The sequence below is a fragment of the Streptomyces niger genome (assembly GCF_000718305.1).
GTDB lineage: Bacteria > Actinomycetota > Actinomycetes > Streptomycetales > Streptomycetaceae > Streptomyces > Streptomyces niger.
Genome location: NZ_JOFQ01000021.1, coordinates 1 through 57,671 on the forward strand (window position 1 = coordinate 1; position 57,671 = coordinate 57,671).

Below are 57,671 nucleotides of genomic sequence, written 5' to 3' on the forward strand. Positions count from 1 at the left end.
CTGACCGTCGCGCGCCGTGATCACCTGCTCCAGCCGCGCGATCACCGTCTGGATATTGCCCTGCGCATCCGCCGACGCACCCGTGTCGTACGAACGACGATCCTGACCCGCAGCACCCATCAACACTCACTCCCCGTCACACAGAAGGTCAGCGGCCGCCGAAGCGCGCCGCGTCGAAATTGGCCGCCGACATCTGCTGCCGCGCATTGTCCCCGTGCTCCTGGTCACCCGAGCTGAACGCCGAGTCCATGCCCTTCTGGCCGCCGAGGATGGCCGACAGCGAACTCTGCAGCGACGCGGCGATTTCATCGGAACGAGCCTTGAACTGGTCGAAGGCCGCCTTGCCCGAACCGTTGAACTTGCCCTCCAGCGGCGCCGCGGCATCCACCAGCTGACGAATCAGCCCTCCGAGATCCTCACTCGAACCCCGCGACTTCGTCTGCAGCGTCGACAGCGTCTGCGCTCCCATGTCGAACTTCATCAGGCTCCCCCTGCCGGGCTGGACGGCTTGTTTGCCGAGACATCTTCGCAACTCAGGGACATCTCTGCCAACACGGGACACAGTGCTGTGACACAGGCGTGACAGCGGCGCGGGCACCGGGTGGCGGGGGCTACGGGCCGTAGCCTTTCCGGTGCCGGGCGCGGGTGCGTCCGCGGAGCGAGGAGGGAGCCGGCCATGGCTGAGCGACCGGAGCGACTGGTGGTCATCGGCGGGGACGCGACCGGGATGTCCGCGGCGTCGCAGGCCCGGAGGCTGCGCAAGCCCGACGAGTTGGAGATCGTCGCGTTCGAGCGCGGGAACTTCACGTCGTACTCCGCCTGCGGCATCCCGTACTGGGTGGGCGGGGTCGTGGAGAAGCGGGACGCGCTGGTCGCGCGGACGGCGGAGCAGCACCGGGAACGCGACATCGACCTGCGGATGCGGACGGAGGTCACGGAGCTCGACGTCGACAAGCGGCGGGTGCGGTCGCGCGACCTCGACACCGGCGCGGAGGAGTGGACGGCGTACGACAAGCTCGTGATCGCGACCGGCGCGACCCCGCTCCGGCCGCCGCTGCCGGGCATCGACGCGCCGGGCGTGCACGGCGTGCAGACGCTCGACGACGGGCAGGCGCTGCTGGACACGCTCTCCCGTACAGAGGGGCGGCGCGCGGTCGTGGTGGGCGCCGGGTACATCGGCGTGGAGATGGCCGAGGCGCTGATCCAGCGCGGGTACGAGGTGACCGTCGTCAACCGCGGCTCGGAGCCGATGTCCACGCTCGACCCGGACATGGGCTGCCTGGTGCACGACGCGATGACGGGGCTCGGCATCGAGATGGTCAACGGGGCCGAGGTGACGGAGATCCGTACCGGCGACGACGGCCGGGCCTGTGCGGTGGTGACGCCGGAGCAGGAGTTCCCGGCGGACGTGGTGGTGCTGGGGCTGGGCGTACGGCCGGAGACGACGCTCGCCGAGGCCGCCGGGCTGCCGCTGGGCGCGTCCGGCGGGATCCTCACCGACCTGGCGATGCGCGTGCGCGGGTACGAGGACATCTGGGCGGGCGGCGACTGTGTGGAGGTGCTGGACCTGGTCTCCGGGCGGGACCGGCACATCGCGCTCGGCACGCACGCGAACAAGCACGGCCAGGTCATCGGCTCGGGCGTCGGCGGCGGCTACGCGACCTTCCCCGGCGTGGTCGGCACGGCCGTCAGCAAGGTGTGCGACCTGGAGATCGCGCGGACCGGGCTGCGCGAGAAGGACGCGCAGGCGGTCGGGCTGCAGTACGTGGCCGTCACGATCGAGTCGACGAGCCGGGTGGGGTACTTCCCGAACGCCGCGCCGATGACGGTGAAGATGCTCGCCGAGCGGCTGTCGGGGCGGCTGCTGGGCGTGCAGATCGTCGGGCGGGAGGGCGCGGCGAAGCGGGTGGACATCGCGGCGGTCGCGCTGACGGCGAAGATGACGGTCGAGCAGATGACGGCGCTGGACCTGGGCTACGCGCCGCCGTTCTCACCGGTGTGGGACCCGGTGCTGGTGGCGGCGCGGAAGGCCGTCCAGGCGGTACGGGCGGACGCGGCGCCGCAGTAGCAGGAGAGGGGCCGGGGCGCCTGCCGTGCGGCGGGCGCCCCGGCGTGCCTCAGCGCGCCGTCTGCTCGTGGACGTACTCGACCAGGCGGGTCAGCGCCTCGGGGTCGGTGTTCGGAAGGACGCCGTGGCCCAGGTTGAAGATGTGGCCCTCCAGCCCTGCGGCGGCGTCCAGCACCTCGCGGGCCTTGGCCTCCACCGCCTCGCGCGGGGCGAAGAGGACGGCAGGGTCGATGTTGCCCTGCAGGGCCTTGCCGGGGCCGACCCGGCGCGCGCCCTCGTCCAGCGGCACCCGCCAGTCGACGCCCACGACGTCGGCGCCGGCCTCGCCCATCAGGCCGAGCAGCTCGCCGGTGCCCACGCCGAAGTGGATGCGCGGCACGCCGTACCCGGAGACGGCCTCGAAGACCTTCGCGGAGGCCGGCATGACCGAGCGGCGGTAGTCGGCCGGGGCGAGCGCGCCGACCCAGGAGTCGAAGAGCTGGACGGCGCTGGCGCCGGCCTCGATCTGCACCTTCAGGAAGGACGCGGTGATCTCGGCGAGGCGGTCCAGCAGATCGGCCCAGAGCTGCGGGTCGCCGTACATGAGCGCCTTGGTGTGCTCGTGGTTGCGCGACGGGCCGCCCTCGACGAGGTAGCTGGCGAGGGTGAAGGGGGCACCCGCGAAGCCGATGAGCGGGGTGGAGCCCAGCTCGCCGGTGAGCATGCGGACGGCCTCGGTGACGTACCGGACGTCCTCCGGGGTGAGGTCGCGCAGCCGCGCCAGGTCCGCGCGGGTGCGGATCGGCTCGGCGACGACCGGGCCCACGCCGGGCTTGATGTCCAGGTCGATGCCGATGGCCTTCAGCGGGACGACGATGTCGCTGAAGTAGATCGCGGCGTCCACGTGGTGGCGGCGCACCGGCTGCAGCGTGATCTCGGTGACCAGCTCGGGCCGCATGCAGGAGTCGAGCATGGCGATGCCCTCGCGGACCTTGCGGTACTCCGGCAGTGAGCGCCCGGCCTGGCGCATGAACCACACCGGCGTGTGCGGGACCGGCTCCCGCCGGCAGGCCTTGAGGAACGCGGACTCCCGCGTGCTCTCCGGGGCGAAGGAGGCGGTCTGCTGATCCGTCATCGGGGTCTCCCCGGCTCGAACGGCGTGGCGAGCTTGGGGGGATTCGTTGGCACTCACGCCTCGAATCTTCGCACGCGCGGGAGGACACCTCCGAACGGGCGACCCGCCCACCGGGTGTCCTCCGCATATGAACGGCGCATTGCGCCTAACCTTCCCAGCATGGCAGCGGCTCACGAACACCTCGCGGACAGCGCGGACGAGACCCCGATCGCCTTCCGTCAGGCGGTCGAGGCGCTCCGTGCCGCCCGGCTGCGGTCCGAGATCGAGATCGCGCCGATGCCTGCGCCGAAACGGCTCGCGCCGTTCGCGCACGCGCTGGAGGCGACGGTCGTCGAACGGGAAGCGGACGGCGACACGGACCTGGCGGACGGACGGTTCGTCCTGCTGCACGACCCGGCGGGCCACGACGCCTGGCAGGGCACCTTCCGGGTGGTGACGCTGGCCCGCGCCGAGCTGGAGCCGGAGATGGCCACCGATCCACTGCTGCCGGAGGTGTGCTGGTCCTGGCTGACGGGTGCGCTGGAGGCGCGCGGCGTGCCGTACGGGGCGCCGAGCGGCACGGTCACGCGCGCGGGCTCGTACTACTTCGGTGGCCTCGGGGACCGCGCGCCGGACAGCCAGATCGAGCTGCGTGCTTCGTGGACGCCGGCCGAGGGACCGCACGGCGTGCGAGACCCCGCGGTGCATCTCACGGCGTGGTGCGACCTGCTGTGCCAGGTGGCCGGATTGCCGCCGGCGCCGGTCGAACCGGCGGGCCGGGGCGGCGTGGTACCGCTCCCACAGCGACGGGGGCCGCAACCCCGCTGAGCATGCGTCCGTACGTACGGCCCGGGCCGCCCGCGGGGTGGTCACGGGCTGTACGTGTGCTGTCCGGACCCTCGATCACCCATCCGATTTGCCCGAATTGATCCCAATTAAATCGTGATCAAACTCTAAAGTCCGGCCGGATTACTGCCGAAGAGGTCTATGACCCTTCAAACACGGGAGCACTCCGGCTCACCCTCCCCTGAAGCCGGCTTCCGTCCCCCGCCACTCCCCAGGAGGCCCGGTGTCTGTTCTCCTCGAGCAACCTTCGAGCCTGGTCGCCTACCGCCCGAACAAGCCGACGGCCATGGTCGTCGTGGCCGACCCGCGCGTCCGTTCCACCGTGACCCGCCACCTGTGGGCCCTCGGAGTACGCGACGTGATCGAGGCATCGTCCATCGCGGAGGCCCGCCCCCGCGTCGGCAACCCGCGCGACATCTGCGTGGCCGACGTCCATCTTCCCGACGGCTCCGGCCTCACCCTGCTGTCCGAGACCCGGGCCGCGGGCTGGCCCAACGGCCTGGCGCTCTCCGCAGCGGACGACATCGGCGCGGTACGCAACGCCCTCGCCGGCGGCGTCAAGGGCTACGTCGTCACCGGCACCCGCACCAACCTCGGCATCCCGGGCCGTCCCGGCGCCGCGCCCATCGGCGCCGGCGCGGCCCGCATGCACCGCCGCCCGCCCGGCGCCCCCGGCCACCCCGGCGGCTACCGGGAGCTCTCGGGGCGCGAGGTCGAGGTGCTGAGACTGGTCGCCGAAGGCCAGTCCAACAAGGCCATCGGCGTCTCGATGGGCCTGTCGGCCCTGACGGTCAAGAGCCACCTCGCCCGCATCGCCCGCAAGCTCGGCACAGGCGACCGGGCCGGCATGGTCGCCGTCGCGCTGCGTACCGGGATCATCCACTGAGCACCGGGACCGGCCGCTGAGGCCGACCCACCGCCCACCCACCCCACCTATACGGCCTTTACACAGGCGCAGCGTCCGTCGAGGGAACGTTCCCTCGGCGGACGTGGTGCATACACCGATACCCTTGACTGGTGACCGACGCCCAAAAGACCGCAGAAGACTCGACACTGCGAACCCCCGGGGACGCAACGGAAGACCCCCGGCCGGCGCCGGTCCCGCTTCTCGAACCCCGCGAGGGCATCCCGCCCGTGACCGCGACCGGCGAGGACCTCGCGCAGGTCGTCGCCGCCTTCGCGGCCGGCAGCGGCCCGGTCGCCGTGGACGCCGAGCGGGCCTCCGGGTACCGCTACGGCCAGCGCGCCTACCTGGTCCAGCTGCGCCGCGAGGGCGCCGGCAGCGTCCTGATCGACCCGGTCGCCTGTCCCGACCTGAGCGCGCTCGGCGAGGCGATCGCCGACGCCGAGTGGGTCCTCCACGCGGCGACCCAGGACCTGCCGTGCCTGCGCGACATAGGGATGCTCCCCGCCTCGCTCTTCGACACCGAGCTGGCCGGCCGGCTGGCCGGCTTCGCCCGGGTCGGCCTCGGCGCGATGGTCGAGAACGTCCTCGGCTACGCGTTGGAGAAGGGCCACTCGGCGGTGGACTGGTCCACCCGCCCGCTGCCCGAGCCCTGGCTGCGGTACGCCGCGCTGGACGTGGAGCTGCTGGTCGATCTGCGGGACGCGCTGGAGGAGGAGCTGGACCGGCAGGGGAAGCTGGACTGGGCCCGGCAGGAGTTCGCGGCCATCGCCGCCGCTCCGCCGGCACCGCCCCGCAAGGACCCCTGGCGCCGTACGTCCGGGATGCACAAGGTGCGGCGACGGCGGCAGATGGCAGTCGTACGGGAGCTGTGGACGGCCCGCGACCGGGTCGCGCAGAAGCGGGACGTCTCGCCGGGCAAGGTGCTGGGCGACGCGGCGATCGTGGAGGCCGCGCTGAACGTCCCGCCGAACGTGCACGCCCTCACCGCGCTGCCCGGCTTCGGGCACCGCATGGGCCGCCGGCAGCTGGAGCAGTGGCAGGCGGCGGTCGACCGGGCGCGGGCGCTGCCCGAGTCCGAGCTGCCGCAGCCGGGCCAGCCGCTGAACGGCCCCCCGCCGCCGCGCGCCTGGGCCGACAAGGACCCGGCGGCCGCGGCCCGGCTCTCCGCGGCGCGCGCGGCGGTGACCGCGCTCGCCGAGGAGCTGCACCTGCCGCAGGAGAACCTGATCACGCCGGACACGGTGCGCAGGGTCTGCTGGGAGCCCCCGGAGGCGACGGAGCCGGCGGTTTCCGAGGCGCTGGCCGGGTACGGTGCTCGGCCTTGGCAGGTCGAGCTCGTCACGCCGTTGCTGGTGCGAGCGCTCTCGCAGTGAGCGGCCCGGTTCGGCCCCGGGCCGCGTGCGATGCGCAACGGCCCGGGGCGGGCTGCCCGCCCCGTCGCGGGAGAGCACAGCCTCCGGCCGCGCCGCCCCCGAGCTCCCCCGGCTACCGCTGGGAGGTGCCCCCAGGACGGGCTTGAGGTCCGGCCTGGCGCCTCAGTCCGTGTCGACGTGGGTGCGGAGCACCTTCTTGTTGCTCGCGTCGATGTCGTACGTCGTCTTGTTCCAGTCGTCGGTGGTGACGACGTCGACGGACCAGATCTCCTTGCCCTGGTCGTTGTCGTCCAGCTCGATCGAGCTGACCTTGCCCTTCTTCTTGTCGGTGGCCACCTGGGCCGCCTGCTGGGCGGTGACCTCGGCCTTCTTGAGCCAGCCGGCCAGCTTCGCCTTGTCGTCGTCGTCCTCGCCGCTGTCGGTCCGGGGCTTGGCCGCCTTACCGGAGACCGCGTCGACCGTGACCATGCTCTTGGTGCCGTCGGTCGTGGCGACCTCGGTCTCCCAGACCGGCTTGTTACCCGTCCCGCGCTTCAGCTCGGCCTTGACCGGCTTGGAGCCGGACACGGCGCCGGTGGCCGCCGACAGCGCCTTGTCATACGTGATCTTGGCCTTGGGGATGAGCGCCTTGCGTTCGGACTGGTCCTCGGTGAGCTTGCCGGATGCGGTGGGGGACGCGGTGGCGGCCGCGGACTTTCCGCCGCCGGACGCCGACGGGGAGGAGGAACCGTCGCCGCCGCCGCTCTTGTCGTCGCCGCAGCCGGTGATCAGCGCGCCCGCCACGGCCACGGCGCACACCAGGCCGGCCGCGCGGAGGCCCGCCGTACGGTTCCGCTGTGCGAGCATTCCGCTTCGCTTCGTAGTCATGGGGGCAGAGTAGGCCCGGTACGTCCCTGTACGTCCGCGACGCATCGAAGACCGGCCGAAGCCACCCGGATCGCGGGAAGCCGCGGAGACCGCCCCTGACAACATCCGATCGATGTGACGTTCGCCGCTCCGGCCGAGGGGGCTGGGCAGGTTGGTTACCCGCAAGTAGCATGACGGTGGGCAGCGCGCCATGAGCGCGCCCCGCAGCAGTGCCACCCCGCACCTGGAGGAGAGCCAACGTGCCTCGTACCGCTAGGGACGTCGTCTTCGTCGACGGCGTCCGCACCCCGTTCGGCAAGGCGGGCCCGAAGGGCATCTACCACGAGACCCGCGCCGACGACCTGGTCGTCAAGTGCATCCGGGAGCTGCTGCGCCGCAACCCGGACCTGGACCCGGCCCGTATCGACGAGGTCGCACTGGCCGCGACGACGCAGATCGGCGACCAGGGCCTGACCCTCGGCCGGACCGCCGGCATTCTGGCCGGTCTGCCGCAGTCCGTGCCCGGCTTCTCGATCGACCGGATGTGTGCCGGCGCGATGACCGCCGTGACGTCCATCGCGGGCGGCGTCTCCTTCGGTGCGTACGACATCGCCGTGGCCGGCGGCGTCGAGCACATGGGCCGCCACCCCATGGGCGAGGGCGTCGACCCGAACCCGCGGTTCGTCAGCGAGAAGCTGGTCGACCAGTCGGCCCTCTTCATGGGCATGACCGCGGAGAACCTGCACGACCGCCTGCCGCACATCACCAAGCAGCGCGCCGACGAGTACGCCGTGCGCAGCCAGGAGAAGGCGGCCAAGGCGTACGCGGACGGCAAGATCCAGGCCGACCTGGTGCCGATCTCCGTGCGCCGGACGAACGAGGAGGCGGGCGAGACCGGTTGGGGTCTGGCCACCGCCGACGAGCCGATGCGTCCGGGCACCACGCTGGAGAACCTGGCCGGCCTGAAGACCCCGTTCCGCGCGCACGGCCGGGTGACGGCCGGTAACGCGGCGGGCCTGAACGACGGCGCCACCGCCTCGCTGATCGCCGCCGAGGACGTGGCGCGCGAGCTGGGCCTGCCGGTCAAGATGCGCCTGGTGGACTACGCGTTCGCCGGTGTGGAGCCGGAGGTCATGGGCATCGGCCCGGTCCCGGCGACCGAGAAGGCGCTGGCCAAGGCCGGTCTGTCGATCGACGACATCGGCCTGTTCGAGATCAACGAGGCGTTCGCCGTCCAGGTGCTGTCGCTGCTGGACCACTACGGCATCGCCGACGACGACCCGCGCGTCAACCAGTACGGCGGCGCCATCGCGTTCGGCCACCCCCTCGCCTCCTCCGGCGTGCGTCTGATGACGCAGCTGGCGCGGCAGTTCGAGGAGCAGCCGCACGTCCGCTACGGCATCACCACCATGTGCGTCGGCTTCGGCATGGGCGGCACCGTGATCTGGGAGAACCCGCACTTCGAGGGGAACAAGTGACTACCACCGCAGAGCTTCTCAAGGGGGCGGCCGAGCTGTTCCCCGACGAGGTCGTGACCCAGGCGCACGTACGCCACCTCGACCTCCCGTACGGCGCCGGGCGCTTCGCGCTCATCACGCTGGACAACGGCCTGGACCACACCAAGCCGACCACCTTCGGGCCGCAGTCCCTCGCCAACCTCAACGTGGCGATCGACCAGGTCGAGAAGGAGGCCGCGGACGGCGAGATCGTCGGTGTGGGCATCACCGGCAAGCCGTTCATCTTCGCCGTCGGCGCCGACCTCAAGGGCGTCGAGCTGCTGAAGAAGCACGAGGACGCGCTCGCCATCGGCAAGGGCGGCCACGACGTCTTCAAGCGGCTGTCCGCGCTCGCCGTGCCGACCTTCGCGTACTACAACGGCGCGGCCATGGGCGGCGGCGTCGAGGTCGGCCTGCACTGCTCGTACCGCACCGTCTCCAAGGCGCTGCCCGCGTTCTCGCTGCCCGAGGTCTTCCTCGGCCTGGTGCCCGGCTGGGGCGGCTGCGTGCTGCTGCCGAACCTCATCGGCGCCGACCGCGCGGTCTCGGTGATCATCGAGAACTCGCTCAACCAGAACAAGCAGCTCAAGGGCCAGCAGGTCTACGACCTGGGGATCGCCGACGCGATCTTCGAGGGCGCGGACTTCCTGGAGCAGTCGCTGCTGTGGACCGCCTCCGTCCTCAAGGGCGACGTCGAGGTCGTCCGGGCCGAGCTGGACCGCGGCGACGCCTGGGACCAGGCCGTGGCGCGCGGCAAGGCCATCGCCGACGGCAAGGTGCACGGCGCGGCCCCGGCCGCCTACCGCGCGCTGGACATCATCGCCAAGGCCAAGAACGGCGACCTGCGCCAGGGCTTCGACGCCGAGGACCAGGCCCTCGCGGACCTGATCATGGGCGGCGAGCTGCGCAGCGGCATCTACGCGTTCAACCTGGTGCAGAAGCGCGCCAAGCGCCCGGCCGGCGCGCCGGACAAGAACCTGGCCCGCCCGGTCACCAAGGTCGGCGTGGTCGGCGCCGGCCTGATGGCCAGCCAGCTGGCGCTGCTCTTCGCCCGCCGCCTGGAGGTGCCGGTCGTGCTGACCGACATCGACCAGGCGCGCATCGACAAGGGCGTGGAGTACGTCCACGGCGAGATCGACAAGCTGCTGCTCAAGGGCCGCGTCAACCAGGACAAGGCCAACCGCCTCAAGGGCCTGGTCTCCGGCGTCCTGGACAAGGCGGACGGCTTCGCGGACGCGGACTTCGTCATCGAGGCCGTGTTCGAGGAGATGAGCGTCAAGCAGCAGGTGTTCGCGGAGGTCGAGGCGGTCGCCCCGGCGCACGCCATCCTCGCGACCAACACCTCCTCGCTGTCCGTCTCGGAGATGGCGTCGAAGCTGAAGCACCCCGAGCGGGTCGTGGGCTTCCACTTCTTCAACCCGGTCGCGATCCTGCCGCTGCTGGAGATCGTCCGCGGCGAGAAGACCGACGACGCGTCGCTGGCCACCGCCTTCTCGGTCGCCAAGTCGCTGAAGAAGACCGCGGTGCTCTGCAAGGACGCCCCGGCGTTCGTCGTGAACCGCATCCTCACCCGCTTCATGGGCGAGATCCAGAACGTCATCGACGAGGGCACCCCGGTCGACGTGGCGGAGAAGGCCATCGAGCCGCTCGGCCTGCCGATGTCCCCGCTGGTGCTGCTGGAGCTGGTCGGCCCGGCCATCGGCCTGCACGTCTCGGAGACCCTGAACGGCGCCTTCCCGGAGCGCTTCAAGGTGTCGCCGAACCTGAAGGCGGTCGTGGACGCCGGCAAGCGCGGCTTCTACGTGTACTCCGCCGAGAATCCTGCCGCGCCCGAGCTGGACCCGGAGGTCGCGGCGCTGCTCCAGCAGGGCGACACGGTCCTGACCGAGCAGCAGGTCCGCGACCGCGTCCTGGACGCCGTCGCGCAGGAGATCGGCCTGATGCTGGAGGAGGGTGTCGTCGCCGAGGCGCAGGACATCGACCTGTGCCTGATCACCGGCGCCGGCTGGCCCTTCCACCTGGGCGGCATCACGCCGTACCTGGACCGCGAGGGCGTCTCCGAGCGCGTCAACGGCAAGAAGTTCCTCGCGCCGGGCGTCGCCAGCGTCCCCGCGTAACACACCGGCGGGCGGCCCTGCCGCCCCCACGGGTCACTGTCCCGGCACCATCCCTCAGTGGTGCCGGGGCAGTTCCGTATGTGCGGACGGTTCCGTCTGTGCGGACGATTCCGTTTGTGCGAACGCAACGGTCCGCCGCGCCGGCCAAGGCCTCGTCGGTCGGTGCTGCTCGGCGGCGCTCAGTGGTGCCAGGGCAGCCGTACCGGCTCAGCGGGCAGCCGGTCCGCCAGGATGTCGGCGAGGAGGCCGGCGAGGCCGTACGGGAAGACCTCCTCCTCCGGCGCCGCCAGTTCCTCCGCCGTCCACCACCGGTGGCCCACGATCGTCGCCCGCTCGTGGTCCTCGAAGCCGCCGGTGTCCACGTCGTGCCGGGCGACCCGGTACACGTAGAAGACGTCCTCGAACATCCCCGAGCGCCAGCCCAGGTCGGCGTACCCGGCGGTGCGGGCCACCGGCCCGGTCAGCGCCGTGTGGGGCACCGACAGGCCGGTCTCCTCGGCGAGTTCGCGCGCCGCGGCCCGGGCCGTGCGCTCCCAGCGGCGCACTCCCCCGCCGGGTGTGATCCAGCAGTACCGGGTCACCGGCCCCTCCGGGGGCAGCGGCGACCGGAAGAGGAGTATCCGGTCGTCGCCGTCGATGAGCAGGACCCGGGCCGAGCGGCGGGTCCGTGACCGTCTGCGTATCGGCATCGGCGCAGCCTACCGCCGCCGCGGACGGTCAGGACCGGGGACGCCCGTCACTCCTCCGGGCGCGCCGCCAGAAGGGCGTCCAGGGCCTGCGTGACCCATTCCTCGGTGGCCTCCTTGGTGACCCCCAGGCGGGTCAGGACGCCGTCGCCGTCCTCCTGTTCCAGCAGGGCGAGCAGCAGGTGCTCGGTGCCGACGTAGTTGTGGCCCAGCCGCAGGGCCTCGCGGAAGGTCAGCTCCAGCGCCTTCTTGGCGGCCGCGTCGAAGGGGATCAGGGCGGGCAACTCCCCCTCGGCGGCCGGCGGCTGCGCGGCCACGACCGCCTCGCGCACGGCCTCGACCGAGGCGCCCTGGGCGGTCAGCGCCCGGACCGCGAGCCCTTCCGGCTCGGCGAGGAGGCCGAGGACGAGGTGGCCGGTGCCGATCTCGGCGTGGCCGGCCGCCCTGGTCTCGTTCTGGGCGCTGACGACGACGTTGCGGGCGCGCGGCGTGTAGCGCCCGAAGCCCTCGTTCGGGTCGAGGTCGGAGGTCGCGGGGCCCTTCGGCACGAAGCGCTTCTGGGCGGCCTGCTTGGTCACGCCCATGCTCTTGCCGATCTCGGTCCAGGAGGCGCCCGAGCGGCGGGCCTGGTCGACGAAGTGGCCGATCAGGTGGTCGGCCACGTCGCCGAGGTGGTCGGCGGCGAGGACCGCGTCGGTGAGCTGGTCCAGCGCGTCGGTGTGGACCTTCTTGATGGCCTCGATCAGGTCGTCGAGGCGTACCGGATGCGTGTCGCGTACGGGTTCCACGGAATCTGCCATGCGTCAACCGTAGGTTGACGACACCCAAAGCGTCAACCCCGGGTTGTCGCTCTCTGATGCGCCGGGAGCCCACCGCGTCGCATCGGTGCCACGATGAACCCATGACAGCGACAACCACCCTCATCGTCGACGGCGCCAACGTCGTCGGCTCGGTGCCCGACGGCTGGTGGCACGACCGGCGGGGCGCGGCCGAGCGGCTGCGCGACGGCCTCGCGGCGTACGGCGAGACCGGCGTGCCCGGCATCGCGGAGCCGCCCGTTGAGCTCGTCCTCGTCGTGGAGGGCGCGGCCCGCGGCGTGGCGAGCGTCGACGGGGTACGGGTGGAATCGGCCGGCGGCAGCGGCGACGACCGCATCGTGGAGCTGGTCGCCGGCCTGCCCGACGGGCGGTCCTGCGTGGTCGTGACGGCCGACCGGGGCCTGCGCGCCCGCGTCGAGGCGCTGGGCGCCCGGGTGGCCGGGCCGCGCTCCGTGCGCCCGACCGGCACCGGAGGCGGCCGGACGCACGGACGCTGAGGGCCCGTCAGCGGTCGCGGTGGCCCATCCGGCTGTGCGACCGCCCGTAGAGGAAGTAGAAGACGAGCCCGATGGCCATCCAGACGGCGAACCGCAGCCAGGTCTCCGCCGTCAGGTTGATCATCAGCCACACGGACGCCAGCACCGACAGGACCGGCACCAGCGGCACCAACGGGGTACGGAAGCTGCGCGGCAGGTCGGGCCGGGTGCGGCGCAGGATGACCACGCCCAGCGCGACCACGACGAACGCGAACAGCGTGCCGATGTTGACCAGCTCGGCCAGGACGTCGATCGACGTGAATCCCGCCACCACCGCGACCACCACGCCGAGCACGATCGTGGACCGGTACGGCGTGCCGAAGCGCGGGTGCACCGTGGAGAACACCCGCGGCAGCAGTCCGTCGCGGCTCATCGCGAAGAAGACCCGGCTCTGCCCGAGCAGCAGGATCATGCAGACCGAGGTGAGGCCGACGGCCGCGCCGAAGCTGATCAGCCCCGCCCAGAAGGGGTGCCCGAGGTCCTTGAAGGCGTCGGCGAGCGGCGCGTCCGTGGACAGCTTGCTGTACTTCTGCATGCCGGTGACGACGATGGACACGGCGACGTAGAGGACCGTGCAGATCAGCAGCGAGCCGAGGATGCCGCGCGGGACGTCGCGCTGCGGGTTGCGGGCCTCCTCGGCGGCGGTCGCGACGATGTCGAAGCCGATGAAGGCGAAGAACACCACGGCGGCGGCCGCGAAGATGCCCATCACGCCGAAGCTCGCCGGGGTGAAGCCGAACAGCGACTGGACCAGTGGCGCCTGCCAGCCGCTGCCGCCCGAACCGGTCACCGGCTCCGGCACGAACGGCTGGTAGTTGGCCCCGTGGATGAAGAAGGTGCCGACGATGATGACGAGCAGCACGACGGTGACCTTGATGCCGACGACCACCGCGGTCACCCGCGAGGACAGCTTCATGCCCGCGACGAGGACGGCGGTCAGGACGAGGACGAGGATGCAGGCCAGCAGGTCGAAGCCGAAGTTTCCCTCATGGGTCCCGGACAGGCTCTGCGGCAGGTGGAAGCCCGCGCTGTCCAGCAGCGAGCGGATGTAGCCGGACCAGCCGACGGACACCACGGCGCACGCCAGCGCCAGCTCCAGGACCAGGTCCCAGCCGATGATCCAGGCGGGGAACTCGCCCAGCGAGGCGTAGGAGAAGGTGTACGCGGAGCCGGCCACCGGCACGGTGGAGGCGAACTCGGCGTAGCAGAGGGCGGCCAGCGCGCAGACCACGCCGGCGGCGACGAAGGACAGGGCGACCGCCGGGCCCGCCGACTCCTTGGCGATCTTGCCGGTGAGGACGAAGATGCCGGTACCGATGATCACGCCGACGCCGAAGACCGTCAGGTCCAGGGCGGACAGCGACTTCCTGAGCGCGTGTTCGGGCTCCTCTGTGTCGCGGATCGACTCCTCGACCGTCTTGGTCCGGAAGAGGCCGCGCCGGCGGCCCTCCGGCTCGGGCAACGAACTGCTCATACGAACCTCCGCCTGGGCGACCATCCATGAATCCCCAACTGACCGAGTTTCATCAATTGGCGGAAAAGGCTCATTGACGGCTTGCCCGGGCGGGCCCGAGATCACTCGATATGCGGAGGGGCCGGCGCTCACCCGGTGGAGTGAGCGCCGGCCCCGTGGCCGCTCGTCCGGTCAGTCGCGGGCGATCCGGGCCGGCTCGGCGGCCTGCTCGTCCCCGGCGTCCGCGGCATCGGCTGCCTCGTCGTAGCGTCCGTCGATCTTCGCGACCAGGCCGGTGACCTGGCGGGCGATGTCCGGCGCCGTAAGGCCGATCTCGGCCATGATCTCCTTGCGGGAGGCGTGGTCGAGGAAGCGCTCGGGGATGCCGAAGTCGCGCAGCGGCACGTCCACGCCCGCGTCCCGCAGCGCCTGCGCGACCGCGGAGCCGACGCCGCCGGTGCGGATGCCGTCCTCGACGGTGACCACGACGCGGTGCTTCGCCGCCAGGCCCGGCAGCGCCGCGTCGACCGGCTTGACCCAGCGCGGGTCGACCACGGTCGTGGAGATGCCCTGCTTGTCGAGCAGGTCGGCGATCTCCAGGCACATCGGGGCGAGCGCGCCGACGGAGACCAGCAGGACGTCCGGCCGGGCGACGCTCTCCGGGGCCTTGCGCAGTACGTCCATGCCGCCGATCCGGTCCACGGCCTCGACGGCCGGGCCCACCGCGCCCTTGGAGTAGCGGACCACGGTCGGCGCGTCGTCGACCTCGACGGCCTCGCGCAGCTGGGCGCGTACCTGGTCGGCGTCGCGCGGCGCGGCGATCCGCAGCCCCGGCACGACCTGGAGGATCGACATGTCCCACATGCCGTTGTGCGAGGCGCCGTCGGTGCCGGTGACGCCGGAGCGGTCCAGGACGAAGGTGACGCCGCACTTGTGCAGCGCCACGTCCATCAGGACCTGGTCGAAGGCGCGGTTCAGGAACGTGGCGTACAGCGCGAAGACCGGGTGCAGGCCGCCGGTGGCCAGGCCGGCCGCGGAGACCGCGCCGTGCTGCTCGGCGATGCCCACGTCGTAGATCCGCTCGGGGAACTCCTTGGCGAACGCCTTCAGGCCGACCGGCTGGAGCATGGCCGCGGTGATCGCGACGATGTCCTCGCGCTCCCGGCCGAGCTTGACCATCTCCTCGCCGAAGACGGAGGTCCAGTCGGCGCCGGAGGCGGAGACCGGCAGGCCGGTGTCCGGGTGGATCACGCCGATGCCGTGGAAGCGGTCGGCCTCGTCCTGCTCGGCGGGCTCGTAGCCGCGGCCCTTCTCGGTGAGGCAGTGCACGATGACGGGGCCGCCGAAGCGCTTGGCGCGCTGCAGCGCGGACTCCAGCGCCTCGATGTCGTGGCCGTCGATCGGGCCGACGTACTTCAGGCCCAGGTCCTCGAACATGCCCTGCGGGGCGATGAAGTCCTTCAGCCCCTTCTTGGCGCCGTGCAGCGTCTCGTAGAGCGGCTTGCCGACGACCGGGGTGCGCTCCAGCAGGTCCTTGCCGCGGGCGAGGAACCGCTCGTAGCCGTCGGTCGTGCGCAGCGTGGCGAGGTGGTTGGCGAGGCCGCCGATGGTCGGCGCGTACGAGCGCTCGTTGTCGTTGACGACGATGACCAGCGGGCGGTCCTTGGCGACGGCGATGTTGTTCAGCGCCTCCCAGGCCATGCCGCCGGTCAGCGCGCCGTCGCCGATCACCGCGACGACGTTATCGTCCGTGCCGCGCACCTGGTTGGCCTTGGCCAGGCCGTCGGCCCAGCCCAGCACCGTGGAGGCGTGGCTGTTCTCGATGACGTCGTGCTCGGACTCGGCGCGCGAGGGGTAGCCGGACAGGCCGCCCTTGGCCCGCAGCCCGGCGAAGTCCTGGCGCCCGGTGAGCAGCTTGTGGACGTAGGACTGGTGCCCGGTGTCGAAGAGGACCTTGTCCTTGGGCGACTCGAAGACGCGGTGCAGGGCGATGGTCAGCTCGACCACGCCGAGGTTCGGACCGAGGTGTCCGCCGGTCTTGGAGACGGCGTCGACAAGGAACGTACGGATCTCTCCCGCCAGCTGCTCCAGCTGCTCCGGGCCGAGCCGGTCCAGATCGCGCGGTCCCGTGATACGGGTCAGCAGGGCCACCCGTGCCTCCTTGCATTCGAGCGTTGTTCGAACCCGTCGCCGGTTCGAGCTTGATCGAGCTTGCCGATCAGTCGAGTCTAATGTTCCGCTCGGCGCGGCTGCGCGCGGGCGGTGCGATGAATGTCACGCGTACGGCCCCACCCGGCGGGTAACGCCTGGCAGGGCCGTACGGGGGTGAGCGGCGGGTGCCGTACGGCCGTCCGCGCGTGTCAGATCCGTAGCAGAACTGTCACGTCCGGCCGGCTGTCTTCTGGGTCCGGCGGGAGATCGAGTCGATCACGACGGCGGCCAGCAGCACCGCACCCGTGATCATGAACTGGATTTCGCTGGCCATGCCCAGCAGGTTCAGCCCCTGCTGGATGGACTGGATGACCAGCATGCCCAGCAGTGCCGACCAGATCTTGCCGCGGCCGCCGAAGAGGCTGGTGCCGCCGATGACCGCCGCGGCGATCACGTTCATGAGCGTGTTGCCCGCGCCGAGGTTCTTCGTGGCGCCGCCCTGCAGGCTGGCGATGAAGAGCCCGCCGAACACGGCGAGCATCCCGGAGATCGCGAAGACCGTGATCCGGACCTTGTCGACGTTGATGCCGGCCCGGCGGGCCGCCTCCGCGTTGCCGCCGACCGCGAAGATCTGCCGGCCGTACGCGGTCCGGCGGACCACGAAGTCGGCGATCACCAGGACGGCCAGGAAGAGCACGAGGGCCAGCGGCAGGCCGCGCGCGCCCGCCGGCTCGTTCAGCACGTACGCGACGGCGAAGGCGATCACCGCGACCACGGCGGTGCGCAGCCCCACCTCGCTCAGCGGCCGCGAGGGCAGCCCGGCGGCCTTGCGCCGCTTGGTGTCCAGCAGCAGCGAGCCCGCGTACGCCAGGACGGCGATCAGCGCCAGGCCGTACGCCGCGGCCTTGTCCTCGAAGTAGTAGCCGGTGAGGTAGGCGACCAGGCTGTCGTCCGGCGTGTTGATGGAGCCTTCGCTGCCCATCAGCCAGATCTGCAGGCCGCTCCAGCCGAGGAAGCCGGCCAGGGTGACCACGAAGGCAGGCACGCCGATCTTGGCGAAGAAGAAGCCGTGCAGCGCGCCGATGAGCAGCCCGCAGGCGAGGGCGATCAGTACGGACAGCCAGTCGTTCAGGCCGTTGGTCACGCTGAGCACGGCCCAGACCGCGGCGCCCACACCGGCCACCGAGCCGACCGAGAGGTCGATCTCGCCCAGCAGCAGGACGAAGACGATGCCGACGGCCATGATGCCGAGGCCGGAGGTGTAGACGCCGATGTTGGCGAGGGAGCCGGCCGACAGGAAGCTGCTGGTCTGGAGCTGGAAGATGACCGCGATGACGATCAGGCCGAGGATGACCGGCAGCGAGCCCAGTTCGCCGCCGCGCATCCGCCGGGTGAAGTCGGTCCAGTACCCCTTGAAGCCCTGCTCGCGGACGAGCAGGCGGGGGTCGACGGCGGCGGCCGGTACGGCGCTCTTCTCCACCGGCTGCTCCGCCGGGGCGCCTGCCGCGCTCTTGGTGAGGTCGCTGCTCATGACGCGCCCTGCTCCTTCTTCACCTGGTCCGTACGCGCCTTGCGGCGGGTGACGGCGTTGTCCGAGGCGCCGGTGATCGCGGCGATGATCTCTTCGTGGGAGGTGTCCGCCACGGGGAAGACGCCGTTGTTGCGGCCGAGGCGCAACACCGCGACCCGGTCCGCGACGGCCTGTACGTCGGCCATGTTGTGGCTGATCAGGATCACCCCGTGGCCGCGCTCGCGGAGCCGCTCGACGAGGTCGAGGACCTGCGCGGTCTGCTCGACGCCGAGCGCCGCGGTCGGCTCGTCGAGGATGACGACCTTGGGGTCGCCGATCAGCGCGCGGGCGATGGCGACGACCTGGCGCTGGCCGCCGGAGAGCGCCGCGACGGGGATGCGGACGCTGGGGATGCGGATGGACAGGGTGTCCAGCAGCTCCTTGGCGCGCTTCTCCATCGCGATCTCGTCCAGGACGGAGGCGCGGCGCAGCTCGCTGCCGAGGAAGAGGTTGGCGACGACGTCGAGGTTGTCGCAGAGCGCGAGGTCCTGGTAGACGGTGGCGACGCCGAGTTCCTGGGCGTCGTGCGGCCGGTTGATGCGGACCGGACGCCCCTCCCACTCGATGGTGCCTTCGTCGATGGGGTGGACCCCGGCGATGGTCTTGACGAGGGTCGACTTGCCGGCGCCGTTGTCGCCGACCAGGGCGACCACCTCACCGGCTTCGATCTCCAGCGTGACGTCCGTGAGCGCCTGGACGGCGCCGAACCGCTTGGAGACCGAGCGCAACGCCAGCACGGGCGCAGCGGACACGTGAATCATCTCCTTCGCCGCCTGTCGGGCGGGAATGGTGCGTACGAGGCTGCCCGGGGCCCGCGCCGCTCGGGGCGCGGGCCGGGGCCGGGGCGGCGCGCACCGTCCGTGCGCGGGCCGCCCGAGGGGTTACTTGATGCCGGCTTCCTCGCAGGCCTTCTTGTAGTCCGCGGTGCAGATCTGGCTGGCCTTGTAGACCTTGTCCTTGATGATCGTGTCCTTGATGTCGTCCTTGGTCACGATCTGCGCGTCGTACAGCTTCGCGGGGATGCCCTTGACGTCACCGCTGAGGCTGTCGACCTTGTCCGGGGTGACGGAGCCGAGCTTCTCGCCCTTGAGGAGCTTGACGGCGACCTCGGCGGTGGTCTCGGCCTGCGGCTTGATCTGCTTGTAGATGGTGAAGGCCTGCTCGCCCTTCAGGATCCGCTGCAGACCGGCCAGCTCGGCGTCCTGGCCGCCGACCGGGACGTCGACCTTGCGCTGCTTCAGCGCGGTGATGATGCCGCCGGCCATGCCGTCGTTGGCGGAGTAGACGCCCTGGAAGCCGTCCTTGCCGGCCGCGTCGATCGCCGAGTTCATCTTCTTGTTGGCCTCGTCCGGCGACCAGTCCGGGATGTCCTGCTCGTAGACGACCTTCTTGACCTGCTTGTCGAGGACGGCGTGCGCGCCCTTCTTGAAGAAGGGGGCGTTCGGGTCGGTCGGCGAGCCGTTGATCATGACAACGTTGGCGTCCTTGGCGTCGCTGCCCAGGGCCTTGACCAGGCCCTCGCCCTGGAGGCGGCCGATCTTCTCGTTGTCGTAGGACACGTATGCCGAAATGTCGCCCTCGGCGAGGCGGTCGTACGCGACGACCTTCACGCCCTTCTTGGCGGCCTGGTTCACCCAGGACTTGGTGGCCTTGTAGTCGACCGCGTCCAGGACGATGACCTTGACGCCCTGCGTGATCAGCGCGTCGAACTGCTTCTTCTGGGTCTCGGTCTCCTGCGCGGCGTTGTTGTACTTCACCACGCAGTCCGAGCACAGTTCCTTGATCTTGTGCTCGATGAAGGGGCGGTCGAAGGTCTCGTAGCGCGTGGTCTTGTTCTCCGGCAGCAACAGGCCGATGGTCTTGTTGTCACCACCGCCGCTGTCACCGCCGCCGGCCTTGCCGCAGGCGGCCACGGTCGCGGCCATGGAGACCGCGGTGGTGGCTATGACGACGCGACGCACAAATGCGTTCATGGGGATGGCCCTCCCTGACATGGCCGCGTCCTTGCGGCCGAGGTGCTTGGAGTCAACTCGGCCGCTCGCAGGGCGTCAAGGAGTAAATCCTTAACGAGATGACAACGGTGCCATCCGTTAGCTGTGTGAACTCAGAGTGCGCCCCAGCAGCGCTGGGGCACCCTTTTGGTTTCAGGTTTCGTTTCAGGTTTCGTTTCAGGTTTGGTTTCAGGCAATGGCGTGCTTCAGGCGATGGCGGGGGTGTCCGGGCTCAGCGAGCCGTCCAGCAGCGTGGAGTCCCCCATCTCGCTGAGCACCAGCGCCAGCGCGCCCAGCACCTCGGCCCGGCCGCCCAGCGTGCCCGGTACGACGCTCAGCTGCCGCGCCGCACTGGGAATGGCGTACCGCGACACCGACTCCCGTATCGGCGCCAGCACCAGCTCACCGGCCTCCGCGAGGTCCCCGCCGAGCACCACCCGGCTGGGGTTCAGCAGATTGCACAGGTTCGCCACGCCGCTGCCGATGTGCCGGCCGACGTCCGCGATGACCCGGCGGCAGCCCGGGTCGCCGTCCCGGGCCAGCTGGACGACGCCCGGCATGGTCAGGTCCGGGCCGTGCCCCGGCTGGAGCAGCGGCAGGACGTACCGGGCCGCCGTGAAGGTTTCCAGGCAGCCACGGTTGCCGCAGCGGCACACCGGCCCCGACTCGTCCAGCGTGATGTGCCCGATCTCGCCCGCCGTGCCGCCGGGGCCGCGGTAGATCTGCCCGCTGATCACCAGCCCGGCGCCGACACCACTGGCCACCTTGATGTACGCGAGGTCGGCGGCGCCCCGGCCCGCGCCCCACACCAGCTCGCCGAGCGCGCCGAGGTTGGCGTCGTTGTCGACGTGCACGGGCACGCCGAGCCGGTCCGACAGCTCCTCGCCGGGGTTCGTACCGGTCCAGCCCGGCAGGATCGCGGTCGAGCCGAGCGTGCCGGACACCACGTCGATCGGGCCCGGTACGCCGAGGCCCACCCCGACGACCTTGGACCGGTCGATGCCGGTGGTCTCCACCAGCCGGCTGACCAGCTGCTCGGCCCGGTCGAAGCCCTCGGCCGCCGAGGCGTCCACGTCGATCGGCTCGGACTCCTCGGCGAGCACCTGGTGCGCGAGGTTGCCGACCGCCACCCGCAGATGGCTGTGGCCGAAGTCGACGCCGACCACGACGCCGGCGTCGCCGGAGAGGGAGACGCTGCGCGCCCGGCGGCCGCCCGCCGAGGTGGGCGTGACCTCGACGGTCCCGCCGTCCTTCAGCTCCCGCACGATGTTGGAGACGGTGGCCGCCGACAGCCCTGTGGTCCGGGCGATCTCCGCCTGGGTGAGCGATCCCGCCATCCGTACGGCGCGCACGACCCGCTCAAGATTGGCCCGGTGCAGCGAGGACTGCGACCCCGGAGTCTCCATCGACTCATCCACTCCCGCCTGCCGCGGGCGGCACGACGACCGCCCGCCGGCCGGGCCGCACCAACGGGACCCGGCTTGTCTCCAACATGTGAATCTAAGCTGAGCTGCCCGGGTCCGCTCCCGTCAAGTCCTCGACCGCAGGAGGGCGTATATCCACGCACGACGACCGATGCCACGCGTGGACACGGCTCGGGGCCTCCCGCCGCCGGGTACGCGGCGGGAGGCCCGTGAGAGCGGTACGGAGGGGGCCGGCCCGGCTACTTCACCGCCCCCGCGGTCAGGCCCGCGACCACCTGGCGCTGGAAGACGATGTACGCGGCGAGGACCGGCAGCATCGCGATGGTCAGGCCCGCGAACAGCCCCGACCAGTCGCCCTTGTAGCCCTGACTGACCGCCAGCGCGACCAGTCCCTGGGTCAGCACCTTCTTGTCCGGGTCGCCGACGTTGAGGACCGTGGGCAGCAGGTACTGGTTCCACTGGCCCAGGAAGTTGAAGATGCCGACGCTGATCAGCCCCGGCTTGGCCATCGGCAGCATCACCTGGAAGAAGGTCCTGGCGTGCGAGGCCCCGTCGATGAGCGCGGCCTCCGCCACCGAGGTCGGCAGCGTACGGAAGAAGCCGCTCAGGAAGAAGACGGTGAACGGCAGCGAGTAGGCGATGTAGACCAGGATCAGGCCGTGGTAGGTGTCCAGCAGGGCCATGTTCTTCATGACGAAGAACAGCGGGACCAGCGCGAGGATCACGGGGAAGCCCATGCCGCCCACGAACAGGAAGTAGATGAAGCGGTTCCCCGGGAACTCGAACCGCGCCAGGACGTACGCGGCCATCGACCCGAGCAGCATCGTGCCGATCAGCGAACCGCCCACCACGATCAGCGAGTTCGCGAAGTACTGGGCCATGTTGGCCTTTTCCCAGGCCCGTACCCAGTTCTCGAAGTGCAGCGCGGAGGGCAGCCCCCAGGGGGAGCTGAAGATCTCCGTGTCGTCCTTGAAGGAGCTGACCACCGCCCACAGCAGCGGCATGGTGACGAGGACGCCCCAGATCACCAGCACGCCGTGCGAGAAGACGTTCAGGACGCCGCCCTCGCTGCCGCCCCGCCCGCGAGCCCCCTTCCCGGCCGCCGCGTGCGGCTCCGGCGCCGCCGCGCCGCCCGCTCCCGCACCGCCGGCCTGCAGGGCACCGCGCGCGCCGTCCTTCGTGACGCCCCGGAGCTCGGGGGGATCGGTCTGTGCGGTCATCAGAACTCCAGTCGCTCTCGACGGCCCAGCCGCATGACGACGGCCGCGAAGATCAGGGTGACGATGAGCAGCGAGACGCCGATCGAGGTGGCGTAGCCGGCCTGACCGTCACGGAAGGTCTTCTGGTAGACGTACAGCGGCAGCACTTCCGTCGAGTAGTCCGGGCCGCCCGGGCCGACGCTCATGATCTGCACGAACGCGAAGGCCGACACGTCCAGGGCCAGGATTCCCATGTAGATCCAGCCGGTCTGCACGGTGTCCCAGAGCAGCGGCAGGGTGATGCGGAAGAACGTGTTGAAGCGGTTGGCGCCGTCCAGCAGCGCGGCCTCGTAGAAGTCCTTGGGGATGGAGGTCATCCCGGCGGAGAAGAGGACCACGTAGAAGCCGACGTTGGCCCACACCATCGCCGCCATGACGCACCACAGCGCGAGCTGCGGATCGCCCAGCCAGTTGGGCTGGACGCCGTCCAGGCCGATGGCGGAGAAGAAGGAGTTGAGGGCGCCGCTCTCCGGGTTGTACGCGAATTGGAAGAGCAGGGCGACGATCGGGACCGACAGCACCTGCGGGAAGAAATACAGGATCTTGTACGTGCTCGAACCGCGCACCCCGCCGATGACCGCCTTCTTGGTGCGGCGGCCACCGACGTTGAGCATGAACGCGAAGAACAGGCCGAGCGAGAGCGTCACCACCGGCAGCAGCAGGAGCAGGGTCACGCTGTTGCCCACCGCGGACCAGAACACTCCGTCCTGGAAAAGACGCGCGTAATTGTCGAACCCGACCATCTTGAAATCGGAGCTCAGACCCGTCCAGTCCGTGAAGGAGTAATAGATGGCCTGCACGAACGGAGAGATCACGAAGACCGCGTAGATGGCCAACGGGAGGACCAGGAACCCGGCGATGAAGCGGTATTTACCGTGCTGCATGACGTACGATTCCGTTCTTATCCTGCGGCGGCTGCCGCTGGTGACACAGCGAATTCGTCGCTCAGCGCTTGTACTTCTTGATGCTGGAGTCCTTCCGCGTCTCGTCCGCGTACTTCTGGATCTTGTTGATGGCCTCGCCCGGCGTCATCCGGCCGGCCATCATCTCGCCGATGCAGCCGACGCCGATCTTCTCCTTCTGCAGGGCCACGTACCAGTCCTGCAGGCGGGGATTGAGGACGTTCTTGCCGGCCTTCTCCAGGGCCTGCTGCGCGGACGTCAGGCCCGGCGGCAGGGACAGGCCCTCGGTGCCGCCGTCCAGCGAGGTCAGCGAGGAGACCTGCTTGGTGAAGTTCTTGGAGGACTTCTCGCTGAGCATGATGCGCAGCAACTCCATGCCGCCCTCGGGGTTGTTCGCCTGCTTGGGCACGATGAACGGCTCGCCGCCGGACGCCCACAGGGTGCCGAACGGCATCTTGTCCGAGGAGCTGAGGCTGGAGGGGGCGCCCACCGCGAGGTCGAAGTTGCCGGCCTTCTTGATCTGGTTGGCGGACTCGAACTCCACCCAGGAGCCGTTCGGGATGAACAGCGCCTTGCCCTCGGCCCACGCCTTCTGCGACTGCAGGTGGTCCAGGCCCGGGCTGCCCTTGAGGATGTAGCCCTTCTTGTACAGCTCGTAGTACGCCTCGAAGGCGGCGCGGACCGCGGGGTCCTTCCAGGCGCCCGGCTCCAGGTTGTCGATCCGGCGCAGCACCTCGGGGCCGCCGATCTTGGCGATGAAGGGGTAGAGGCTGAACGGCACGTAGTACGGGTACTTGCCGGGGTAGGTCCAGCCCGCGACGCCCTTCTTCTTGGCCTTCGCGCAGAGCGCGAGCATGTCGTCCCAGGTCTCCGGGTACTCCGCGTCCAGCTTCTGCAGGTTGGTCTTGGAGTACCAGACGCCGTAGACGGTGTAGGCGTAGTACAGGACCAGGGTCTCCGAGCCGCCGAACTGGCCCATCTCCACGACGCCGGGGCGCAGCGTGTCGCGCACCTTCTTCTTCGGGTCGTCGACGGACGGCGCGTCGAGCAGCGGCGTCAGGTCCGTCAGCTGGTCCTTGCCGACGAGGGTGGAGAAATCCATCTGCTCCGCGCCGGAGTTGTCGACCAGGTCGGGCGGGTTGCCGCCGTTGAAACGGGGCTGCAGCGTGGACTGGATCTTCTGCGTGGAGGCGTGCTTGATCTTGCCCTTGGTCTTGGGATAAGCGGCCACATAGAGGGCCTCGGCATCCCGGGCGTATTTCTCGCCGAAGCCACCGTCGAAGATGACCACGTCCAACGGCGCGCTCTCATTGACGGCCAGCGGGTTCTTCGCGGACTTGGTGCCCTTCTCTACCTTGTCGCCGCCACCGCTGTCGCCGCCGCTCGCGCACGAGGCGAGCAGGCTCATCGTCGGAACGGTGAACACTCCGAGCGCCACGGACCGCTTGATCAGATCGCGACGGCTGGTTTCCGAGGTGGATCCCATGCTCAAGTCCTCGCCTTCTCCAGGACTCAGGCGGTGTACCGGAGCCACCCCGGCACCGCGGGTCAGATGCAGCTGAGTTGTACGGGATGTGCACCGGGCGCGCTAGAGATAAGCAGGGAATACGTGTGGTTCCCCGCTGTTGTCCCCCGGTTCCGACGGCTCGAAGCGCACAGCCATTCGGACGCCGACAGGTATAGTCCACTTCACACAGGCGGGGCAAGATCAAAAGCAGCCCCGGATGCCAGTCTTTCCCGAGTTGAGACCTCTCCGGCATACATGGCGGGGCGGGCAACATTCCCGCCACCTCATCCGGTTCCCTTGACACCAAAGGCCGCATGACTGTTGGTTATCTCTGCACCGTAGATATGACAACGATGTCAGACGATGAAGCCGGAAGAGTGGAGAAGCTCGCGTGCGGCTCAGACACCTGCGTGGGATCAACCGCCCCGTCGCCCTGGCGGCGGCCGCCCTCCTGATCGTGACGGCACAGGGCGCGGCCGTCGCCGCACCCGCCACACCGCACGCACCACCCGACGCCGGCGGGACGTTCGGCTCGTCCTTCGAATCCGGCCAACCCGCGCCCGACTGGCGCGACACCGCCGAGACCCCCGCCGGCGGCTCCCCGAAGGTCTCCGGGGTCCATCCCGAGGGCGCCACCGCACCCGGCATGACCAGCCGCGTCGACACCGGCCCCACCGACTCCCCCACCGCGAGGCAGAACGCCGGCTTCACCGGGACGCACGCGCTGCGGTACGGCGGCACGCACACCGCCGAGGACCACGGCTACGCGTACAACAAACTCTTCGACGTGGACGTGCCCGTCGGCCGCGACACCGTCCTGTCCTACAAGCTCTTCCCCGAAATGGCCGGATCCGCGCGTGACTACCGGGCCACCCAGGTCTCCGTCGATCTCGCCTTCACCGACGGCACCTACCTCAGCGACCTGAAGCCCACCGACACGAACGGCGCCCCGCTGACCCCGCAGGGCCAGGGCGCGGCCAAGACGCTCTACGTCAATCAGTGGAACAACCGGGAGTCGGAGATCGGAGCGGTGGCCGCCGGAAAGACGGTCGACCGCATCCTGCTGGCGTACGACGCGCCGCACGGCACCGGCGACTTCCGCGGCTGGCTCGACGATGTGTCACTGGCGCCGGCGAAGCCCGAGAAGCCCCTCGCGCACCTCGCCGACTACGCCTCGACCGTCCGCGGCACGAACTCCAGCGGCAGCTTCTCGCGCGGCAACACCTTCCCCGCGACCGCCGTCCCCAACGGCTTCAACTTCTGGACGCCGGTGACCAATGCCGGCTCCCAGGACTGGCTCTACGAATACGCGCGCAAGAACAACTCCGACAACCTCCCCACGCTCCAGGCCTTCGGCGCCAGCCACGAACCCAGCCCCTGGATGGGCGACCGGCAGACCTTCCAGGTGATGCCGTCCACCGCGGCCGGCACCCCCGACGCCTCCCGCACCGCCCGCGCGCTCCCCTTCCACCACTCGAACGAGACGGCCAAGCCCCACTATTACGGCGTCACCTTCGACAACGGTCTGAAGGCCGAGATCGCTCCCACCGACCACGCCGCGATGATGAAGTTCACCTTCCCGGGTGCGGACGCGAACCTGATCTTCGACAACGTCAACAACAAGGGCGGCCTCACGCTCGACAAGGACAACGGCGTCGTCACCGGCTTCTCCGACGTCAAGAGCGGGCTGTCCACCGGCGCCACCCGGATGTTCGTGTACGCGGTCTTCGACGCCCCGGTCACCGGCGGCAGCAAGCTCTCCGGGGGCGGCGGCCCCGACGTCACCGGCTACCTGCGCTTCGAGCCCGGCGCCGACCACACCGTCACGATGCGCATCGCCACGTCGCTCATCAGCGTCGACCAGGCGAAGGAGAACCTTCGCCAGGAGATCGCGGACGGCGCCTCGTCCACGTCCGTACGGGACCGGGCCCGCGCGCAGTGGGACGACATCCTCGGCCGCATCGAGGTCGAGGGGGCGAGCCACGACCAGCTCACCACGCTCTACTCCAACCTCTACCGGCTGTACCTGTACCCCAACTCCGGCTCCGAGAAGGTGAATGGCAAGCAGCGTTACGCCAGCCCCTTCTCCCCGCAGACCGGCCCGGACACCCCGACCCACACCGGCTCGAAGATCGTCGACGGCCAGGTGCACGTCAACAACGGGTTCTGGGACACCTACCGGACCACCTGGCCCGCGTACTCCTTCCTCACCCCGAAGCGCGCCGGCGAGCTGGCCGACGGCTTCGTGCAGCAGTACAAGGACGGCGGCTGGATGTCCCGCTGGTCCTCCCCCGGCTACGCCGACCTGATGACCGGCACCAGCTCCGACGTGGCCTTCGCCGACGCGTACGGCAAGGGCGTGCGCTTCGACGCGGAGGCGGCCTACGAAGCGGCGCTGAAGAACGCCACGGTCGCGCCGCCCAGCCCGGGCGTCGGCCGCAAGGGCATGAACACCTCGCCCTTCCTCGGCTACACCTCCACCAAGACCAAGGAGGGCCTGTCCTGGGCGTTGGAGGGCTACCTCAACGACTCCGGCATCGCCCGCATGGGCCAGGCGCTCTACAAGAAGACCCACGAGACTCGGTACAAGGAGGAGTCGGCGTACTTCTTCCACCGCGCCCGCAACTACGTGCGGCTCTTCGACGACAAGGTCGGCTTCTTTCAGGGCAAGGACGAGCAGGGCGACTGGCGGCTGTCGCCGGACAAGTACGACCCGCGCGTCTGGGGCAACGACTACACCGAGACCAACGGCTGGTCCTTCGCCTTCACGGCTCCGCAGGACCTGAAGGGCCTCGCCAACCTCTACGGGGGCCGCGCCGGCCTGGCGAAGAAGCTCGACACGTACTTCGCCACCCCGGAGACCGGCACCAAGGAGTTCGCCGGCAGCTACGGCGGCGTGATCCACGAGATGACCGAGGCCCGCGACACCCGGATGGGCATGTACGGCCACAGCAACCAGCCCTCGCACCACATCGCGTACGCCTACGACGCGGCGGGGCAGCCGTGGAAGACGCAGGAGAAGGTCCGCGAGGTCCTCTCCCGGCTCTACCTGGGCAGCGAGATCGGCCAGGGCTACCCGGGTGACGAGGACAACGGCGAGATGTCGGCCTGGTACGTCTTCAGCGCCCTCGGCTTCTACCCGCTGGTGATGGGGGCGCCGGAGTACGCGATCGGCTCCCCGCTCTTCACGAAGGCCACCGTCCACCTGGAAAGCGGCCGCGACCTGGTCATCAACGCCCCGGAGAACAGCGCCCGGAACGTCTACGTGCAGGGCGTGAAGGTCAACGGCAAGGCGTGGAACTCCACGGCACTGCCGCACTCCGTCCTCGCCCGCGGCGGCACGCTCGACTTCGCCATGGGCGCGACGCCGTCCCGCTGGGGCACCGGCAAGAACGCCGGCCCCACCTCGCTCACCAAGGACGACAAGGTGCCGGCCCCGGCCGCCGACGTGGCTCCCGCGGACGGCTCGGCGCTCTTCGACGACACCTCGGACACGTCGGCGTCCTTCGGGACGGCGGCCGCCGACCTCACGAAGGACACCCGCGTCTCCCAGTACACGCTGACCTCGTCGGCGAAGGCCGAGGCGCCGAACGGCTGGACCCTGCAGGGCTCCCGGGACGGCCGCCGGTGGACCACCGTCGACCGCCGCTCCGCCGAGTCCTTCACGTGGGACAAGCAGACCCGCGTCTTCTCGGTGGCCCACCCGGGCACGTACCGGCACTACCGCCTGATCCCGAGCGGCCGGGCCACGCTCGCGGAGGTCGAACTCCTCTCCTGACCCCGCGCCGCGTCACAGGGCCGCCCCGCTCGTCCGAGTGGGTGCGGCCCTGTGCGGCTCCGGGACGGCTCAGAGGAGGCCGTTGAGGAGGCTGCTGAGCAGGCCGCCGCCGTAGCCGTTGCCCCAGTCGCCACGACCCCAGCCGCCCCAGTCGCCACGGTCGTCGTCACCGCCCATGTCGTCGTCGCGGCCCTTGTCATCGTCACGGTCCTTGCACGTGCACTTGTGGTGGTCCCACGACTGCACCGTCGGGGCCTGCGGGGCGGCCTGGGCCACGCCGGAGAGCGGGACGACGACGGCTGCCGCGAGGGCGGCGGCCGCGACGGAACGGCCGATGGTCTTGCGCATGTGATTCTCCTGTCGGGAAGAAGTGTGACGATACGCAGATCTACCGCGCCCCGCCGCCGTCACCACCATGCTCCGCGCGACTCCACTCCACCGGTCTATGCGGAAGGGCCGCACCCCCGCTGTCGGGGTGCGGCCCTTCCTGCCGCCGGCCGGGCTCCGCTTACTCGCGGCCGTGCTTACCTGCGGCTGTGCCTACTTACGGATGAGGCTGCGCAGCACGTACTGCATGATGCCGCCGTTGCGGTAGTAGTCGGCCTCGCCGGGGGTGTCGATGCGGACCTTGGCGTCGAACTCGACGTCTGCCCCGGAGGGAGCCGCAGCCTTCACCTTCACGGTCTCCGGGATGCCGCCGTCGTTCAGGGCGGTGATGCCGGTGATGGAGAAGGTCTCCTCGCCGGTCAGGCCCAGGGACTGGGCGGAGGCGCCCTCGGGGAACTGCAGGGGCAGGACGCCCATGCCGATCAGGTTCGAGCGGTGGATGCGCTCGTAGGACTCGGCGATGACGGCCTTGACGCCGAGCAGCGCGGTGCCCTTGGCGGCCCAGTCGCGGGAGGAGCCGGAGCCGTACTCCTTGCCGGCCAGGATGACCAGCGGGATGCCGGCGGCCTGGTAGTTCTGGGAGGCGTCGTAGATGAAGGAGACCGGGCCGTCCTCCTGCGTGAAGTCACGCGTGAAGCCGCCCTCGGTGCCCGGCGCGATCTGGTTGCGCAGGCGGATGTTGGCGAAGGTGCCGCGGATCATGACCTCGTGGTTGCCACGGCGGGAGCCGTAGCTGTTGAAGTCGCGACGCTCGACGCCGTGCTCGGTGAGGTACTTGCCGGCCGGGGTGTCGGCCTTGATCGCACCGGCCGGGGAGATGTGGTCGGTGGTGACCGAGTCGCCCAGCTTGGCCAGGACGCGGGCGCCGGCGATGTCCTCGACCGGGGCCGGGTCCATCGTCATGCCCTCGAAGTACGGGGGCTTGCGGACGTAGGTGGACTCGGCGTCCCACTCGAAGGTGTTGCCGGTCGGGATCGACAGGGCCTGCCACTGGGCGTCGCCCGCGAAGACGTCGGAGTAGGACTTGTTGAACATGTCCTCGCCGATGGCGTTCGCCACGACGTCGTTGACCTCGGCCTCGGTGGGCCAGATGTCCTTCAGGTGGACCGGGTTGCCGTCCTGGTCGATGCCCAGGGCCTCCTCGGTGATGTTCACCTTCATGGAGCCGGCGATGGCGTACGCGACGACCAGCGGCGGGGACGCCAGGTAGTTCATCTTGACGTCGGGGTTGATCCGGCCCTCGAAGTTGCGGTTGCCGGAGAGCACCGAGGTGACGGCGAGGTCGGCCTCGTTGACCGCCTTGGAGATCTCCTCGTCCAGCGGGCCGGAGTTGCCGATGCAGGTGGTGCAGCCGTAGCCGACCAGGTTGAAGCCCAGCTTGTCCAGGTACGGGGTCAGGCCGGCCTTGTCGAAGTAGTCGGTGACGACCTTCGAGCCCGGGGCCAGGGTGGTCTTGACCCACGGCTTGCGGGTCAGGCCCTTCTCGACCGCCTTCTTGGCCACGAGCGCCGCGGCGACCATGACGTAGGGGTTCGAGGTGTTGGTGCAGGAGGTGATCGCGGCGACGGTCACGGCGCCGTGGTCGATCTCGTAGGTCGAGCCGTCGGCGGCGACGACCTGGGTCGGCTTGCTCGGCACGCCGTTGGTGCGGGCCGGGGCGTCGGAGGCCGGGAAGGACTCCTTGCCCGCCTCCTCGTCGTCCGCGACGTAGTTGCGCACGTCGATGGCGAACTGCTCGGCGGCGTTGGCCAGGACGATGCGGTCCTGCGGGCGCTTCGGGCCGGCGATCGACGGAACGACCGTGGAGAGGTCCAGCTCCAGCTTCTCGGAGAAGTCGGGCTCGGCGGCCGGGTCGAGCCAGAGGCCCTGCTCCTTGGCGTACGCCTCGACCAGCGCGACCTGCTGCTCGGAGCGGCCGGTGAGCTTGAGGTAGTTCAGGGTCTCGTCGTCGATCGGGAAGATCGCGGCGGTGGAGCCGAACTCCGGCGACATGTTGCCGATGGTGGCGCGGTTGGCGAGCGAGGTCGCGGCGACGCCCTCACCGTAGAACTCGACGAACTTGCCGACGACGCCGTGCTTGCGCAGCATCTCGGTGATCGTGAGGACCAGGTCGGTGGCGGTGGTGCCGGGCTGCAGCTCGCCGGTCAGCTTGAAGCCGACCACGCGCGGGATCAGCATGGAGACCGGCTGGCCGAGCATCGCGGCCTCGGCCTCGATGCCGCCGACGCCCCAGCCCAGGACGCCCAGGCCGTTGACCATCGTGGTGTGCGAGTCGGTGCCGACCAGGGTGTCGGGGTAGGCCTGACCGTTGCGGACCATGACCGTACGGGCCAGGTGCTCGATGTTCACCTGGTGGACGATGCCGGTGCCGGGCGGGACGACCTTGAACTCGTCGAACGCGGTCTGGCCCCAGCGCAGGAACTGGTAGCGCTCCTTGTTGCGGCCGTACTCCAGCTCGACGTTCTGCGCGAAGGCGTCGTTCGTGCCGAACTTGTCGGCGATGACGGAGTGGTCGATGACCAGCTCGGCCGGCGCCAGCGGGTTGATCTTGTCGGCGTCGCCGCCGAGCTCCTTGACGGCCTCACGCATGGTGGCGAGGTCGACGACACAGGGCACGCCGGTGAAGTCCTGCATGATCACGCGGGCCGGGGTGAACTGGATCTCCTGGCTGGGCTGCGCCTGGGAGTCCCAGTTGCCCAGGGCCCGGATGTGGTCGGCGGTGATGTTCGCGCCGTCCTCGGTGCGGAGCAGGTTCTCCAGCAGCACCTTCAGGCTGTACGGCAGGCGGGCGGAGCCCTCCACCTTGTCCAGCCGGAAGATCTCGTACGACTCGTCGCCCACCTGCAGGGTGCTGCGGGCGTCGAAGCTGTTCGCCGACACGACAGTCTCCTTCATGCATGAATTCGCGCGTACCACCACGATCCTGCCGTCACCGGCCCCAGCCCATCAGCTAAGGTAAGGCTTAGTTAGGTGAGCCTTACTAGCGCGGCAGCGGTACGCCTCTCGGCAGATATCTCGATGTCGAGATAACTCTAGTACATCGCTGCCGTGCGGTCATGCTCTGCCCACCCGATGTCCGCTTCGTTCCGGGTGGTACCGGGACAGCCGCATCTGCCCCCTAGGCGACGGCCAGGTCGAGGCGGCGCATCCGGGCCGGGTCGGCGATGACCTCGTACGCGGTGATCCGGTCGTGCTCGATCGCGAGGGTCAGGACGAGGGCCAGCCGGCCTGCCGGGGCCACGACGATGCCGGGTGCGCCGTTCACCAGCGCCGGCTCCGCGTCCCGCGCGCGCCGCCCGAAGACGAGCGTCCCCTCCGCCACGGCACGCGCCCCGCGGAGCACCGTCGCGGCGCCCGGAGGCAGCGCGGCGGGGTCGGCGCGGCGCACGGCGTCGGGGGCGAGCACCGCGAGCAGCGCGTCGAGGTCGCCGCGGCGCGAGGCGGCGAGGAAGGCCTCGACGACGCGCCGCTGCCGGTCCAGCTCGGGGCGGGGCGTGGCGCTCGTCCCCCGCACCCGGTGGCGCGCCCGGCTCGCGAGCTTCTTCGTGGCGACCGGCGAGCGGTCCACGAGGGGCGCGATCTCCGCGAACGGCACGGCGAACAGGTCGTGCAGCACGAACGCGACGCGTTCGGCGGGCGCGAGCGTGTCGAGCACCACGAGCAGGGCGCGGCCGACCGCGTCGGCCAGCACCGCCTCGTCCTCCGGCGTGCCGGGTCCGTCCGTGGTCCCCGACCGCCCGGCCTCGTCGGGCAGCCCGTCCCCCGCCGGGTCCTCCCGCCGTGCCGTACGGGCCCGCAGCGCGTCCAGGCAGACCCGCGAGAGGACGGTACGCAGCCAGCCGCCGAGGTTGGCGATCTCCCGCGCGTCGGCGCGGCCGAGCCGCAGCCAGGTCTCCTGCACGGCGTCCTCCGCCTCGGCGAGCGAGCCGAGCATCCGGTACGCCACCGCGCGCAGCTGCCCCCGGTGCGCCTCGAAGCGCTCCGCCAGCGCGTCGTCCCCGGCCCGGTCCGCCGGCCCGCCGTGCCCGTTCCGGCCGTCCGCCGGCCCGTCGTGCTCGTCCATCGGTCACCTTTCCGTGTCGTGCCCCGTCACTCCTTCGACGCGCCCGACACCGCCAAGGTGACACGGCTGACACGGATGACACGGAGAGGAAGCACCCCATGCCTGCCCTGCCGACGACGGCCCCGGCCACCCCCGTCCAGCCCCTGCTGCGCCCTGTGGCACTGGGCGACCTCCGGCTGCCCAACCGCGTGGTGATGGCCCCGCTCACCCGCGCCCGTGCCGCTGCCGCCGGGCTCGTGCCGACGGCACTGCACGCGGCCTACTACGCCCAGCGGGCCGGCGCCGGACTGATCATCACCGAGGGGACCTGGGTCGACGAGGAGGCGATCGGCTTCGTCCACGTACCCGGCATCCACAGCGACGCCCAGGTGGCCGGGTGGCGGCGCGTCACCGACCTGGTGCACGCCCTCGGCGGCCGCATCGTGGTCCAGCTCTGGCACACCGGCGCCGCCTCCCACCCCGATCACCACGGCGGGCGGCCGCCCGCCGGGCCGTCGGCGGTCGACCCGCGCGTCCGGTCCTTCACGCCCGGCGGCTTCAAGGCCACGGTCACGCCCCGGGAGATGACCGCCGCCGACATCGCCGCGACGGTCACCGCCTTCCGCGCGGCCTCGGCGAACGCCCGGCGCGCGGGGTTCGACGGGGTCGAGATCGGCGCCCTGCCCCCGTTCCTGCTCACGCAGTTCCTCAACCCGCGGCTGAACCGCCGCACCGACGCGTACGGCGGCGACCGCGTCCGCCGGCGGCGGCTGCTCCTGGAAACCGTGGACGCCGTGTGCGAGCCGTGGGCCGGCCGGCGCGTCGGCGTGCGGCTGGGTCCCTACCTGGCCTCGGGGGACCGGTTCCCGGTCGACGCGGAGTCGCTCGCCGACCACGAGGCGCTGGTGGCGGAGCTCGACGCCCGCCCGCTGGCGTATCTGCACCTCCGGGGCCCGGACGTGTCCCCCGCCGGCGCGTCCCCCGATCCCGGGGCGTTCGCGCGGTGGCGGCGCCGGTTCCGCGGCCCGCTGCTCGTGAACAACGGCTTCGACCGGGAGTCCGGGAACGCCGTCCTCGACGCGGGCCTCGCCGACGCCGTCTCGTACGGCACCCACTTCGTCGCCAACCCCGACCTGGTCACCCGCTTCGCACTCGGCCAGGGCCTGGCGGCCGGTGACGCCGCCACGTTCTACACCGGCGGCGCGGAGGGGTACGTGGACTACCCGCTCAGCGGGACCGGGCCGGCCGTCACCAGGGACGCCCCTCCGGCAGCTCGGTGAGGTGCGGTGCCGAGAGGTGGAGGACCTCGTAGCGGTCGGTGCCGTCGTGCTCGGATGCGGGCACGGGGTCCGTGCCGAGGACGAGGCGGAGCAGCTGCCAGTGGTGGGGGTCGACCGCGAGGGCCGCGGTGTGGACGGCGGGGTGTCGGGCCAGTTCGCGGAGGGTGGCGGTCTCCTCTGCCAGGAGGCGGCCGAGAGCCAGGCCGTCGGGGTCCGGGCCGAGGCCGGCCGGGAGCGAGGTGAGGCGGCGGGTGGCGGTGCGCGGGGGCGTCCCGCGCGCCGGGCCCGCCGTGACGGCCGCGCCCGTCCAGTGGCGTACGGCGGGGCGGCCGAAGTCGCGCACGATGTTCTGGAAGCCGCCCCCGCCCAGGAGGAAATGGCCCATCGCGCCCGTGTCCTGCCAGAGGTAGAAGGGCGCGTACTGGTTGACCGGCGAGCCGTTCACCCCGCGCTCGCGCACCAGGTACGCCTTGAGGGCCAGCCCGGCGCGGTCGTCGAGCAGGTGGCCGGTGGCCGCCACCCGCTTGCGGATGGTGCCCATGTCGTGGTCGGCGGGCAGGGTGATCTCGTACTGCGCGGCGTACATCACCGGCCCCCGGCGGTGGCGTGGCCGGCGATCAGGGCGAGCACGCCGGTGACGGCCTGGTCGAAGGCGGCCGGCGAACCGGCGGCGCGGGCGAGGACGTAACCGCCCTGCACCACCGCGACCACGCTCGCCGCCGTGGCCGCCGGGTCCAGCCCCGCGGCCAGCTCGCCCCGTGCAGCCCCCTCGGCCAGCACCTCCGTGAGGCGGCTGCGCAGCCAGTCGAAGGTCTCGTCGACCGGGGCTCGCAGCGCCGGGTCGGCCATCACGTCCGGGTCCTGGGTGAGCCGCCCCACCGGGCAGCCTTTGAGGGCGTCACGCTCGCGGCGCAGGTACGCCTCGATCCGGTCCAGCGCCGTACCGGGCCCGTCCAGCAGCCGCGCCACCTCGGCCCGCATCTCCTCGGCGGTGCGGCGGATGGCCGCCAGCGCGAGGTCCGGCTTACCGCTGAAGTGGTGGTACATGCTGCCCTGGCCCGCTTCGGCGCGCTGCAGGATCGCCTTGGGGCTGGTGCCGACGTAGCCGCGCTCCCACAGCAGGGCGCGGGTGCTCTCGATGAGGCGTTCCGAGGTGCTGCTCGCCGCGCTCGGGCGGCCGTCCGGCGCACCGTCCTGCGGCCTGGTCACTGGGGTCATGCGGTCAGCATACATACCAGTACGTACAGGAGCTCGGCACGCCGGTCCCGGAAGGGCGCGAAAAAGGTGGCGCGGCCGTGTCACATTCCGCGGGGCGCGATCCGTCAGTGGGGTGAAGCAGCAAGACGCACCACAAGAAGTACCGGCCGAGCAGGCCCTTACCGAGGAGCACCTCATGCAGGCACGTATGAAGAACCCCGCGGCCCTCTTTCCCGAGACCGTGCCGGCCGTGCAGCAACTGCTGAAGGCGGCCAGGTCCGGCGGGGTGCCGGAGACGACTCTGGAACTGGTGCACCTGCGGGCGAGCCAGATCAACGGCTGCAGCTACTGCGTGGTCGGCGGGGCGCAGAGCGCGAAGAAGGCGGGCGAGACCGATGAGCGGCTCATCGCGGTGTCGGCCTGGCGCGAGGCACCGTTCTTCACCGACGCCGAGCGCGCCGCACTGGCGCTCGCCGAGGCCTCGACCCGGCTCGCCGACCGGTCGGACCCGGTACCGGACGAGATCTGGGACGCGGCCGCCGAGCACTTCGACGAGCGGCAGTTGGCGGCGATCATCCTGATGGTCGGCGCGACCAACCTCTTCAACCGGATCAACGTGACGACCCGGCAGCCGGCGGGCCCGACCTGGTGACCCTCAGCCCGCGCCCAGCGGCCCGTTCAGGCCCGTGCGGACCAGGGTGACGATCTCGTCGTCCGAGAGGCCGAGGGCGCGGGCCTGGGCGATCAGGCCGGCGGTGGTGTCGGTGAGGCGGGCGAGGGCCGGGGAGGCCGCGCCGGTCACCACCGCGCCGCGGCCGCGCCGCAGTTCGATCAGGCCCTCGTCCTTCAGGCGCTGGTAGCCGCGGAGGACGGTGTGGACGTTGACGCCGAGGGAGCCGGCGAGGGTGCGCGCGGCGGGCAGCCGCTCCCCCGCGCGTACCGAGCCGTCGGCTATCGCGCCGCGTACGGACGCGGCGATCTGGTCGCCCAGGGGCACGGCGGAGGCCGGGTCGATGCGGACGAGCATCAGGCGGTGCCCTCCGGCTCGGCGTCCGTGCCCTTCGGGCCGATGTCCGTGCCCTTCGGGCCGGTGTCCGTGCCCTTCGGGCCGGCGTCCGCACGGTCGACGAGGGTGTTCAGCAGGGCCGCGGCGGTGGCCGCGTCCCCGACCGTCACCACGAACTCCTTGCCGCTCACCAGTCGCAGCGACAGCGCCTCGCCGGAGCGGAGGACGAACCCGCTGCGGCCCGGCCGCATCCGGTAGCCCCAGCCGCCGAACTCCCGCAGCGCGGCGATCTCCCGGCTGTCGGCCTCCCGTATGCGCTCCAGCGGGATGCGCATACGGGGGTACGGGAGGAGCGGCGGGGTGACGGTCAGGCCACGGCGGTCGGCGGCCACCCGCAGACCGGCGAGCGCGAGGACCAGCAGCGCACCGACGATCGGCCCCGACGCCGCCGACCAGCCGGCGACCGGGCCCGTGACCAGGCCGGCGGCGAGGAGCACCAGGCCGAGGGCGTACAGCACCGGGGAGCTGATCGTCCGGGACCAGCCGGCGACCTCGGAGTCGGCCAGGGCGAGACGGGGCGCGTCACCGCCGGAGCCGTCGTCCGGCAGCGGCGTGTCCTTGCCGGCCAGCAGCCAACCCAGCGCGGCGGCCACCACTCCCGTACCGAAGGCCGCGGCGAGCTGCGACAGCGGGAGCGCGGCGGCCGCGCGGCCGCCGCCGGCCGCCGCGTTGACGTACAGCGTGGCGACGAACGCGTACGCCACCAGGCCCGCGACTCCGTATCCGACGGTGATGACCGCGCGGGCGGCGCCGAGCGCGGAGCCGGGCCGCGCCTTCGCCGCGGACGCGGGGCCCTTCGCCGCGAACGCGGGGCGCGCGTCCACGCGCGGTACGCCGTCCGTACGACGCCCCTCCCTCGTGCGCCGCACCGCGCCCGTACGCCGTCCTGCTGCCGGCAGCAGGACGACGAGCCCGAAAAGGGCACCGAGTACGAGGAGCGTGCCGATCCCGGCGGCCAGGAAGCCGCCGGCCGAGGAGAAGCCGTCGGCGTGCCCGTCGGCGCGGAAGTGCGTGGCCAGCGTCTCGGGCAGCCGCTCGGCAAGGCGCGCGTACGCCGTTGCGACGACGGCGACGGCCACCGGAAAGGGTGCCGCCGCGACGATCACCCGGCGGACGCCCGGTCGCTCGGACGCGTCCGCCTCGCCGCCCCGCTGTCCTGCGGTAATGCCCCAGTGTCCGGCCATCTCCGGGGTCCCCCTCCCGTCCGTCCGCCACCGCCGCGGCGCTCCTGCCCTGCCGCCGTACGGCCTATTGTTCGCATAGTAGTAGAACAATAGGCGATTGAACATCCATCTCATATCTGAGATACCGTTTTCCCCATGGCAGACGACTACCTCGTACGCATCGGCAAGCTCATCCGTGATGCCCGGCAACACCGGGGCTGGACACAGACGCAGCTGGCAGAGGCGCTCGGCACCAGCCAGAGCGCGGTGAACCGCATCGAGCGCGGCAATCAGAACATCAGCCTTGAGATGATCGCCCGGATCGGCGAAGCGCTCGACAGTGAAATCGTCTCCCTGGGGTACGCAGGGCCCATGCATCTCCGCGTCGTCGGCGGCCGCCGGCTCTCCGGCAGCATCGACGTGAAAACGAGCAAGAACGCGTGCGTCGCCCTCCTCTGCGCGACGCTGCTGAACGCCGGCCGCACCACGCTGCGTCGCGTCGCCCGCATCGAGGAGGTCTACCGCATCCTCGAAGTCCTCGGCTCCATCGGCGTCCGCACCCGCTGGATCAACGACGGCAACGACCTGGAGATCGTGCCGCCGGCCGAGCTGGACCTGGACGCCATGGACACCGAGGCCGCGCGGCGCACCCGCAGCGTCATCATGTTCCTGGGCCCGCTGCTGCACCGCATGGACCACTTCAAGATTCCGTACGCGGGCGGCTGCGACCTCGGCACCCGTACGGTCACCCCGCACATGACCGCGCTGCGCCACTTCGGCCTGGAGGTCACCGCCACCGAGGGCACGTACCACGCGCACGTCGACCGGACCGTGGCCCCCAAGCGCGCGATCGTGCTGACCGAGCGCGGCGACACGGTGACCGAGAACGCGCTGCTCGCCGCCGCCCGGCACGACGGCGTCACCGTCATCCGCAACGCCTCCTCCAACTACATGGTCCAGGACCTGTGCTTCTTCCTGGAGCAGCTGGGCGTACGGGTCGAGGGCATCGGCACCACCACCCTCACCGTGCACGGCGTCGCGCAGATCGACCGGGACGTGGACTACGCGCCGTCGGAGGACCCGGTAGAGGCGATGAGCCTGCTGGCCGCCGCGGTCGTCACCGAGTCCGAGCTGACGATCCGCCGGGTCCCTGTCGAATTCCTGGAGATCGAGCTCGCGGTCCTGGAGGAGATGGGCCTGGACCACGAGCGCAGCGCGGAGTACACCGCCGACAACGGCCGCACCCGCCTGATCGACCTGACGGTCCGTCCGTCCAAGCTCAGCGCCCCGATCGACAAGATCCACCCGATGCCGTTCCCGGGCCTGAACATCGACAACGTGCCGTTCTTCGCGGCGATCGCGGCCAGCGCCCAGGGCCAGACCCTGATCCACGACTGGGTCTACGACAACCGCGCGATCTACCTGACGGACCTCAACCGCCTCGGCGCGCAGGTCAAGTTGCTCGACCCGCACCGCGTCCTGGTCGACGGGCCGACCCGCTGGCGCTCGGCGGAGATGATGTGCCCGCCGGCCCTGCGCCCCGCCGTCGTCGTCCTCCTGGCCATGATGGCCGCCGAGGGCACCTCCGTCCTCCGCAACGTCTACGTCATCAACCGCGGCTACGAGGACCTCGCCGAGCGCCTGAACTCCCTGGGCGCGCAGATCGAGATCTTCCGCGACATCTGACCGGCGCGGTCGTGTGCGGCGCCCTTCGCGGCGCCGCGCACGACCATCCCGCTCGGCGGGGGATTTGCCCGGCATTAGCGAAACGTCAGTCGGACGTGAGCGGAACGTCAGCGGGTCCCGCGAGATTGGTGTCACCGCGGGGCACCGGTCCCGCGCGCCACCGCACACCGAACGGGGAACCCAGCATGCGTACGTCCCGACTCCGCACCACCGTCCTGGCCACCACCACCGCCGCGGTCGCCCTCACCGCCGGAGGCGCGGCCGTCGCCTCGGCCGCGACGCCCGCCAAGGCCACCACCACCCAGCAGTGCGCCGTCGGCGACCTGTCGTACTCCGTACTGCACCGCTTCGCGAACGAGCAGGGCGACCACCTGCTGGTCACCGCGCGGAACACCGGCTCCACGGCGTGCTGGGTGACGTCCTACCCGTCGGTCAAGCTCGGCAGGACCACGAACGTCCTCCCCCACGCGAAGCAGGACGCCCCGGGCGGCAAGGACCGGATCACGGTGCAGCCCGGCGCCAAGATCTACTCCGCCGTCGCCCTCTACGCCGGCCTGGGCAACGACCACACCGCCACGGACTTCTCCCTCGCCCTGCGCGACCAGTCCGGCCACACCGGGCAGGCCACCGCGCTGAAGTCCCGCGACGCCAAGGGCAACCTGTCGAAGTTCACCTGGTCCGAGGCCGACGTCCTGAACTGGAACAAGCAGAAGCCGTACGACTTCTGATCGGTCTTCCGCTCCGCGGACACGGAGGGGCCGGGCACGGTGTCGTGCCCGGCCCCTCCGGCGTTCGCGGTCTTCGCGGCGGGGGGCCGACGGCGGGTCCGGTGGCGGGGCTTCGACGGCGGTGGGTTCGTCAGCGGTACAGCTCCCGCGCGATGATCGTCCGCTGCACCTCCGTGGCGCCCTCGTAGATGCGCGGCGCGCGCACCTCCCGGTAGAGGTGTTCGAGGAGGTGGCCGCGGCGCAGCGCGCGGGCGCCGTGGATCTGTACGGCCGCGTCGACGGCCTCCTGGGCGGTCTCGGTGGCGAGCAGCTTGGCCATGGCGGCGCGCTTGGCGATGTCGGGCGCGCCCGCGTCGTAGGCCGCGGCCGCGGCGTACACCAGCAGCCGGGCCGCCTCGATGCGGGTGGCGAGGTCGGCGAGGCGGTGCGAGACGGACTGCAGGTCCTTCAGGGGGCCGCCGAACGCGGTACGGGTGGCGGCGTGGGCGAGGGCCGCGTCCAGCGCCGCCCGGGCCATGCCGACGGCGAAGGCGCCGACGCTGGGCCGGAAGAGGTTCAGGGTGCGCATGGCGACGCCGAAGCCGTGGCCCGGTGCGCCGAGGACGTCGGCGCGGGTCACGGGGACGCCGTCGAGGACGAGGGTGCCGATGGGGTGCGGGCTGAGCATGTCCAGGTGCTCACCGCTCAGCCCGGGCCGGTCGGCGGGGACGAGGAAGGCGGTGACGCCGCGGGCGCCGGGCGCCTCGCCGGTACGCGCGAAGACGGTGGCGAAGTCCGCCTCGGGCGCGTTGGAGATCCAGCACTTCTCTCCGGTGAGCCGCCAGCCGTCGCCCGCGCCGGTGCGGTCCGGCTCGGCGGCGAGGGTGAGCGCCGCCGCGTCGGAGCCCGCGCCGGGCTCGCTCAGCGCGAAGGCGGCGACCGCCCGCCCGGCGGTGACCTCCGGGAGCCAGCGCGCCCGTTGCGCGTCGGTGCCGGACTGCAGTACCGGATACGCGCCCAGCCCCTGGAGGGCGAGCGCGGTCTCCGCCTCGGTGCACTCCTGGGCCAACGACTCCCGCAGCAGGCAGAGGTCGAGGGCGCGGACCGTGCCGCCCTCGGGGAACAGGCGGCGGAGGAGGCCCAGTTCGCCGAGCGCCGCCACCAGGGGCCGGTTGATCCGCCCCGGTTCGCCCTTCTCGGCGAGCGGGCGCAGCTGCGCCGCGGTCAGGGTACGCAGCTCGGCGCACCAGGCCACGTCCTCGGGGTCGAGCGCGAATGCGGTCACGAAGCGGCTCCCTCAACACGGTCAGCTTTATCGCGGTCTGTTGACTGCCGTCACGAACACGTTACGCTGACGAGGCGTCCGTACGGCAGCCCCCGGCGGCCCTCGGACACCACGGCCGAGCGTCACGAGGGGGCGCATGCGTCATGGATCTGCAGCCATCGGCCCACGCCGACACCTTCGCCCGCGACCATCTCCCGCCGCCCGCGCAATGGCCCCGCCTGACCGGCCCGGGCTACCCGCCCCGGCTCAACTGCGGTACGGAGCTGCTGGACGGCTCCCTGCACCGGTTCGGCGCCGAACGCCCCGCCGTACGCCACGGTGACGGCACCGTCTGGACGTACGGGGAACTGCGCGCACGCGTCAACCGCCTCGCCCACGTACTGAGCGACGACCTCGCGATCCGGCCCGGCGAACGGGTCCTGCTGCGCGGCCCCACCTCACCGGAGCTGGCCGCCTGCTGGCTCGCGGTGATGAAGGCCGGCGCGATCGCCGTGACCGTGCCGGCCGCGCAGCGCGCCCACGAACTGGCCACCCTCTGCGACCTCGCGCGCGTCCGCCACGCCCTGTGCGACGTACGGACGGTGGACGACCTCGCCAAGGCGGAGATACCCGCACTCGCGGTCACCTCGTACGGCGGCGAGGCGCCCGAGGACCTGCTGCGCCGGGCCGCCGGCAAGCCCGCCGACTACCCGGCCGTGGACACCGCGGCCGACGACGTCGCGCTGATCGCCTTCACCTCCGGCACCACCGGACGCCCCAAGGGCTGCATGCACTTCCACCGGGACGTACTCGCCATCGCCGACACCTTCTCGGCACACGTGCTGCGCCCCGAGCCGGACGACGTCTTCGCCGGCACGCCGCCGCTGGGCTTCACCTTCGGCCTCGGCGGGCTGGTGATCTTCCCGCTGCGGGCCGGGGCCAGCACGCTGCTCACCGAGACCGGCGGCTCCCGCGGACTGCTGCGCCACATCGCGGACCACCGCGTCTCGGTCCTGTTCACCGCGCCCACCGCCTACCGCGCCATGCTGCCCGAACTGGCCGCACACGACGTCGGCTCGCTGCGCCGGTGCGTCTCGGCGGGCGAGAACCTGCCCGCCGCCACCTGGCACGCCTGGCGCGCCGCCACCGGACTGCGGCTCATCAACGGCATCGGCGCGACGGAGATGCTGCACATCTTCCTCTCCGCCGCCGACGAGGACGCCCGGCCGGGAGTCACCGGGGTGCCGGTGCCGGGGTACGAGGCGCGGGTGGTGGACGCGGCGGGCCGGACCGTGCCGGACGGCGAGCCGGGGCTGCTGGCGGTGCGCGGCCCGACCGGCTGCCGCTACCTCGCCGACCCGCGCCAGTCGGACTACGTACGGGACGGCTGGAACCTCACCGGCGACACCTACGTGCGCGAGCCGGACGGGTACTTCCGCTACGTGGCACGCGCCGACGACATGATCATCTCGGCCGGGTACAACATCGCCGGCCCCGAGGTCGAGGAGGCGCTGCTGCGGCATCCGGACGTGACCGAGGCCGCCGTGGTGGGCCGGCCCGACACCGACCGCGGGCACGTCGTGGTCGCCCACGTCGTACTCGGCCCCGACCTCCCCCGTACGGAGGAAACCGTCGACGCACTACGGGAGTTCGCCAAGGCCGAGATCGCGCCGTACAAGTGCCCGCGCGAGATCGTCTTCCACGACGCGCTGCCCCGGACACCGACCGGCAAACTCCAGCGCTACCGGCTGCGCGGGCCCCTCTAGAGTGACGGCGTGAGTGACCCGCAGCCGCAGCGCACCCCACGGTCCCTGATCGTCACCTTCTACGGCGCGTACGGACGCGACGCGAGAGGCGAACCCCTGGGGCCGGTACCGGTGGCCGCGCTGATCACACTGCTGGGCGCGGCAGGCGTCGACCCGCCGTCGGTGCGCTCGGCGGTCTCCCGGCTGAAGCGCCGCGGGCTGCTGGTGCCCGCGCGTACGCCGGCGGGGGCCGCGGGGTACGCGCTCTCGGCGGAGGCGCGTGAACTGCTGGCCGACGGCGACCGGCGGATCTACGGACGGCCCACGCCGCGCGCGAGCGACGGCTGGGTGCTCGCGGTGTTCTCCGTCCCCGAGGAGGAGCGGCACAAGCGGCACCTGCTGCGCTCGCGGCTGGCCCGGCTCGGCTTCGGTACCGCGGCACCGGGCGTGTGGATCGCCCCGGGCCACCTGTACGAGGAGACCCGGCACGTCCTGCGCCGCCTGCACCTGGACCCGTACGTCGACCTCTTCACCGGCGCGCACGCGGGGTTCGCGCCGACGGTGGAGGCGGTGGCCCGCTGGTGGGACCTGCCCGCGATCGCCGCCCGGCACCGCGCGTTCCTCGACGCCCACGAGCCGGTGCTCGGGCGCTGGAGCCGCCGGCGTACCACGGACCTCGAAGCGGCGTACCGCGACTACCTCATGGCGCTGGACGCCTGGCGACGCCTGCCGTACGCCGATCCCGGCCTGCCCGCCACGCTGCTGCCGGCGGACTGGCCGGGCGGCCGCGCGGCCGGGGTCTTCGGCCGGCTGCACCGCCGACTGCACGCGGCGGGCGCGGAGTTCGTGAACGGGGTGCTGGGCGAGCGGGGTGCGCCGGGCCTCGGGTGAGCGCCGTGCGCGGTCCTCGCGTACGCGGTGAGCCGCGTTCCCGGACGGGGGCCAGGCACGGTGGGCCGGCCTCCGTATGGGGGGGTTCGGCATGCCGCGCGGCCGGGAACGGCCGCGGGTGGCGGGAGCGTTCCGCCATGGGCACGCCGTGCGGAGCGGGTGGCGCGATCGGGCGCCGGGCACAACGGGCGCGTACGGGCAGGGTGTCCTACGGGCCGCGTCATCCGGACGCGCGGCCCCGACGGGTGCCTCCCGGGCGGCCGGCAGGGCCGCGGGGGCGACGGACGCCGGCGGCGCGGGACGGTTCCCGTCCGGCGGCGGGAGCGCGGCACCAAGGAACGCGCTCCGTGCATGGACGCGCCTCAGCGCATCCGGGGGTAGCCCGCGGCCATTTCGACCGGCCGGGGGCGGGAGGCGGCCACCGCGGCGACCACGTCGCGGAAGGAGCTGCACATCCGGGTGCCGGCCACGGCCGCCAGCTCGCCGAAGCGGCCGACGCCGTAGGTGACGGCGATCGGGGCCATGTGGGCGGTGACGGCCATCCGCATGTCGCCGACGGTGTCGCCCACGTAGGCGCTCTCGCGCGGCGAGACGCCGAGCTGCGCGACGGCGCGCAGCGCCATCTCCGGGTGCGGCTTGCCGCGTCGCACCATGTCGTGGCAGATGACCGGGCCGACCAGGTCGCGGATGCCCATCACGTCCAGCAGGGCCTCGGCGCTGCGCGAGACCTTGGAGGTGGCGACGGCCAGTTCTATGCCGTGCGCGCGCAGCGCCGACAGGCCCGAGGAGACGCCGGGGAACAGCAGGCGCGGCCCTTCGCGGAGCACTTCGTGGGCGAACAGTTCGCGATAGCGACTCATCGCGGTGAGCACGGCCTCGTCCGTCTCGGGGCGGCCGAGCAGCTGCCCGAACGCGGCCGGTGCCGGCTTGCCGACCGCGGCGGCGGCCTGCCGCGGGGTCACCCGGCGGCCCTGCTCCGCGACCACCTTGGACAGCAGCCGGCCGATGGCGGGCAGCGTGTCGGCGAGGGTGCCGTCCAAGTCGAAAACGACCGCCCGGATCGGGACCGTGCCGGCACCGCGCGGCGCCCCCCCGATGCCTTCGCCGACGTCCGCTGAATCGCGCATTGCTCGATACCTTTCCGATGCGTTGACGGGCCGGCCGGGGTCCAGGACTCCCACCGGCCATGGGGGAATCAAATCGATGGCATGTGTGAAGTGTGAAACGCTTCCGTCGGGGCGCATCGCCGCGGGGGCCTGGCAGAGACGCGTCATAACGGCTTTCATGGAAGCAACGCATCCCGTTGCTCGCCTTTGCAGATTTAAAAACCGCCTGCGCTGTTTGTCAATGCGCTGAGCCACACCTCACACACAACCCGTACACGGCCGCAACGCCTGAGGCGCCCGTGACGAGCCGCTGTCACGTGCGTCACACCGCGGAATCACAGGGGTATGGCTTCGGCCACCCGCGTCCCGACAGGACGGCCGGTAACGGCGCCCGCACGCCTCGGCCCGTACGATGTTCGAAACCGCATGGTTGGTTTTCTCTATAGTGTTTGACCATCGAACCACCGAGCCGGTGGCGCCCCGCCCGGTGGGCCACCGGCTCGACCGGCCCCGGTCGGACGAGAGACAGGACGGACACAGTGCCCACGCAGCACCGCGCGATCCAGAGCCGCCAGGCGCTCATCCGCTCGGCCGCCCAGAGCTTCATCGACAAGGGCGTCTCCGCGTCCGGCATGGTCGACATCAGCCGGCGCGCGAGACTCAGCAAAGGCGCCCTCTACTTCCACTTCGAGTCCAAGGAAGAGCTGACCCTCGCCGTACGGGACGAGGCGCTCGGCGCGCTGCGGGAGTTGGAGGAACAGCTCCTGCGCGCCCCCGATCCCGTACTGAGCGCGTCCCGGGACTTCACGATCGCCCTGCTGGACCGGGTGGACCGGGACATCGTCGTCCGGGCCGGCCTCCAGATACGCCCGGAGAGCGACCCCGAACCCAGCGGCGCCCGACTGCACCGGCGATGGTGCGCGCTCTTCCAGGAGAAGGCCGCCACCGACCGCGCCACGGGCCGGCTGCCCCTGGACACCGATCCGCAGCGGCTCGCGCGAGCGCTGACCACGATGGTGGTGGGGCTGCTGGAGCTCGGCCGCGCGGACCGTACGTGGTGGAGCCGGGAGGCCGTGACGGACAGCTGGCGGCAACTGGCCCCGGCCGCCCGCACGGCGGCACCCGGCGCGGGACGCGTCTTACGCACCGCCACCGGCGCACCGCGCGCCGGAGCCGTACCGCAACCGGCGCTGCGCGGCGCCGCCGTGCGCGACCCGGCCGGCTTCGCGCCGCGCCGCACGCCGCCGCGCTGACGGGGCGCCGGCCGCAGGTGCTCGCCCGTCGCCGCCCGCGGCCCAGCCGCAGCTGGAGCAGCGGGGACGGCGCAGTCGGCCGGGGCAGGCACCGCAGCAGGCCGAGGCCAGGGCCGATCTCCTCACGCCTGCGGGCCACCACCCGCGACGTTCCCGCACGGGCGTGGCGGCCGTCGCGCCGGCGACGACCACCACGCCCGGGTGCCGGCGGAGGCCCGGTCAGGGCGGGCTCCGCCGACTGCCGCCCGGCCCGCCCCCCGGCGGGCCGCACGGAGTTCACAGCTCGACCAGCACCGACCCGGTGTGGCCGCCTTCGACGAGTTCGCGCAGCGCCTGCGGCGCCTGGTCCAGGCCGCGCAGCCGGCTGTGCGCGAAGATCAGCGTGCCGTCCCGCAGCCCGCGCCCGAACTCCTCGGTCCACTCCTGCACGAGATCCGGGTGGTCCCGTACCGAGAAACCGCGCAGCGAGACCCGCCGGGAGACGATCAGCCCGGCGTCCAGCTCCACCGGCGCCACGATCCCGTCCCCCTCCCCCAGCTGCGCCGACAACGCGCCCACCAGGGCGAACCGGGCGCCGGTACGCGCCGATTCGAGCGCCGCCGCCAACTGCTCGCCGGCCACGGTGTCCAGCAGGACGTCGATGCCGTTCGGCGCGGCGCGGCGCAGCTGCTCGCCGATCGGCCCGGCGCCGCGCAGCACCACCTCGTCGTAGCCCAGCTCCTTCACCAGGTACTCGGCCTTGCGCGCGGAGCCCGTCGAGCCGATGACCCGGCGCGCCCCCAGGCGCCGGGCGATCTGGCCCGCGATGCTGCCGACGCCGCCGGCCGCGCCCGTGACGAACACGGTGTCGCCGGGGCGGACCCGCGCGTGGTGCACGAGGGCGCCCCAGGCGGTGACGCCCTGCGAGAGGTGGGCCGCCGGGTCGGGCAGCGCGTCGGGGTCGATGCGGCGGGCCCGTGCCGCGTCCACCAGGGCGTACTCCCGCCAGCCGAGGTCGTGCCGGACGAGGTCGCCGGGCGCGAAGCCGCCGCCGGGCGCCTCGACCACCTCGCCGATCGCCGCGCCCCACAGCGCCCGGCCGGGCACGAAGGACGGCATGGGCAGCTCGGCCGAGCCCATCATCGTGCGCATCGCCGCGGTCACGGCCATGACGCGGTTGCGTACCAGCACCGTGCCCGGAACCGGCACCGGGAGCGGCGCGTCGGCCACCGTGAAGTGCTCCGGGGTCAGTGCGCCGTCGGTGCGTTCGGTGAGGCGGACTTCGCGGTGGGTGGCGGGATGGACGGGCGCGGCCATGGGGGGAGGCTCCTGGGGGTAGAGGGCTGCCGGGATGCGATGCCCCGTCCACACGCGCCGCGTACGGGGGTCGCCGGCCGACCGCGGGTTACCGGTGCGACCGGAACGAAGCTTTCCCAAATCTCCACGACAGATCAATACCGTCTGGTTGGATTATTGTTTGCACCGTCAATAGAATTCGGCCAGATCCGCCGAAGGCGGGCCGCATTCACGAGCGAACACGCGGAGGACGGCCGGTGGCCAAGCAGGAACGGGCAGTGCGTACTCGACAGGCCGTCCTCGTGGCGGCGGCCGAGGTCATCGGCGAGCGCGGGTACGAAGCGGCCACCATCGCGGAGATCATCCAGCGGGCCCAGGTCACCAAGGGCGCGCTGTACTTCCACTTCCCGTCGAAGGACGCCCTGGCCCGCGCGGTGATCGCGGAACAGACGGAGCTGCTGGTGCCGCCGCCGAGCGAGTCGCGGATGCAGGATGCGATCGACTTCAGCCACCGGGTGGCGGAGGGGCTCCGCACGGATCCGGTCCTGCAGGCCGGCACCCGGATCGCCGTGGAGACCACTTTCGACGCCGAACCGCTGGTCCCGTACCAGGACTGGATCTCCATCGCGACCGGCATGTTCACCGAGGCCCGCGACCGAGGGGAGCTACTGCCCGCGGTGAACCCCGCGAAAGCCGCCGAGTTCTTCGTCGCCGCTTACATGGGCGTGCAGCTCTTCTCCCTGGCCGCCAGCAACCGCGACGACCTGCACGAGCGGATCGGTCAGCTGTGGCGGCACATCCTGCCCGGCCTCGCGTCGCCGGGCGCGATGAGCCACCTGGACCCCAACGGCCGCCGGGCCCGGCAAGCCGCCTGACGCACCGCCCGGCGCCCCGGAACACCTCCCCCGCTGCGCACCGGCCGGTTTCCGCCCGCCATGATCAAGCCGGCGAGCCGGATTCCTTCCGTCACACGTATCACCTCTGCCCAAAGATTCACCCTGGAGCACTGGAAAACAAACCAGTCGGTTCGTATCTTGGACGCGTCGACGCACGTCCACAGGCGCAGAGTTACGGGCGCGGCGAGCGCCCGTCAGGGAGGTAACCCGCATGACCGTCGCTCTGACCGTGCCGCAACCGGTGTCCCGGTGGGAAACAGGACCGACCGCCCGCAATTCGGGCCTGCCACCGCTGCGGCGGCTGACCACCACGGTGCCTCGGGAGTACGTGCACCGCAGCGCCGTCACCGAGGTCTTCCTCACCGATTGGCACGGCAGCGGTCCGAACGCCTGGACCGTCACCGCCCAATGGCCCCGCGCGCACTCCTTCTACGGGCCGGCCCGCGGCATGCACGACCCGGTGATGCTCGCGGAGACCGCCCGCCAGGCCGCCATCCTGCTCAGTCACGTCGGACACGACGTACCGCTCGGCCATCCGGCGATCTGGGGCCGCCTGCGGTACTCCGTCACGCCTGCCGCGCTGGCCCTCCACAGCGCACCCGCCGACCTCGAACTGCACATCACCGACCACGACATCGTCCGAAGAGGCAGCCGGCTGGCCACCATGCGGCAGGTCTACAGCGTCCTGCGGGACGGCCAGGAACTGGGCACGGTCGACGGTACCCTCAGCTGCCACACGCCCGCGGTCTACCGGCGGTTGCGCGGTGCGTACGCCGACCTCGAACAGGCCCTCGCGCGCACGATTCCCCTGCCCGAGGCCATCGACCCGGCACTGGTCGGCCGGGATCGGACGGCGGACGTCGTGCTCTCCCCCGCGACCGGCGAGAACCGCTGGCAGCTGCGGATCGACATCACCCACCCGGTGCTCTTCGACCACCCCGTCGATCACGCCCCGGGCATGCTGATGATCGAGGCCGCCCGGCAGGCCGCGTACGCCGCAGCGGGCGACACTCCGTCCCTCGCCGTCGCCATGGACTGCTCCTTCGTCCGCTACACCGAGCTGGACGCCCCTTGCTGGATACGCGCCGAGGCCGCCGGGCGCGACGAGGCAGGCCTGCCGCGCATCGCGGTCACCGCGGAACAGCACGGCTGCGCGGTTTTCACCGCCACGGTCACCTGCGCCCCGGTCACCTGAAGCACCGCTCCGCCCGGCCCGTCCGCCGGGTGCTTCACCTCTCCAGCGACAGCCGCTGCTTGGGGCCGTCGGTGCGGCCTGTGGGCGGGGTACGGCTGCCCGCGCGGTACGGCGCGGGCCACGGGGCGCCGGGACCGGAATACCCCTGTTCCGCGGCGGCGTGCAGCGTCCAGTGCGGGTCGTACAGGTGCGGCCGGGCCAGCGCGCACAGGTCGGCGCGCCCGGCGAGGACGAGCGAATTGACGTCGTCCCACGACGAGATCGCCCCTACGGCGATCACCGGAATGGACACTACGTTGCGGATGCGATCAGCGAACGGCGTCTGGTACGAGCGCCCGAACGCGGGCTGCTCCTCGGCCACGACCTGCCCCGTGGAGACGTCGACGGCATCGACCCCGTGCGCGGCGAAGGCCCGCGCGATCTCCACCGCGTCCTCGGCCGACGTGCCGCCGGCAGCCCAGTCGGTGGCGGAGATCCGTACGGTCATCGGCCGCCCCGCCGGCCAGACGGCGCGTACCGCGTCGAAGACCTCCAGGGGGAACCGCAGCCGCCCCTCCAGGTCGCCACCGTAGGCGTCCGTACGGTGGTTGGTGAGCGGCGAAAGAAAGCCGGAGAGCAGATAGCCGTGCGCACAGTGCAGTTCCAGCAGGTCGAAGCCGGCGCGCGCGGCCCGCTCGGCGGCGCGGACGAAATCCTCGCGCACGCCCGCCAGTTCCTCGGGTGTGAGCGCGTGCGGTATCTGGTTGACGCCCGCGCGGTACGGGAGCGCGGACGCCGCCACCACCGGCCAGTTGCCCTCCGGGAGCGGCCGGTCGATGCCCTCCCACATCAACCGGGTGGAGCCCTTGCGGCCCGAGTGGCCGAGCTGCACGCCGATCGCGGTGCCGGGCGCGCCGGTGTGCACGAAGTCGGTGACCCGGCGCCAGGCGGCCTCGTGCTCCGGCGCGTACAACCCCGTACACCCGGGCGTGATCCGCCCCTGACGGCTGACACAGACCATCTCCGTCATCACCAGGCCCGCGCCGCCGAGCGCCCGCGCACCGAGGTGGACGAGGTGGAAGTCGCCCGGCGTACCGTCGCCGTCCGCGCTGTACATGTCCATCGGGGAGACGACGACACGGTTCCGCAGGGTGAGTCCGCCGAGCCGGAACGGCGTGAACATCGGCGGCGTACCGGGCGCCACCCCGGCCTCCGCCTCGACGGACGCGACGAACGCGGGGTCGCGCAGCCGGAGGTTGTCGTGCGTGACCCGGCGGCTGCGGGTGAGCAGGTTGAAGGCGAAGCGGCGGGGCGGCTGGTCGACGTACTGCGCGAGGTTCTCGAACCACTCCAGACTGGCGCGCGCCGCACGCTGGGTGGACTGGACGACGGGCCGGCGCTCGGCCTCGTACGCGGCCAGCGCGTCGGGCAGCGCGGCGTGCTCCTGGAGACAGGCGGCGAGCGCGAGGGCGTCCTCGACGGCGAGCTTGGTGCCGGAGCCGATGGAGAAGTGGGCGGTGTGCGCGGCGTCGCCGAGCAGCACGACGTTGCCGTGCGACCAGCGGGCGTTGGTGACCGTACGGAAGGCCGTCCAGGCGGAGTTGTTCGACAGCAGCGGGCGGCCGCCCAGCGCGGCCGCGAAGATCTTGCCGCACTGCTCGACGGACTCCTCGACGGGACAGGCGTCCCAGCCGGCCCGCCGCCAGACGTCCTCATGCGCCTCGACGATGACGGTGCTGGCCCCGTCGCCGGGAGAGGCCGAACGGGAACCCGACGCCGCGACGGAGCGTTGGTCGAGTGCGGGTTGGGAGCCGGGCGAGGAGCGGGGGCCGAGTGATGAGTGGGGGCCGGACGAGGAGCGGGAGTACGGATAGCCGTGCAGCTGCACGACTCCGTGCTCGGTCTCCGCGATGTCGAAACGGAAGGCGTCGAAGGCGAGGTCGGTGGAGAGCCAGATGTAGCGGCAACGGTGGGTGGTGAGCTGCGGACGGAAGACATCGGCATGCGCGCCGCGAGTGGCGCTGTGCACACCGTCAGCCGCGATCACCAGGTCGTGGTCGCGGGCGAGATCGGCCGCGGGCGGCGCCTCGGTACGGAAGCGCAGCCGCACACCGAGCTCGCGGCACCGGTCGTGCAGCAGCTGGAGGAGGCGCCGGCGCCCGATGGCGGCGAAACCGTGGCCGCCGGAGGTCAACGTGCGACCCCGGTGCACGATGTCGATGTCGTCCCACCGCACGTACTCGCGGCGCAGCGCATCGTGGACGACCGGGTCGGCCTGCTCGATGCCGCCCAGGGTCTCGTCGGAGAGGACCACGCCGAATCCGAACGTGTCGTCGGGCGCGTTGCGCTCCCAGACGGTGACCTCACGGGCCGGGTCCAGCCGCTTGAGCAGCACCGCCGCGTACAGCCCGCCGGGGCCGCCCCCGACGACCGCGATCCGGCCGCCGGGCAGCGCCCCCCGCTCCGGGCTCACTTCCCCTGCCACTTCGGGCTGCGCTTGGTGGTGAACGCGGCGTGGAACTCCGCGTAGTCCGCACTGTTCATCAGCAGCGCCTGGGTCGCCGCGTCCATCTCGACGGCCGCCGCGAGCGGCATGTCCAGCTCGGCGGTGAGCAGCGCCTTCGTCTGCGCGTACGCGAGTGCGGGCCCGGCCGCGAGCCGGCGGGCGAGCGCGGCGGCGGCCTCATGGGCCTTGCCCTCCTCGGTCACCTCACTGAGCAGCCCGATCCGCTCGGCTTCGGGGGCGCGTACGGTCTCGCCCAGCATCAGCAGCCGGGTGGCGTGCCCGAGGCCGACGACGCGGGGCAGCAGATACGCCGCGCCCATGTCACCGCCGGACAGGCCGACCCTGGTGAAGAGGAAGGCGAAGCGGGCTGAGGGATCGGCGACGCGGAAGTCGGCGGCGAGCGCGAGGACGGCCCCGGCGCCGGCGGCCACGCCGTGCACGGCCGCGATCACCGGGAACGGGCACTCCCGCAGCGCCCGTACGACCTGCCCGGTCATGCGGTTGAAGTCGAGCAGCTGTCCGGTGTCCATCTCCAGGGTGGCGCCAATGATCTCCTCGACGTCGCCGCCGGAGCAGAAGCCGCGGCCCTCGCCGCCGAGGACCAGGGCTCGTACGGCGCGTTCGCGGGAGAGCTCGGCGAGCAGGTCGCGGAGGTCGGCGTAGGCGCCGAAGGTGAGGGAGTTCAGGGTGTCGGGACGCGCGAGGGTGACGGTGACGACACCGTCCTCCCTGGTCACGCGGAGGTGTTCCCATGCGTCGGTGGGGTGCGCGGAACCGGTGAACGGGCTCATGGGCGTCGGGCCCCCTTCTGTCGGAGGGCTGGTGCCTGCCTCGCGAAGTTATCACGCGACTGTGACTGCCGTCACGAGTGCGCGATAAAGCGACGACGGCGGGAGCCCGGCCTCGCCCTGCTCCGCAACAGGCCGGTCATGCCGGAGATTCGTACCGTTATAGGAGGACATCACGCCCAGGTGAACGGACCACGACCTTGTCGGAGCCACCCGCCCCGTCGTCCTGGCGGATCACGCTGCCGCACACGACAGCCGCGGTGCCGATCGCGCGTGCCCTGATCCGGAAGGCCTTCGCCGACATGCACGTACCGGCGGACAGTGACACGGCGGAGCTGCTCACGGCCGAGCTGGTGGCCAACGCGGTCGAGCACACGGCGGGTGACCGGCCGATCGAGCTGGTCGTCGAGGTGCTGCCGAGCGGCCACCAGCACGTGGAGGTGCACGACAACGATCCCGCGCCGGTGGAAGGGCTGGGCGACGACGCGTTCCCGGAGGTGGATCCGCTGGACGAGGGCGGCCGGGGCCTCCTGCTGATCCGCACCCTCAGCTTGGACTCCGGCTACCGCCCGACCGAACAGGGCAAGGTCGTATGGTTCCGGCTGCCTGCGGGGTGACGGGGTTGTCCACAGGGGGGCGGTGGGGGGCGAGGCGGGCGGGATGCGGGGAAGGTTGTCCACAGGGGCCTGAGGCGTGCGGGCGGGGGCGGTACGGTCGGGGGAGTGCGGTGGAGGTGGGGGAGGGGCCTTACCGCTGGTGGCTGGAAGGAGGGAGGGCCCTCGCCTGGGCAGAGCGGAGCCCCCCGCCGAACCATCACCCCTTCAGCCCCTCTCCCCCACAAATTCCGGCGCGACGTCCGCCACGGCCTCCGGCGCGACGTCGCCCAGTCGCGAGTGCCGGCGCCCGTACAGCGCGTACACCACCGCGCCGACGGCCAGGAACACGGCGAACTGCAGCCACGTCGCCGGGCCCGTGCCGTAGATCAGGTACAGGCAGAACGCGATACCGAGCAGCGGGCTGACCGGGAAGATCGGCACCCGGAAGCGGCGCGGCAGCGCGGGCCGGGTGCGGCGCAGCACCAGTACGCAGACGTTGACCACGGCCATGACCGCGAGCGTTCCGATGGTGGTCAGATTCATGACCACGTCCAGCGGCACCACCGCGGCCGGGACGGCGAAGACGACGGCGACGATCCAGGTGCCCCGGACCGGCGTGGACGTCTTCGGCGAGATCCGCTCGAAGACCCGCGGGATCAGCCCGTCCCGGGACATCGACATCAGGATGCGGGTCTGGCCGTACATCACCGCGAGGACGACGGAGGCGATGGCCACGACCGCGCCGAAGGCGATGATTCCGCCGCCCAGCGCGGATCCGGTGACCCGGTCGACGATCAGGGAGAGCGCGGCGGGCTGGTCGGCGACGTCGTCGGCGGAGAGCGCGCCGACCGCGGCGAGAGCGACCAGGCAGTACAGCACGGTGACCACGCCGATGCAGATCAGGATGGCCGCGGGGACGTTCCGCCGCGGATTCTTGACCTCCTCGCCCGCCGTGGTGACCGCGTCGAAGCCGATGTACGAGAAGAAGGCGACCGAGGCGCCGGAGGTGACGCCGGCGACGCCCTGCGCGGCGAACGGCGACAGGTTGCCGTTCTTGAAGGCGGTGAACGCGATCGCGCAGAACAGGATCAGCACGCCGATCTTCAGGACGGCCATCGCGGCGGTGGCCCGGGCGCTCTCCCGGATGCCGCGCACCAGCAGCGTGGCGGCCAGCAGCATGACGACGACGGCCGGGACGTTGACGATGCCGCCGTCGCCGGGCGGCGCGGACAGCGCGGTGGGCAGCTGCCAGCCGACCAGACTGTCCAGCAGTTCGTTCAGGTACTGGCCCCAGCCCACCGAGACCGCCGAGACCGAGACGCCGTACTCCAGCAGCAGGCACCAGCCCACGAGGAAGGCGGTGCGCTCGCCGAGCGTGGCGTACGCGTAGGAGTACGAGCTGCCGGACACCGGAATCGCGCCGCCCAGCTCGGCGAACGAGAACGCCGTGAGGACGCAGGTGACCGCGGCGAGCACGAAGGAGACGACGACGGCGGGCCCGGCCTCGGCGACGGTGTCGGACAGGCCGACGAAGATGCCCGTGCCGACGATCGCGCCGACGCCGAAGCACACCAGCTGGAAGAGGCCCATCGTGCGCTTGAGGCCATGGCCTTCGAGGTCCGTGCCGGCTTCGGCGACGAGCAGGTCGGGGGACTTGATACGCAGTCCGGACGCGGACATGGCGGTGCTTCTTCCTGGTGGTGCGAGGGCCCGGCGGGGTGTGCGGGCACGGAAAACACGGAAAAGGGGACGGACCGGTGGGTCCGTCCCCCGAGGATCGGCTCGATGGTAACCGAAAACGGTGCATGATCGCCCATTACGGCGTATTTATATGCGGTACGGACTCGCACCGACCGGGGCCGCGCGTCCGTGCGGCCCCGGTCGGCCGGGCCGGTTCACCGCCCCAGCGTGGCCACCATGACTGCCTTGATCGTGTGCATGCGGTTCTCCGCCTCGTCGAAGACCACGGAGTGCTCCGACTCGAACACCTCGTCCGTGACCTCCAGCGACTCCAGGCCGTGCCGGGCGTAGATCTCCCGCCCCACCGCCGTCCCCAGGTCATGGAAGGCGGGCAGGCAGTGCAGGAACTTCACGTCGTCCTTGCCCGTGGCCCGCAGCACATCCATCGTCACCGCGTACGGGCTGAGCAGCGCGATCCGCTCGTCCCAGACCTCCTTCGGCTCGCCCATCGACACCCAGATGTCGGTGGCGACGAAGTCCGCGCCACGCACGCCTTCGGCGACGTCCTCGGTCAGGGTCACCCGCGCGCCGCTCCGCTCCGCCAGCTTCCGGGCGCTCGCGATCACCGAGTCCTCGGGCCACAGCTTCTTCGGCGCGACGATGCGTACGTCCATGCCGAGGAGGGCGCCGGTGACGAGGTAGGAGTTGCCCATGTTGTACCGGGCGTCGCCCAGGTAGGCGAAGGTCAGCTCGCCGAGCTGCCGGCCGGGGCTGTGCTCGACCATGGTGAGCACGTCGGCGAGCATCTGGGTGGGGTGCCACTCGTCGGTGAGGCCGTTGTAGACGGGTACGCCGGCGTGGGCCGCCAGCTCCTCGACGTTGGTCTGCGCGCTGCCCCGGTACTCGATCGCGTCGAACATCCGGCCGAGCACGCGGGCGGTGTCCTTCACCGACTCCTTGTGCCCGATCTGCGAGCCCGAGGGGTCCAGGTACGTGGTGTGGGCACCCTGGTCGGCGGCCGCGACCTCGAAGGAGCAGCGGGTGCGGGTGGAGGTCTTCTCGAAGATCAGGGCGATGTTGCGCCCCTTGAGGTGCTGCTCCTCAGTACCCGCGCGCTTGGCGGCCTTCAGCTCCGCGGCAAGGTCGATCAGGTGGCGGAACTCCTCGGCGCTGAAGTCCAGCTCCTTGAGGAAGTGGCGGCCCGTGAGGTCAATCGCCATGGCAGGCTCCTAGGTCGCGGGGTACGGGGACGGTCGAATCGAATATTGGAAGTGTATACGACTATCCGCATTCCTATACGAAGGGTGCCTCCGGGGCAGGCGCGGCGTGGACCGGCCGCCCTCTCCTCCCCTCCGTCGCGCCCTCCGGCGCCGCGTCCCCCTCCCCCGCTGTGCGAGACCGTCGCGCCCCTCCCTTCGCTAGCCGAGGCCGTCGCGCTGGACCGGGCAGCTCATGCAGCGCGGGCCGCCACGACCCCGCCCCAGTTCGCTGCCCGGGATCGTGATGACCTCGATCCCCCGCTTCCGCAGGAACGTGTTCGTCGTCACGTTGCGCTCGTACGCCACCACCACGCCCGGCTCCACCGCCAGCACGTTGCAGCCGTCGTCCCACTGCTCGCGCTCCGCCGCGTGCACGTCCTGGGTCGCGGTCAGCACCCGCACCCCGTCCAGCCCGAGCGCCGCCGCGATCGCCCGGTGCATGTGCTCCGGCGGATGGTCGGTGACCTTCAGCTCCTGCTCGTTCGCGCCCGGCTCGATCGTGTACGACCGCAGCATCCCCAGCCCCGCGTACTGCGTGAACGTATCGCCGTCCACCATCGTCATCACCGTGTCCAGGTGCATGAACGCCCGCCGCTTGGGCATGTCCAGCGCCACGATCGTCTGCGCCGAACCGGCCGCGAACAGCCCGCGAGCCAGCATCTCCACCGCCTGCGGTGTCGTCCGCTCGCTCATTCCGATCAGCACCGCACCGTTGCCGATCACCAGCACGTCGCCGCCCTCGATGGTGGACGGGTACGCCGCCTGGCCCTCGGACCACACATGGAACCGTTCGTGCGTGAACAGCGGATGGTGCCGGTAGATCGCCTCGTAATGGACCGTCTCACGCTGCCGCGCCGGCCACCGCATCGCGTTCACCGACACCCCGTCG

47 protein-coding genes (1 of these 47 running past the window's edge) are annotated in these 57,671 nt (G+C 71.5%); 18 read left to right on the plus strand and 29 right to left on the minus strand.

Annotated elements, in window-relative coordinates:
- Nucleotides 1–148: 148 nt before the first annotated feature.
- A complete protein-coding gene (locus tag IF20_RS30195; protein ID WP_052867642.1) occupies nt 149–481 on the minus strand; it encodes a hypothetical protein in 333 nt (110 codons plus the stop codon).
- A 195-nt stretch (nt 482–676) separates the two neighbouring features.
- On the opposite strand from IF20_RS30195, the gene IF20_RS30200 reads away from it, so the two are divergent.
- Nucleotides 677–2,068 (plus strand): FAD-dependent oxidoreductase, encoded by a 1,392-nt coding sequence (locus IF20_RS30200; RefSeq protein WP_052868563.1) that lies wholly within the window; start codon nt 677–679, stop codon nt 2,066–2,068.
- A gap of 49 nt (nt 2,069–2,117) precedes the next feature.
- On the opposite strand, the gene hemE is transcribed toward IF20_RS30200, so the two are convergent.
- On the minus strand, nt 2,118–3,182 hold the full coding sequence (hemE, locus tag IF20_RS30205; protein WP_052868564.1) for a uroporphyrinogen decarboxylase: 1,065 nt from the start codon (nt 3,180–3,182) through the stop codon (nt 2,118–2,120).
- 159 nt (nt 3,183–3,341) lie between these two features.
- On the opposite strand from hemE, the gene IF20_RS30210 reads away from it, so the two are divergent.
- The 3 genes from IF20_RS30210 (at nt 3,342) to IF20_RS30220 (ending at nt 6,287) form a co-directional block, all read left to right on the plus strand.
- Nucleotides 3,342–3,989, plus strand: coding sequence for a DUF3000 domain-containing protein (locus IF20_RS30210; protein ID WP_052868565.1), 648 nt, complete (start codon nt 3,342–3,344; stop codon nt 3,987–3,989).
- Between the two features lie 241 nt (nt 3,990–4,230).
- Nucleotides 4,231–4,893: a response regulator transcription factor gene (locus IF20_RS30215; RefSeq protein ID WP_030261220.1), complete on the plus strand. Its 663-nt coding sequence runs from the start codon at nt 4,231–4,233 to the stop codon at nt 4,891–4,893.
- 131 nt (nt 4,894–5,024) lie between these two features.
- Nucleotides 5,025–6,287, plus strand: a complete 1,263-nt coding sequence (locus IF20_RS30220; protein WP_110944675.1) for an HRDC domain-containing protein — start codon at nt 5,025–5,027, stop codon at nt 6,285–6,287.
- A gap of 162 nt (nt 6,288–6,449) precedes the next feature.
- On the opposite strand, the gene IF20_RS30225 is transcribed toward IF20_RS30220, so the two are convergent.
- Nucleotides 6,450–7,154: a PepSY domain-containing protein gene (locus IF20_RS30225; RefSeq protein WP_110944676.1), complete on the minus strand. Its 705-nt coding sequence runs from the start codon at nt 7,152–7,154 to the stop codon at nt 6,450–6,452.
- Between the two features lie 239 nt (nt 7,155–7,393).
- On the opposite strand from IF20_RS30225, the gene IF20_RS30230 reads away from it, so the two are divergent.
- Together IF20_RS30230 and IF20_RS30235 are read left to right on the plus strand one after the other, a co-directional pair.
- Nucleotides 7,394–8,611: a thiolase family protein gene (locus IF20_RS30230; protein ID WP_052868568.1), complete on the plus strand. Its 1,218-nt coding sequence runs from the start codon at nt 7,394–7,396 to the stop codon at nt 8,609–8,611.
- Nucleotides 8,608–10,746, plus strand: coding sequence for a 3-hydroxyacyl-CoA dehydrogenase NAD-binding domain-containing protein (locus IF20_RS30235; RefSeq protein WP_052868569.1), 2,139 nt, complete (start codon nt 8,608–8,610; stop codon nt 10,744–10,746). Before IF20_RS30230 ends, IF20_RS30235 begins: the two co-directional genes overlap by 4 nt.
- Nucleotides 10,747–10,925: 179 nt before the next feature.
- Here IF20_RS30235 and IF20_RS30240 read toward each other — a convergent pair whose 3' ends face one another.
- The gene (locus IF20_RS30240; RefSeq protein ID WP_052868570.1) at nt 10,926–11,435 is read right to left on the minus strand and encodes an NUDIX domain-containing protein; all 510 of its coding nucleotides are present in this window, start codon (nt 11,433–11,435) and stop codon (nt 10,926–10,928) included.
- A gap of 47 nt (nt 11,436–11,482) precedes the next feature.
- Nucleotides 11,483–12,232, minus strand: coding sequence for a Clp protease N-terminal domain-containing protein (locus IF20_RS30245; RefSeq protein ID WP_052868571.1), 750 nt, complete (start codon nt 12,230–12,232; stop codon nt 11,483–11,485).
- 101 nt (nt 12,233–12,333) lie between these two features.
- Between IF20_RS30245 and IF20_RS30250 the strand changes: the two genes are divergently transcribed.
- Nucleotides 12,334–12,747, plus strand: coding sequence for a PIN domain-containing protein (locus tag IF20_RS30250; RefSeq protein WP_052868572.1), 414 nt, complete (start codon nt 12,334–12,336; stop codon nt 12,745–12,747).
- Nucleotides 12,748–12,754: 7 nt separating this feature from the next.
- On the opposite strand, the gene IF20_RS30255 is transcribed toward IF20_RS30250, so the two are convergent.
- From IF20_RS30255 to ngcE, 9 genes are all read right to left on the minus strand, one after another.
- Complete coding sequence (locus IF20_RS30255; RefSeq protein WP_052868573.1) at nt 12,755–14,260, minus strand: amino acid permease; 1,506 nt, start codon at nt 14,258–14,260, stop codon at nt 12,755–12,757.
- Nucleotides 14,261–14,431: 171 nt separating this feature from the next.
- Entirely contained in the window at nt 14,432–16,390 is a 1,959-nt protein-coding gene (gene dxs / locus IF20_RS30260) for a 1-deoxy-D-xylulose-5-phosphate synthase (RefSeq protein WP_052868574.1), read from the minus strand.
- A gap of 229 nt (nt 16,391–16,619) precedes the next feature.
- On the minus strand, nt 16,620–17,921 hold the full coding sequence (locus tag IF20_RS30265) for a sugar ABC transporter permease (RefSeq protein WP_052868575.1): 1,302 nt from the start codon (nt 17,919–17,921) through the stop codon (nt 16,620–16,622).
- Nucleotides 17,918–18,721: an ATP-binding cassette domain-containing protein gene (locus IF20_RS30270; protein ID WP_030261182.1), complete on the minus strand. Its 804-nt coding sequence runs from the start codon at nt 18,719–18,721 to the stop codon at nt 17,918–17,920. Before IF20_RS30270 ends, IF20_RS30265 begins: the two co-directional genes overlap by 4 nt.
- A 120-nt stretch (nt 18,722–18,841) precedes the next feature.
- Nucleotides 18,842–19,933, minus strand: coding sequence for a substrate-binding domain-containing protein (locus tag IF20_RS30275; protein WP_052868576.1), 1,092 nt, complete (start codon nt 19,931–19,933; stop codon nt 18,842–18,844).
- A gap of 224 nt (nt 19,934–20,157) precedes the next feature.
- A complete protein-coding gene (locus tag IF20_RS30280; protein WP_052868577.1) occupies nt 20,158–21,357 on the minus strand; it encodes an ROK family transcriptional regulator in 1,200 nt (399 codons plus the stop codon).
- Nucleotides 21,358–21,614: 257 nt separating this feature from the next.
- Nucleotides 21,615–22,598 (minus strand): carbohydrate ABC transporter permease, encoded by a 984-nt coding sequence (locus IF20_RS30285; RefSeq protein WP_407702572.1) that lies wholly within the window; start codon nt 22,596–22,598, stop codon nt 21,615–21,617.
- Nucleotides 22,595–23,518, minus strand: coding sequence for a carbohydrate ABC transporter permease (locus tag IF20_RS30290; RefSeq protein ID WP_052868579.1), 924 nt, complete (start codon nt 23,516–23,518; stop codon nt 22,595–22,597). The genes IF20_RS30285 and IF20_RS30290 overlap by 4 nt, the downstream gene beginning before the upstream one ends.
- Before the next feature lie 61 nt (nt 23,519–23,579).
- Nucleotides 23,580–25,022 (minus strand): N-acetylglucosamine/diacetylchitobiose ABC transporter substrate-binding protein, encoded by a 1,443-nt coding sequence (gene ngcE, locus IF20_RS30295; protein ID WP_052868580.1) that lies wholly within the window; start codon nt 25,020–25,022, stop codon nt 23,580–23,582.
- A 412-nt stretch (nt 25,023–25,434) separates the two neighbouring features.
- Here ngcE and IF20_RS30300 point away from each other — a divergent pair, with 412 nt between their 5' ends.
- Nucleotides 25,435–28,821 carry a GH92 family glycosyl hydrolase gene (locus IF20_RS30300; RefSeq protein ID WP_110944677.1) on the plus strand — a complete coding sequence of 1,129 codons (3,387 nt, stop codon included), beginning with the start codon at nt 25,435–25,437 and terminating at the stop codon, nt 28,819–28,821.
- 69 nt (nt 28,822–28,890) lie between these two features.
- Here IF20_RS30300 and IF20_RS30305 read toward each other — a convergent pair whose 3' ends face one another.
- The 3 genes from IF20_RS30305 to IF20_RS30315 form a co-directional block, all read right to left on the minus strand.
- Nucleotides 28,891–29,169 (minus strand): hypothetical protein, encoded by a 279-nt coding sequence (locus tag IF20_RS30305; RefSeq protein ID WP_052868581.1) that lies wholly within the window; start codon nt 29,167–29,169, stop codon nt 28,891–28,893.
- Nucleotides 29,170–29,361: 192 nt separating this feature from the next.
- Entirely contained in the window at nt 29,362–32,088 is a 2,727-nt protein-coding gene (gene acnA / locus IF20_RS30310; RefSeq protein WP_052868582.1) for an aconitate hydratase AcnA, read from the minus strand.
- 238 nt (nt 32,089–32,326) lie between these two features.
- Nucleotides 32,327–33,271 carry a sigma-70 family RNA polymerase sigma factor gene (locus IF20_RS30315; RefSeq protein ID WP_110944678.1) on the minus strand — a complete coding sequence of 315 codons (945 nt, stop codon included), beginning with the start codon at nt 33,269–33,271 and terminating at the stop codon, nt 32,327–32,329.
- 98 nt (nt 33,272–33,369) lie between these two features.
- Between IF20_RS30315 and IF20_RS30320 the strand changes: the two genes are divergently transcribed.
- Nucleotides 33,370–34,530 (plus strand): oxidoreductase, encoded by a 1,161-nt coding sequence (locus tag IF20_RS30320; RefSeq protein WP_052868583.1) that lies wholly within the window; start codon nt 33,370–33,372, stop codon nt 34,528–34,530.
- Here IF20_RS30320 and IF20_RS30325 read toward each other — a convergent pair.
- On the minus strand, nt 34,499–35,116 hold the full coding sequence (locus tag IF20_RS30325; protein WP_052868584.1) for a DUF4865 family protein: 618 nt from the start codon (nt 35,114–35,116) through the stop codon (nt 34,499–34,501). The two genes, IF20_RS30320 and IF20_RS30325, sit on opposite strands and share 32 nt — an antisense overlap.
- The gene (locus IF20_RS30330; protein ID WP_110944679.1) at nt 35,116–35,748 is read right to left on the minus strand and encodes a TetR/AcrR family transcriptional regulator; all 633 of its coding nucleotides are present in this window, start codon (nt 35,746–35,748) and stop codon (nt 35,116–35,118) included. The genes IF20_RS30325 and IF20_RS30330 overlap by 1 nt, the downstream gene beginning before the upstream one ends.
- Before the next feature lie 175 nt (nt 35,749–35,923).
- Here IF20_RS30330 and IF20_RS30335 point away from each other — a divergent pair, with 175 nt between their 5' ends.
- On the plus strand, nt 35,924–36,379 hold the full coding sequence (locus IF20_RS30335) for a carboxymuconolactone decarboxylase family protein (RefSeq protein ID WP_052868586.1): 456 nt from the start codon (nt 35,924–35,926) through the stop codon (nt 36,377–36,379).
- A gap of 3 nt (nt 36,380–36,382) precedes the next feature.
- Here IF20_RS30335 and IF20_RS30340 read toward each other — a convergent pair whose 3' ends face one another.
- Nucleotides 36,383–36,754 (minus strand): GntR family transcriptional regulator, encoded by a 372-nt coding sequence (locus tag IF20_RS30340; protein WP_052868587.1) that lies wholly within the window; start codon nt 36,752–36,754, stop codon nt 36,383–36,385.
- Complete coding sequence (locus tag IF20_RS30345; protein WP_052868588.1) at nt 36,754–37,977, minus strand: SdpI family protein; 1,224 nt, start codon at nt 37,975–37,977, stop codon at nt 36,754–36,756. Before IF20_RS30345 ends, IF20_RS30340 begins: the two co-directional genes overlap by 1 nt.
- Nucleotides 37,978–38,112: 135 nt before the next feature.
- On the opposite strand from IF20_RS30345, the gene IF20_RS30350 reads away from it, so the two are divergent.
- Both IF20_RS30350 and IF20_RS30355 read left to right on the plus strand, forming a co-directional pair.
- Nucleotides 38,113–39,642: a helix-turn-helix domain-containing protein gene (locus IF20_RS30350; protein WP_052868589.1), complete on the plus strand. Its 1,530-nt coding sequence runs from the start codon at nt 38,113–38,115 to the stop codon at nt 39,640–39,642.
- Nucleotides 39,643–39,827: 185 nt separating this feature from the next.
- Entirely contained in the window at nt 39,828–40,370 is a 543-nt protein-coding gene (locus IF20_RS30355) for a DUF4232 domain-containing protein (RefSeq protein WP_052868590.1), read from the plus strand.
- A 130-nt stretch (nt 40,371–40,500) separates the two neighbouring features.
- Here IF20_RS30355 and IF20_RS30360 read toward each other — a convergent pair whose 3' ends face one another.
- Nucleotides 40,501–41,634 carry an acyl-CoA dehydrogenase family protein gene (locus tag IF20_RS30360; protein ID WP_052868591.1) on the minus strand — a complete coding sequence of 378 codons (1,134 nt, stop codon included), beginning with the start codon at nt 41,632–41,634 and terminating at the stop codon, nt 40,501–40,503.
- A gap of 143 nt (nt 41,635–41,777) precedes the next feature.
- Here IF20_RS30360 and IF20_RS30365 point away from each other — a divergent pair, with 143 nt between their 5' ends.
- Together IF20_RS30365 and IF20_RS30370 are read left to right on the plus strand one after the other, a co-directional pair.
- Nucleotides 41,778–43,379, plus strand: coding sequence for an AMP-binding protein (locus tag IF20_RS30365; RefSeq protein ID WP_052868592.1), 1,602 nt, complete (start codon nt 41,778–41,780; stop codon nt 43,377–43,379).
- A gap of 9 nt (nt 43,380–43,388) precedes the next feature.
- The gene (locus IF20_RS30370) at nt 43,389–44,249 is read left to right on the plus strand and encodes a PaaX family transcriptional regulator (RefSeq protein WP_052868593.1); all 861 of its coding nucleotides are present in this window, start codon (nt 43,389–43,391) and stop codon (nt 44,247–44,249) included.
- Between the two features lie 362 nt (nt 44,250–44,611).
- Here IF20_RS30370 and IF20_RS30375 read toward each other — a convergent pair whose 3' ends face one another.
- Nucleotides 44,612–45,376: an HAD family hydrolase gene (locus tag IF20_RS30375; RefSeq protein WP_052868594.1), complete on the minus strand. Its 765-nt coding sequence runs from the start codon at nt 45,374–45,376 to the stop codon at nt 44,612–44,614.
- Between the two features lie 518 nt (nt 45,377–45,894).
- On the opposite strand from IF20_RS30375, the gene IF20_RS30380 reads away from it, so the two are divergent.
- Entirely contained in the window at nt 45,895–46,608 is a 714-nt protein-coding gene (locus IF20_RS30380) for a TetR family transcriptional regulator (protein WP_110944680.1), read from the plus strand.
- Nucleotides 46,609–46,884: 276 nt separating this feature from the next.
- Here the strand turns inward: IF20_RS30380 and IF20_RS30385 are convergent, their stop codons facing one another.
- Complete coding sequence (locus IF20_RS30385) at nt 46,885–47,904, minus strand: MDR family NADP-dependent oxidoreductase (protein ID WP_052868595.1); 1,020 nt, start codon at nt 47,902–47,904, stop codon at nt 46,885–46,887.
- 257 nt (nt 47,905–48,161) lie between these two features.
- On the opposite strand from IF20_RS30385, the gene IF20_RS30390 reads away from it, so the two are divergent.
- Complete coding sequence (locus tag IF20_RS30390; protein ID WP_234426873.1) at nt 48,162–48,758, plus strand: ScbR family autoregulator-binding transcription factor; 597 nt, start codon at nt 48,162–48,164, stop codon at nt 48,756–48,758.
- 232 nt (nt 48,759–48,990) lie between these two features.
- Complete coding sequence (locus IF20_RS30395; RefSeq protein WP_110944681.1) at nt 48,991–49,974, plus strand: ScbA/BarX family gamma-butyrolactone biosynthesis protein; 984 nt, start codon at nt 48,991–48,993, stop codon at nt 49,972–49,974.
- 34 nt (nt 49,975–50,008) lie between these two features.
- Here the strand turns inward: IF20_RS30395 and IF20_RS30400 are convergent, their stop codons facing one another.
- Complete coding sequence (locus tag IF20_RS30400) at nt 50,009–52,426, minus strand: oxidoreductase (RefSeq protein WP_199896794.1); 2,418 nt, start codon at nt 52,424–52,426, stop codon at nt 50,009–50,011.
- A complete protein-coding gene (locus IF20_RS30405; protein WP_052868597.1) occupies nt 52,423–53,250 on the minus strand; it encodes an enoyl-CoA hydratase family protein in 828 nt (275 codons plus the stop codon). The genes IF20_RS30400 and IF20_RS30405 overlap by 4 nt, the downstream gene beginning before the upstream one ends.
- Before the next feature lie 197 nt (nt 53,251–53,447).
- On the opposite strand from IF20_RS30405, the gene IF20_RS30410 reads away from it, so the two are divergent.
- Nucleotides 53,448–53,864, plus strand: coding sequence for an ATP-binding protein (locus tag IF20_RS30410; RefSeq protein ID WP_052868598.1), 417 nt, complete (start codon nt 53,448–53,450; stop codon nt 53,862–53,864).
- Nucleotides 53,865–54,068: 204 nt separating this feature from the next.
- On the opposite strand, the gene IF20_RS30415 is transcribed toward IF20_RS30410, so the two are convergent.
- The 3 genes from IF20_RS30415 to IF20_RS30425 all read right to left on the minus strand — a co-directional run.
- On the minus strand, nt 54,069–55,523 hold the full coding sequence (locus IF20_RS30415; protein ID WP_052868599.1) for an amino acid permease: 1,455 nt from the start codon (nt 55,521–55,523) through the stop codon (nt 54,069–54,071).
- 215 nt (nt 55,524–55,738) lie between these two features.
- Nucleotides 55,739–56,743 (minus strand): ornithine carbamoyltransferase, encoded by a 1,005-nt coding sequence (gene argF / locus IF20_RS30420; RefSeq protein WP_052868600.1) that lies wholly within the window; start codon nt 56,741–56,743, stop codon nt 55,739–55,741.
- A 198-nt stretch (nt 56,744–56,941) separates the two neighbouring features.
- Nucleotides 56,942–57,671, minus strand: partial view of an arginine deiminase gene (locus IF20_RS30425; RefSeq protein ID WP_052868601.1) — the 3' portion only. Its footprint extends 497 nt past the window's final position; 730 of the gene's 1,227 nt are visible here — the last part of the coding sequence; its start codon lies beyond the right edge, outside the window; it ends in the stop codon at nt 56,942–56,944.

Excerpts from the sequence above, each read along its gene's own strand:
- IF20_RS30195 (WP_052867642.1), bottom strand. The coding sequence starts at position 481 with ATGAAGTTCGACATGGGAGCGCAGACGCTGTCGACGCTGCAGACGAAG.
- IF20_RS30200 (WP_052868563.1), top strand. The coding sequence starts at position 677 with ATGGCTGAGCGACCGGAGCGACTGGTGGTCATCGGCGGGGACGCGACC.
- hemE (WP_052868564.1), bottom strand. The coding sequence starts at position 3,182 with ATGACGGATCAGCAGACCGCCTCCTTCGCCCCGGAGAGCACGCGGGAG.
- IF20_RS30210 (WP_052868565.1), top strand. The coding sequence starts at position 3,342 with ATGGCAGCGGCTCACGAACACCTCGCGGACAGCGCGGACGAGACCCCG.
- IF20_RS30225 (WP_110944676.1), bottom strand. The coding sequence starts at position 7,154 with ATGACTACGAAGCGAAGCGGAATGCTCGCACAGCGGAACCGTACGGCG.
- IF20_RS30240 (WP_052868570.1), bottom strand. The coding sequence starts at position 11,435 with ATGCCGATACGCAGACGGTCACGGACCCGCCGCTCGGCCCGGGTCCTG.
- IF20_RS30245 (WP_052868571.1), bottom strand. The coding sequence starts at position 12,232 with ATGGCAGATTCCGTGGAACCCGTACGCGACACGCATCCGGTACGCCTC.
- IF20_RS30250 (WP_052868572.1), top strand. The coding sequence starts at position 12,334 with ATGACAGCGACAACCACCCTCATCGTCGACGGCGCCAACGTCGTCGGC.
- IF20_RS30255 (WP_052868573.1), bottom strand. The coding sequence starts at position 14,260 with ATGAGCAGTTCGTTGCCCGAGCCGGAGGGCCGCCGGCGCGGCCTCTTC.
- IF20_RS30265 (WP_052868575.1), bottom strand. The coding sequence starts at position 17,921 with ATGAGCAGCGACCTCACCAAGAGCGCGGCAGGCGCCCCGGCGGAGCAG.
- IF20_RS30270 (WP_030261182.1), bottom strand. The coding sequence starts at position 18,721 with ATGATTCACGTGTCCGCTGCGCCCGTGCTGGCGTTGCGCTCGGTCTCC.
- IF20_RS30275 (WP_052868576.1), bottom strand. The coding sequence starts at position 19,933 with ATGAACGCATTTGTGCGTCGCGTCGTCATAGCCACCACCGCGGTCTCC.
- IF20_RS30280 (WP_052868577.1), bottom strand. The coding sequence starts at position 21,357 with ATGGAGACTCCGGGGTCGCAGTCCTCGCTGCACCGGGCCAATCTTGAG.
- IF20_RS30290 (WP_052868579.1), bottom strand. The coding sequence starts at position 23,518 with ATGCAGCACGGTAAATACCGCTTCATCGCCGGGTTCCTGGTCCTCCCG.
- ngcE (WP_052868580.1), bottom strand. The coding sequence starts at position 25,022 with ATGGGATCCACCTCGGAAACCAGCCGTCGCGATCTGATCAAGCGGTCC.
- IF20_RS30305 (WP_052868581.1), bottom strand. The coding sequence starts at position 29,169 with ATGCGCAAGACCATCGGCCGTTCCGTCGCGGCCGCCGCCCTCGCGGCA.
- IF20_RS30315 (WP_110944678.1), bottom strand. The coding sequence starts at position 33,271 with ATGGACGAGCACGACGGGCCGGCGGACGGCCGGAACGGGCACGGCGGG.
- IF20_RS30320 (WP_052868583.1), top strand. The coding sequence starts at position 33,370 with ATGCCTGCCCTGCCGACGACGGCCCCGGCCACCCCCGTCCAGCCCCTG.
- IF20_RS30325 (WP_052868584.1), bottom strand. The coding sequence starts at position 35,116 with ATGTACGCCGCGCAGTACGAGATCACCCTGCCCGCCGACCACGACATG.
- IF20_RS30330 (WP_110944679.1), bottom strand. The coding sequence starts at position 35,748 with ATGACCCCAGTGACCAGGCCGCAGGACGGTGCGCCGGACGGCCGCCCG.
- IF20_RS30335 (WP_052868586.1), top strand. The coding sequence starts at position 35,924 with ATGCAGGCACGTATGAAGAACCCCGCGGCCCTCTTTCCCGAGACCGTG.
- IF20_RS30340 (WP_052868587.1), bottom strand. The coding sequence starts at position 36,754 with ATGCTCGTCCGCATCGACCCGGCCTCCGCCGTGCCCCTGGGCGACCAG.
- IF20_RS30345 (WP_052868588.1), bottom strand. The coding sequence starts at position 37,977 with ATGGCCGGACACTGGGGCATTACCGCAGGACAGCGGGGCGGCGAGGCG.
- IF20_RS30350 (WP_052868589.1), top strand. The coding sequence starts at position 38,113 with ATGGCAGACGACTACCTCGTACGCATCGGCAAGCTCATCCGTGATGCC.
- IF20_RS30355 (WP_052868590.1), top strand. The coding sequence starts at position 39,828 with ATGCGTACGTCCCGACTCCGCACCACCGTCCTGGCCACCACCACCGCC.
- IF20_RS30365 (WP_052868592.1), top strand. The coding sequence starts at position 41,778 with ATGGATCTGCAGCCATCGGCCCACGCCGACACCTTCGCCCGCGACCAT.
- IF20_RS30375 (WP_052868594.1), bottom strand. The coding sequence starts at position 45,376 with ATGCGCGATTCAGCGGACGTCGGCGAAGGCATCGGGGGGGCGCCGCGC.
- IF20_RS30385 (WP_052868595.1), bottom strand. The coding sequence starts at position 47,904 with ATGGCCGCGCCCGTCCATCCCGCCACCCACCGCGAAGTCCGCCTCACC.
- IF20_RS30395 (WP_110944681.1), top strand. The coding sequence starts at position 48,991 with ATGACCGTCGCTCTGACCGTGCCGCAACCGGTGTCCCGGTGGGAAACA.
- IF20_RS30405 (WP_052868597.1), bottom strand. The coding sequence starts at position 53,250 with ATGAGCCCGTTCACCGGTTCCGCGCACCCCACCGACGCATGGGAACAC.
- IF20_RS30415 (WP_052868599.1), bottom strand. The coding sequence starts at position 55,523 with ATGTCCGCGTCCGGACTGCGTATCAAGTCCCCCGACCTGCTCGTCGCC.
- argF (WP_052868600.1), bottom strand. The coding sequence starts at position 56,743 with ATGGCGATTGACCTCACGGGCCGCCACTTCCTCAAGGAGCTGGACTTC.